36 protein-coding genes, 1 tRNA gene and 2 pseudogenes (2 of these 39 cut by a window edge) are annotated in these 57,671 nt (G+C 71.3%); 18 read left to right on the top strand and 21 right to left on the bottom strand.

Features of this window, described 5'->3' with window-relative positions:
- The 12 genes and pseudogenes from Sfulv_RS20170 to Sfulv_RS20115 form a co-directional block, all read right to left on the bottom strand.
- On the bottom strand, positions 1-358 hold the 5' portion of the coding sequence (locus Sfulv_RS20170; RefSeq protein ID WP_173315990.1) for an L-threonylcarbamoyladenylate synthase. Its footprint begins 290 nt before the window's first position; the window shows 358 of its 648 coding nt (coding positions 1-358); its start codon is at positions 356-358; its stop codon lies beyond the left edge, outside the window.
- Between the two features lie 64 nt (positions 359-422).
- Entirely contained in the window at positions 423-1,268 is an 846-nt protein-coding gene (prmC, locus tag Sfulv_RS20165) for a peptide chain release factor N(5)-glutamine methyltransferase (protein WP_173315989.1), read from the bottom strand.
- A gap of 39 nt (positions 1,269-1,307) precedes the next feature.
- Complete coding sequence (prfA, locus tag Sfulv_RS20160) at positions 1,308-2,384, bottom strand: peptide chain release factor 1 (protein WP_173315988.1); 1,077 nt, start codon at positions 2,382-2,384, stop codon at positions 1,308-1,310.
- Between the two features lie 147 nt (positions 2,385-2,531).
- A complete protein-coding gene (rpmE, locus tag Sfulv_RS20155; RefSeq protein ID WP_173315987.1) occupies positions 2,532-2,756 on the bottom strand; it encodes a 50S ribosomal protein L31 in 225 nt (74 codons plus the stop codon).
- Between the two features lie 224 nt (positions 2,757-2,980).
- Positions 2,981-4,729 carry a trypsin-like serine protease gene (locus Sfulv_RS20150; protein ID WP_173315986.1) on the bottom strand — a complete coding sequence of 583 codons (1,749 nt, stop codon included), beginning with the start codon at positions 4,727-4,729 and terminating at the stop codon, positions 2,981-2,983.
- Between the two features lie 280 nt (positions 4,730-5,009).
- The gene (gene rho / locus Sfulv_RS20145) at positions 5,010-7,091 is read right to left on the bottom strand and encodes a transcription termination factor Rho (RefSeq protein WP_173315985.1); all 2,082 of its coding nucleotides are present in this window, start codon (positions 7,089-7,091) and stop codon (positions 5,010-5,012) included.
- 390 nt (positions 7,092-7,481) lie between these two features.
- Entirely contained in the window at positions 7,482-8,399 is a 918-nt protein-coding gene (gene thrB / locus Sfulv_RS20140) for a homoserine kinase (RefSeq protein ID WP_173315984.1), read from the bottom strand.
- Between the two features lie 347 nt (positions 8,400-8,746).
- Positions 8,747-9,816 (bottom strand): annotated as a pseudogene (gene thrC, locus Sfulv_RS20135) (threonine synthase).
- 6 nt (positions 9,817-9,822) lie between these two features.
- On the bottom strand, positions 9,823-11,133 hold the full coding sequence (locus Sfulv_RS20130; protein WP_173315983.1) for a homoserine dehydrogenase: 1,311 nt from the start codon (positions 11,131-11,133) through the stop codon (positions 9,823-9,825).
- Positions 11,134-11,229: 96 nt separating this feature from the next.
- On the bottom strand, positions 11,230-12,621 hold the full coding sequence (gene lysA / locus Sfulv_RS20125) for a diaminopimelate decarboxylase (protein ID WP_173315982.1): 1,392 nt from the start codon (positions 12,619-12,621) through the stop codon (positions 11,230-11,232).
- 24 nt (positions 12,622-12,645) lie between these two features.
- Positions 12,646-13,707, bottom strand: a complete 1,062-nt coding sequence (nrtL, locus tag Sfulv_RS20120) for an ArgS-related anticodon-binding protein NrtL (RefSeq protein ID WP_173315981.1) — start codon at positions 13,705-13,707, stop codon at positions 12,646-12,648.
- A gap of 54 nt (positions 13,708-13,761) precedes the next feature.
- Positions 13,762-14,196: a response regulator gene (locus Sfulv_RS20115; RefSeq protein ID WP_256669025.1), complete on the bottom strand. Its 435-nt coding sequence runs from the start codon at positions 14,194-14,196 to the stop codon at positions 13,762-13,764.
- 186 nt (positions 14,197-14,382) lie between these two features.
- Here Sfulv_RS20115 and Sfulv_RS20110 point away from each other — a divergent pair.
- Positions 14,383-14,454 (top strand) — tRNA-Arg (locus tag Sfulv_RS20110).
- A 230-nt stretch (positions 14,455-14,684) separates the two neighbouring features.
- On the opposite strand, the pseudogene bla reads toward Sfulv_RS20110, so the two are convergent.
- From bla to lat, 4 genes and pseudogenes are all read right to left on the bottom strand, one after another.
- Positions 14,685-15,637: pseudogene (gene bla / locus Sfulv_RS20105) on the bottom strand (class A beta-lactamase).
- 200 nt (positions 15,638-15,837) lie between these two features.
- Positions 15,838-16,827, bottom strand: a complete 990-nt coding sequence (locus Sfulv_RS20100; RefSeq protein WP_173315980.1) for a 2OG-Fe(II) oxygenase family protein — start codon at positions 16,825-16,827, stop codon at positions 15,838-15,840.
- 26 nt (positions 16,828-16,853) lie between these two features.
- Positions 16,854-28,016: a non-ribosomal peptide synthetase gene (locus Sfulv_RS20095; RefSeq protein ID WP_246353176.1), complete on the bottom strand. Its 11,163-nt coding sequence runs from the start codon at positions 28,014-28,016 to the stop codon at positions 16,854-16,856.
- Positions 28,017-28,069: 53 nt separating this feature from the next.
- The gene (gene lat, locus Sfulv_RS20090) at positions 28,070-29,404 is read right to left on the bottom strand and encodes an L-lysine 6-transaminase (RefSeq protein ID WP_305961403.1); all 1,335 of its coding nucleotides are present in this window, start codon (positions 29,402-29,404) and stop codon (positions 28,070-28,072) included.
- 285 nt (positions 29,405-29,689) lie between these two features.
- Between lat and Sfulv_RS20085 the strand changes: the two genes are divergently transcribed.
- From Sfulv_RS20085 to Sfulv_RS20065, 5 genes are all read left to right on the top strand, one after another.
- Positions 29,690-30,904, top strand: coding sequence for an aminotransferase class V-fold PLP-dependent enzyme (locus Sfulv_RS20085; RefSeq protein ID WP_173315978.1), 1,215 nt, complete (start codon positions 29,690-29,692; stop codon positions 30,902-30,904).
- A gap of 60 nt (positions 30,905-30,964) precedes the next feature.
- Complete coding sequence (gene amaB, locus Sfulv_RS20080; protein WP_173315977.1) at positions 30,965-32,500, top strand: L-piperidine-6-carboxylate dehydrogenase; 1,536 nt, start codon at positions 30,965-30,967, stop codon at positions 32,498-32,500.
- A gap of 52 nt (positions 32,501-32,552) precedes the next feature.
- Positions 32,553-34,013: an MFS transporter gene (locus Sfulv_RS20075; RefSeq protein WP_173315976.1), complete on the top strand. Its 1,461-nt coding sequence runs from the start codon at positions 32,553-32,555 to the stop codon at positions 34,011-34,013.
- Positions 34,014-34,187: 174 nt separating this feature from the next.
- Positions 34,188-38,189 (top strand): SGNH/GDSL hydrolase family protein, encoded by a 4,002-nt coding sequence (locus Sfulv_RS20070; RefSeq protein ID WP_218900414.1) that lies wholly within the window; start codon positions 34,188-34,190, stop codon positions 38,187-38,189.
- Between the two features lie 107 nt (positions 38,190-38,296).
- Positions 38,297-38,659, top strand: coding sequence for a hypothetical protein (locus tag Sfulv_RS20065; RefSeq protein ID WP_173315975.1), 363 nt, complete (start codon positions 38,297-38,299; stop codon positions 38,657-38,659).
- Between the two features lie 30 nt (positions 38,660-38,689).
- Here the strand turns inward: Sfulv_RS20065 and Sfulv_RS20060 are convergent, their stop codons facing one another.
- Positions 38,690-39,856, bottom strand: coding sequence for a P1 family peptidase (locus tag Sfulv_RS20060; protein WP_173315974.1), 1,167 nt, complete (start codon positions 39,854-39,856; stop codon positions 38,690-38,692).
- A gap of 218 nt (positions 39,857-40,074) precedes the next feature.
- On the opposite strand from Sfulv_RS20060, the gene Sfulv_RS20055 reads away from it, so the two are divergent.
- Positions 40,075-40,755, top strand: a complete 681-nt coding sequence (locus tag Sfulv_RS20055; protein ID WP_173315973.1) for an NUDIX hydrolase — start codon at positions 40,075-40,077, stop codon at positions 40,753-40,755.
- Between the two features lie 22 nt (positions 40,756-40,777).
- Here the strand turns inward: Sfulv_RS20055 and Sfulv_RS20050 are convergent, their stop codons facing one another.
- A complete protein-coding gene (locus Sfulv_RS20050) occupies positions 40,778-41,638 on the bottom strand; it encodes an enoyl-CoA hydratase/isomerase family protein (RefSeq protein WP_173315972.1) in 861 nt (286 codons plus the stop codon).
- Positions 41,639-41,646: 8 nt separating this feature from the next.
- Positions 41,647-42,429, bottom strand: a complete 783-nt coding sequence (locus tag Sfulv_RS20045; RefSeq protein WP_173315971.1) for a phytanoyl-CoA dioxygenase family protein — start codon at positions 42,427-42,429, stop codon at positions 41,647-41,649.
- 478 nt (positions 42,430-42,907) lie between these two features.
- On the opposite strand from Sfulv_RS20045, the gene Sfulv_RS20040 reads away from it, so the two are divergent.
- From Sfulv_RS20040 to Sfulv_RS20005, 9 genes are all read left to right on the top strand, one after another.
- On the top strand, positions 42,908-44,356 hold the full coding sequence (locus tag Sfulv_RS20040) for a B12-binding domain-containing radical SAM protein (protein WP_173315970.1): 1,449 nt from the start codon (positions 42,908-42,910) through the stop codon (positions 44,354-44,356).
- 2 nt (positions 44,357-44,358) lie between these two features.
- Positions 44,359-45,783 (top strand): aldehyde dehydrogenase family protein, encoded by a 1,425-nt coding sequence (locus Sfulv_RS20035; protein WP_173315969.1) that lies wholly within the window; start codon positions 44,359-44,361, stop codon positions 45,781-45,783.
- 38 nt (positions 45,784-45,821) lie between these two features.
- Entirely contained in the window at positions 45,822-46,931 is a 1,110-nt protein-coding gene (locus Sfulv_RS20030; protein WP_173315968.1) for an AMP-binding protein, read from the top strand.
- A gap of 1 nt (position 46,932) precedes the next feature.
- A complete protein-coding gene (locus Sfulv_RS20025; protein WP_173315967.1) occupies positions 46,933-48,345 on the top strand; it encodes an asparagine synthase C-terminal domain-containing protein in 1,413 nt (470 codons plus the stop codon).
- A complete protein-coding gene (locus tag Sfulv_RS20020; protein ID WP_173315966.1) occupies positions 48,317-49,720 on the top strand; it encodes a B12-binding domain-containing radical SAM protein in 1,404 nt (467 codons plus the stop codon). Before Sfulv_RS20025 ends, Sfulv_RS20020 begins: the two co-directional genes overlap by 29 nt.
- 53 nt (positions 49,721-49,773) lie before the next feature.
- Complete coding sequence (tokK, locus tag Sfulv_RS20015) at positions 49,774-51,816, top strand: cobalamin-dependent radical SAM methyltransferase TokK (RefSeq protein WP_173318042.1); 2,043 nt, start codon at positions 49,774-49,776, stop codon at positions 51,814-51,816.
- Positions 51,813-53,093: an MFS transporter gene (locus tag Sfulv_RS20010; protein WP_256669018.1), complete on the top strand. Its 1,281-nt coding sequence runs from the start codon at positions 51,813-51,815 to the stop codon at positions 53,091-53,093. Before tokK ends, Sfulv_RS20010 begins: the two co-directional genes overlap by 4 nt.
- Positions 53,090-53,275 (top strand): hypothetical protein, encoded by a 186-nt coding sequence (locus Sfulv_RS30600; protein ID WP_256669017.1) that lies wholly within the window; start codon positions 53,090-53,092, stop codon positions 53,273-53,275. The genes Sfulv_RS20010 and Sfulv_RS30600 overlap by 4 nt, the downstream gene beginning before the upstream one ends.
- A 121-nt stretch (positions 53,276-53,396) precedes the next feature.
- Complete coding sequence (locus tag Sfulv_RS20005) at positions 53,397-54,920, top strand: LysR family transcriptional regulator (RefSeq protein ID WP_173315965.1); 1,524 nt, start codon at positions 53,397-53,399, stop codon at positions 54,918-54,920.
- Here Sfulv_RS20005 and Sfulv_RS20000 read toward each other — a convergent pair.
- Entirely contained in the window at positions 54,850-55,545 is a 696-nt protein-coding gene (locus Sfulv_RS20000) for an HAD family hydrolase (protein WP_173315964.1), read from the bottom strand. The two genes, Sfulv_RS20005 and Sfulv_RS20000, sit on opposite strands and share 71 nt — an antisense overlap.
- A gap of 197 nt (positions 55,546-55,742) precedes the next feature.
- Here Sfulv_RS20000 and Sfulv_RS19995 point away from each other — a divergent pair, with 197 nt between their 5' ends.
- Together Sfulv_RS19995 and Sfulv_RS19990 are read left to right on the top strand one after the other, a co-directional pair.
- On the top strand, positions 55,743-56,537 hold the full coding sequence (locus tag Sfulv_RS19995; RefSeq protein ID WP_173315963.1) for a phytanoyl-CoA dioxygenase family protein: 795 nt from the start codon (positions 55,743-55,745) through the stop codon (positions 56,535-56,537).
- The gene (locus Sfulv_RS19990) at positions 56,534-57,496 is read left to right on the top strand and encodes a GNAT family N-acetyltransferase (RefSeq protein ID WP_173315962.1); all 963 of its coding nucleotides are present in this window, start codon (positions 56,534-56,536) and stop codon (positions 57,494-57,496) included. Before Sfulv_RS19995 ends, Sfulv_RS19990 begins: the two co-directional genes overlap by 4 nt.
- Before the next feature lie 54 nt (positions 57,497-57,550).
- Here Sfulv_RS19990 and Sfulv_RS19985 read toward each other — a convergent pair whose 3' ends face one another.
- Positions 57,551-57,671, bottom strand: the end of a protein-coding gene (locus Sfulv_RS19985; protein WP_173315961.1) for an enoyl-CoA hydratase/isomerase family protein. 698 nt of this gene lie beyond the right edge of the window; 121 of the gene's 819 nt are visible here — the last part of the coding sequence; its start codon lies beyond the right edge, outside the window; it ends in the stop codon at positions 57,551-57,553.

The following is a 57,671-nucleotide window of genomic DNA, read 5'->3' as shown; positions in this document are numbered from 1 at the left end:
CGACGGTGCCCCGGGTGTCGCCGAGGTCCCACTGGAGCGAGGGCTGGTGCTTGGCGACCAGGGTGAGCGCCCCGGGCCAGAACGCGTCGACGAGCTCCCACGCCTGCTCGGAGAAGTCCGTGACCAGGCCGTGCAGGGTGTTCGGGGAGCCGATCAGCACGGGCGTCGGCATGTTGCGCCCGCGCCCCTTGGCGTCGAGCAGATCCTTGACGCCTTCGGTACTGAAGGCGTCGGCACCGATCCCGTACACGGTGTCGGTGGGCAGCACGACCAGTTCGCCGCGGCGGACGGCGGACGCGGCCTCACGCAGGCCGGTCGTACGGTCGGTCGCGTCGTTGCAGTCGTATCGCCGTGCCATCAGCCGGCCTCCTCAAGCATGTACGGGTGGGGCGGGTTCGGGTGGTGCGGGTCCGGACCGCCGGTCACGGCATGGCCTTGCGGGCCGTCGCGAACCGGGGCCGGTTGTTCAGGTCGGGGTGGTCGGCCGCGTCGGCCCAGCCCCGTTCCTCGGTGAAGATCCACGGCACCTGGCCGCCCTGGGTGTCGGCGTGCTCGACGACGACGAGGCCGCCGGGCCGCAGGAGCCGGTGCGCGGTGCGTTCGATGGACCGGATGAGGTCGAGGCCGTCCTCGCCGGAGAAGAGGGCCATCTCCGGATCGTGGTCACGGGCCTCGGGCGCCACGTACTCCCACTCGGTGAGCGGGATGTACGGGGGGTTGGAGATGACCAGGTCGACCTGGCCGTCGAGCTCGGGAAGGGCCGTCGCGGCGTCTCCCCGGTGGATGGTGACCCTGGACCCCTCGGCGTTCTTCCTGGTCCATGTGAGGGCGTCCTCGGACAGCTCCACGCCGTGCACGCGCGAGCGCGGCACCTCCTGCGCCATCGCGAGGGCGATGGCGCCCGATCCCGTGCAGAGATCGACGATGAGCGGTTCGACGACGTCCATCGCGCGGACCGCGTCTATGGCCCAGCCGACGACGGACTCGGTCTCCGGGCGGGGGACGAAGACGCCCGGCCCCACCTGGAGCTCCAGATAGCGGAAGAAGGCGCGGCCGGTGATGTGCTGGAGGGGTTCGCGGGCCTCACGGCGGGCGATGGTCTCCCAGTACCGGGCGTCGAAGTCCCGGTCCGGCACGCTGTGCAGTTCGCCCCGCTTGACCCCGTGCACGGAGGCGGCGAGTTCCTCGGCGTCGAATCGCGGTGAGGGGACACCGGCGTCGGCCAGCCGCTGGGTGGCCTGGGCCACCTCGGCGAGCAGCAGGTTCATCGCGGATCTCCGTACGGGGTCACGGGCGGGGCGGGCGGGTTACGCGTTGGCGAGCTTGGCGGCCGAATCGGCGTCGACGCATGCCTGGATCACGGCGTCGAGCTCACCGTCGAGCACCTGGTCCAAGTTGTACGCCTTGAAGCCGACGCGGTGGTCCGAGATCCGGTTTTCCGGGAAGTTGTACGTGCGGATCTTCTCGGACCGGTCGACGGTTCGCACCTGGCTCCGGCGGACGTCGGAGGCTTCCTGCTCGGCCGCCTCCTGCGCCGCGGCGAGGAGGCGGGAGCGCAGGATGCGCATGGCCTGCTCCTTGTTCTGGAGCTGGCTCTTCTCGTTCTGGCAGGAGGCGACGACACCGGTCGGCAGGTGCGTGATGCGGACCGCTGAGTCGGTGGTGTTGACGGACTGGCCGCCGGGACCCGAGGAGCGGTAGACGTCGATACGCAGGTCGTTGGCGTGGATCTCGACGTCGACCTCCTCGGCCTCGGGGGTGACGAGCACGCCCGCGGCCGAGGTGTGGATGCGGCCCTGGGACTCGGTGGAGGGCACGCGCTGCACGCGGTGCACGCCGCCCTCGTACTTCATCCGGGCCCAGACGCCCTGGCCGGGCTCGGTCGCGCCGTTGCCGCCCTTGGTCTTGACGGCGACCTGGACGTCCTTGTAGCCCCCGAGCTCGGACTCGGTGGAGTCGATGATCTCGGTCTTCCAGCCGACGCGCTCGGCGTAGCGCAGGTACATGCGCAGCAGGTCGCCGGCGAACAGGGCGGACTCGTCGCCGCCCGCGCCCGCCTTGATCTCCAGGAGCACGTCCTTGTCGTCGCTGGGGTCGCGCGGGACCAGGAGGAGGCGGAGCTTCTCGGTGAGTGCTTCGCGCTGCTTCTCCAGGTCCTTCACCTCCGCGACGAAGTCCGGGTCGTCGGCGGCGAACTCACGAGCGGTCTCGATGTCGTCACCGGTGCGCTTCCAGGACAGGTACGTGGAGACGATCGGGGTCAGCTCCGCGTAGCGCTTGTTGAGCTTGCGCGCGTTGGCCTGGTCCGCGTGGACCGACGGGTCGGCGAGCTTCTTCTCAAGATCGGCGTGTTCACCGATCAGTTCCTCGACCGCCTCGAACATCGGGGGCTCCTGGTTGGTTACGTGGACGGGCCTGCACAGGGCGTGCCGTCCGGGGCTCCGAGAGCGGTCCCCGGACGTCCGGCCGGAAAAAACGCCGGCCCCGGCGCCCCCGTGAACGAGGGCGTCGGGTACCGGCGCTGTGGCTCGCTACTTGCTGGCGGAGCCTGCGGCCTTGCCGAAGCGGGCCTCGAAGCGGGCCACGCGGCCACCGGTGTCGAGGATCTTCTGCTTGCCCGTGTAGAACGGGTGGCACTCGGAGCAGACGTCGGCGCGGATGGCGCCGTTGCCGAGGGTGCTCCGGGTGGTGAACGACGCACCGCAGGTACAGCTGACCTGGGTCTCGACGTACTCGGGGTGAATGTCGCGCTTCAAGGTGTCTCCTAGTTTCGGGAGGGCTCCGGGTCGTCCGCGCGGATTGCGCGTCCGTGAACCGGGGCCGACGTACCAGTCTGCCAGGACTGGGCGTATCTCCCAAAACCGGGGGCGGGCCCCAGGTATTCCCGGCCCTGCGGAACGGGAGCGCACCCTCACGCGAGGAACCCCCCGCGTGAGGGGACGCGGGGGGCTCCTCGCTCAGAACTGCTGCCGGCCTGTGATCAGCCGAACAGGTTGTAGCTCGACGCTCCGGAGCCCAGAAGCTTCCGGGCGCCGAAGATGCCGCTGTCCGCCCGGCCCGTGCCCGGGTAGAGGTACAGCTCGCCGGATTTCACCCGGACGATGATGTCCGCGATGCCGTCGCCGCTGAAGTCGCCCGTGGTGACGAGGGCGTTGGCGACGTCCCAGGTCCGGACGAGGACCTTGGCGGCGAACGGGGCGCTCGCCTTGCCCGTCCCCTTGAAGAGGTAGAGCTTGCCGCCGCTGCCGAGGGCGAGGATGTCGGCCTTGCCGTCGTTGGTGAAGTCGCCGCTGCCCCGGACCATGGAGTAGCTGAGACCGCCGCCGCCGATCTTGCTGCGGGTGGCGAACGAGCCGTTGCCCTTGCCGGGGTAGAGCCAGAAGGAGCCGGCGGAGTCCGTCGACAGGACGTCGGGGTGGCCGTCACCGGTCAGGTCGCCGGGCGCCAGGATCTGCTTGCGGGAGCCCCAGCCGGTGGCGATCCGCTTGGACTGCCACTCCTGCGCCGTCGGGTCGAACCAGTCCCAGTAGAGGCTGCCGTCGCCCGCGCGTATGAGCAGGTCCTGGTAGTCGTCCCGGTTGAGGTCCGTCTGGAGCAGGACGTTGATGCCGCTCCCGTTGCCGAAGTCGCCCTTCGTCATGCCGCTGCCGGTCGAGGTGAACCGGTACAGCGTGTTGGTCGACGCCTTGCGGGCCAGCAGGTCCGCGCGGTGGTCCCAGTTCAGGTTGGTGTCGTACGCCCGCGCGTTGATCGCCGGGACGTAGGTGCTCACCTTGGCGAAGACGCTGTACGCGCCCTCTCCGACACAGTCCGTGATGCCCCAGGACACGATGCCGACCAGCTTGCCGCCGACCACCAGCGGGCCGCCGGAGTCACCGTTGCAGGCACCGGTCGTCTCGGCGTCGGTCGCGCCGGTCTTGCCCGCGCAGACCATGTGACCGGCCTTGAACCAGCTGTCGTAGGAGTCGGCGCACGCCGCGTCCGAGACGATCGGCAGGGTCGCCGAACGCAGGGTCGTGGAGATCCCGCTCTCGGTCGAGCTCGTGCGGCCCCAGCCGTAGACCCTGGCCTGGGTTCCGGCCGCGTACAGAGCCGTGTCCGTCTTGGACATCACGGGCAGCGGCTTGACGGCGGTCGGCCTGTCGAGCGTGAGCACCGCGATGTCGTTGTCGGCCGCGCCGTCGTTGTCCTTGTACAGCGGGTGGGTCCACTGACGGTAGGCCCAGTTCACGTCCCCGCTGCCGGTCGTCTCCGTGGAGCCGGCTCCGGTGACGACGGTGCCGTACGCGGCCCAGTCGAAGCCCTTGACGCAGTGCGCGGCCGTGGCGATCTTGGTGGGCGCGATCACCACGCCACCGCAGAAGAAGCCCTCGTTGCCGTCGTGGTACCAGAGCTGCGTCATCCACGGGGCGTTGGAGATCGAGGTCTCCGTGCCGCCGATGACCATCGGGGCCGGGCCCGGGTCGTCCGTGGCGTTGAGCTTGGAGGGTGCGAGGGTCTTGCGGTCCGCCTGCGCCGCGGCGGCCACGCGCTCGCGCAGTTCGGCGTCCGCGGGCGCGGTCGGCCGCTCGGCTGCGGTCGCCGTCGGGAGGGCCGGAGCCGGCTCCTCGGCCTGGGAGCTGGACATCGTGAGCCCCGTGCCCACAAGGGCGAGGACGGTGACAGCCACAGCCGGAACGGCGAGCTTGAACCGGCGCGAGTGCCGGCCGCCTCTGGTGCGTATGTGCACGCGGCAATCCTTCGTATCGGAACCGGCGGCACACGAAAGCCCGCCGGATCGTGGAACGGCGGGGGCTCGGCAGAACGACTGCACGCAGCAGGGCAGCACGAAGCAGGGCTCACGCCCTCTGCGGTGCTGCCGGGATGGCCCCCCACCTCAACTGACGCAGATCGTACGCCAATATCAACTAGGGGAGGACGGTGGGGGAACGCGAAATGAATCCGCCCCGTCACCGAGGTGACGGGGCGGATCTCAGGACCAGGTGGACTGTCCCGGTTCGGCTTTCCGGTCAGTCGTTCCCGTTGCCGCTGCCGGGAGTCGTCTTCTGGATCTGCAGAAGGAACTCGGCGTTGGACTGGGTCTTCTTCATACGGTCGAGCAGCAGCTCGATCGCCTGCTGCTGGTCGAGTGCGTGCAGCACCCGGCGCAGCTTCCAGACGACCGCCAACTCGTCGGTGCCCAGGAGGATTTCTTCCTTACGGGTGCTGGACGCGTCGACGTCCACCGCCGGGAAGATGCGCTTGTCCGAGAGCTTCCGGTCGAGCTTGAGCTCCATGTTGCCGGTGCCCTTGAACTCCTCGAAGATCACCTCGTCCATGCGCGAGCCGGTCTCGACGAGCGCGGTGGCCAGGATGGTCAGCGAACCGCCGTCCTCGATGTTGCGCGCGGCACCGAAGAAGCGCTTCGGCGGGTACAGCGCGGTCGAGTCGACACCACCGGACAGGATGCGGCCGGACGCCGGCGCCGCGAGGTTGTACGCACGGCCCAGACGGGTGATCGAGTCGAGCAGGACGACCACGTCGTGACCCAGCTCGACGAGACGCTTCGCGCGCTCGATGGCCAGCTCGGCGACCGTGGTGTGGTCCTCCGCGGGGCGGTCGAAGGTCGAGGAGATGACCTCGCCCTTCACCGACCGCTGCATGTCGGTGACCTCTTCCGGACGCTCGTCGACCAGGACGACCATCAGGTGGCACTCGGGGCTGTTGACCGTGATCGCGTTGGCGATGGCCTGGAGGATCATGGTCTTACCGGTCTTCGGCGGGGCCACGATCAGGCCGCGCTGGCCCTTCCCGATGGGCGCGACCATGTCGATGATCCGCGTCGTCAGGATGTTGGAGTCGGTCTCCAGGCGGAGCCGGTCCTGCGGGTAGAGCGGGGTCAGCTTCTGGAACTCCGGGCGGCCGCGGCCGCTCTCCATGCCGTTGACCGAATCGAGGCGGACCAGCGCGTTGAACTTCTCGCGGCGCTCGCCGTCCTTGGGCTGACGCACCGCGCCCGTCACGTGGTCGCCCTTGCGCAGGCCGCTCTTGCGGACCTGGGCGAGCGAGACGTACACGTCGTTCGGACCGGGCAGGTAGCCGGAGGTCCGGATGAACGCGTAGTTGTCGAGGATGTCCAGGATGCCCGCGACGGGGATCAGGACGTCGTCGTCGGCCACCTGCACGTCGGGCGCGAAGGTGTCCTCACGGCCGCGGCGGCCACGGCGGTCGCGATACCGTCCGCGGCGTCCTCTGCGTCCGCCCTCGTCGTCGAAACCGTCGTCCTGGGGGCCGCCACCCTGCTGGCCCTGGCCGCCCTGGGCCTGGCCCTGGCTCTGGGACTGCCCCTGCGACTGGCCCTGACCCTGGGCCTGGCGCTGCGGACGCTGGCCGCCGCCGCCCTGCTGGCCCTGGTCGTCGCCCTTGCCGCGGCGGTCGCGCTGGCGCTCGCGACGCTCACCGCGGTCGCCACGCTCACCGCGCTGGCCGCGGTCCTGACGGTCGCCGCGGCGGCCCTCGGCGTTCTCGGCGCCGGACTCGGCCCTGGCCTCGCCCTTCGCCTCGCCGCGGTCCTCGCCACGCGACTCGGTCTTCGGCTCGGCCTGCGCCTCCGCCTTGACCTCGGTCTTGGTGTCGGGGCTGCCCGCCTGCGCGGTCGCACGACGCCGACGACGCTCGCCCGTGGGCTGGTCGTCATTGGCCGGCTGACCGGGGATGTCGATCTGCTGCTGGGCCGCGGTCTGGCTCTCGGGCGAGGCGGCGGCCTCGTCCCCGGTGCGCGCCTTGGAGGTGGCGCGCCGCTTCGGCTTGGTCTCGGCGTCCGTACCGGCGGTGGCGGCTACGGCGGCCTTGGAGGCAGTCTTGGGTGCGGAGGAGCCCCCGGCCTGCGCCTCCTTGATGACCTCGATCAGCTGGCTCTTACGCATCCGCGCGGTGCCCCTGATGCCGAGGCCGGACGCGACCTGCTGCAGCTCGGCCAGGACCATGCCGTCGAGGCCGGTGCCGGAGCGGCGGCGCCGTGCGGTGGTGCCAGTGGCAGCACCTTCGGCGGGCGCGGCGCTGTCGACGCTCTTGTCGGCAGTCACGCCCATCAGATCGGTGGTGTCGCTCACGAAGGGTCCTTCCCTGGAGCGGACGTCGGCCTTCTGGCTCGGCGACCGGTTGTGCTGTCCGACTGCGGTCTGTGATCTTCTCGATCGCGGACCGTGCCGGGGCGGTGGTCCGCCGGGTACGGCGGAGAGATGAGATGTGCGGGGTCCGGCGCGAGATCCCCCTGCTCGGCCCACTCCTGGACGTAGCGAGGGGGTGTCGTGCCGGTTCCGGAGCGTGCTCGAAACTGCTCAGGCAGGCTGCTCAGGCAGTTGGGGAGGCTCCCGGAAGAATGGTGGTCCCGGACGGGGACACGAAGCAACGCGCCACAAAGACGTCGATTGCAGACTTGAGGTTAACACTACCGGCTCCAACAAACATTCCCCCTCTCACTCACCGGTAATCACATGTGACTACGGGGCGAGCGGCAGCACGCTCGCGCCCCCGGCGTCGAGTGCGAGCCGGTTCGCGGCCCATCCCTCGCCCGCCAGCCGGGCGACCTTGTCGGCCGAGCCCTCGTCCGTCAGCGCGAGGACCGTGGGGCCCGCGCCGGAGATGACGGCGGGGACGCCGTCACCCCGCAGCCGGTTGACCAGTTCCACGCTCTCCGGCATCGCGGGGGCCCGGTACTCCTGGTGGATCCGGTCCTCGGTGGCGGCGAGCAGGAGCTCAGGACGCCTGGTCAGGGCCTCGACGAGGAGGCCGGCACGACCGGCGTTCGCCGCGGCGTCCACATGCGGGACGGTGCGCGGCAGCAGACCGCGGGCGGTCTCGGTGAGGACGGGCCTCCCGGGTACGAAAACCACCGGAACGACGGAATCCGCAGGGTCCATCCTGATGGCCCTGGCGGCTCCGCCGTCCATCCACGCGAGGGTGAAGCCGCCGAGCAGACAGGCGGCGACGTTGTCCGGGTGGCCCTCGATCTCGGTCGCCAGCTCCAGCAGGGCGGCGTCGTCGAGGCGGGCGTCGCCGCCCGTCGTCACGGCGCGGGCGGCGACGATGCCTGCGCAGATGGCCGCGGAGGACGAGCCGAGGCCCCGGCCGTGCGGGATGCGGTTGGCGCAGACGATCTCCAGGCCGCGGGGCTGCCCGCCGAGCAGGTCGAAGGCGGTGCGCAGAGACCGGACGAGGAGGTGGCGCTCGTCGCGGGGCAGCGTGTCGGCGCCCTCGCCCGCGATGTCGATGTGCAGCCCCGAGTCGGCGACCCGGACCACGACGTCGTCGTACAGCCCCAGTGACAGGCCGAGGGCGTCGAAACCCGGACCCAGATTGGCGCTGGTCGCGGGGGTGCGCACGCGGACGGCGGCAGCTCGGAACGCGGGACCGGCCATCGGCTGGACGACTCTCCTTGTAGGGCGGCGGGGATCGTGGTGCGTGGTTGATCGGCGTACGGGGCGGGCGTCTGTGGGGGTCGTGGCGCGGGTGAGGCGGGTGTCCGGTGGCGGACCCGACGGCCACGACGGCAACCGCGTCGCGTCGATGACGACGGAGCGTGTGGGTACAGCTTATCGAAGGAAGGTTCTGCCGCGACATAGGGCGCACAGGAGGCGCACGATGCGTGTCGCACGTCTCCTATGCGCTTCCCGCCCCGGAAGGGACGGTTGAGCCGGTTCCTGCCGCTGCGCCCCCGTTTGCCCTCGCGGGCTCCGGGCGGCTGCGGACGGCAGGTCCCGGGCTCCTAGACGAGACCCAGCTTCTCCGCGGCGGCGACCGCGTCGACCGGGACCGTGACCGGCTGCGGGGCGCCCGCGACGGCCCAGTCGGGATCCTTGAGGCCGTTGCCCGTGACCGTGCAGACGATCGTCTGGCCGGGGTCGACCTTGCCCTCTCCGGCGGCCTTGAGCAGACCGGCGACCGACGCGGCCGACGCCGGCTCGACGAACACGCCTTCCTGGGAGGCCAGCAAGCGGTAGGCGGACAGAATCTGACGGTCCGTCACCTCGTCGATGAAGCCGCCCGACTCGTCTCGCGCGGCCAGCGCGTACTGCCAGGAGGCCGGGTTGCCGATCCGGATCGCCGTGGCGATGGTCGAGGGGTCCTTGACGACCTCGCCGCGCACGATGGGCGCGGAACCGGACGCCTGGAAGCCCCACATGCGCGGGGTGCGGGCGGCCGTGCCGTCCGCCGCGTACTCGGTGTAACCCTTCCAGTACGCGGTGATGTTGCCCGCGTTGCCCACGGGCAGGACGTGGATGTCCGGGGCGTCGCCCAGCGCGTCGACGATCTCGAACGCCGCGGTCTTCTGCCCCTCGATACGGACCGGGTTGACCGAGTTGACCAGCGCCACCGGGTAGTTGTCCGAGAGCGAGCGGGCCAGGGTGAGGCAGTCGTCGAAGTTGCCGTCGACCTGGAGGATCTTGGCACCGTGCACCAGCGCCTGACCCATCTTGCCGAGCGCGATCTTGCCCCGCGGCACAAGGACTGCGCAGACCATGCCGGCCCGCACCGCGTAGGCGGCGGCGGAGGCGGAGGTGTTGCCGGTGGAGGCGCAGATGACCGCCTTCGCACCCTCCTCCTTGGCGCGGGTGATCGCCATGGTCATGCCCGGTCCTTGAACGACCCGGTGGGGTTGGCGCCCTCCACCTTGAGGTGCACCTCGCAGCCCGTGCGCTCCGAGAGGACCTGGGCGGGTACGAGCGGCGTGCCGCCCTCACGGAGCGTGACGACCGGCGTCGTGCTCGTGACCGGAAGGCGGTCCCGGTACTCCTCGATGATGCCGCGCCACTGGTGGGTGCCCTTGGTGGTCATGGGTCCTTACTCCCCTTCAACACGCATGATGCTGGCGACACCGCGCACGGTGTCCAGCTTGCGCAGCGCCTCGACGGTCGCCGAGAGGGCGGCGTCGGGCGCGCGGTGGGTGACGACGACGAGGGAAGCCTCGCCGCCGGTTTCCTGACTGTCCGGCCGACTCTGCTGGCGGACCGTATCGATGGATACGCCCTGTTCGGCGAAGACCGTCGCGACCTGGGCGAGTACGCCAGGCTTGTCGGCCACGTCGAGACTGATGTGGTAGCGCGTGACGACCTCGCCCATGGGGCTGACCGGCAGGCGCGTGTACGCGGACTCACCGGGGCCGGTGGTCTCGCTGAGCTTGTTGCGGCAGACCGCGACGAGGTCACCGAGGACCGCGGACGCGGTCGGCGGGCCACCGGCGCCGGGCCCGTAGAACATCAGCTGGCCGGCCGCGTCCGCCTCGATGAACACCGCGTTGTACGCCTCGCGCACGGAGGCCAGCGGATGGCTGAGCGGGATCATCGCGGGATGCACGCGGGCGGTGACGGAGTTGCCGTCGGCGGCGCGCTCGCAGATGGCGAGGAGCTTGACGGTGCAGCCCATCCGGCGGGCGGAGGCGATGTCCGCCGCGGTCACCTCGGTGATGCCCTCGCGGTGCACCTCACCGATCCTGACCCGGGTGTGGAAGGCGATCCCGGCGAGGATCGCGGCCTTCGCCGCGGCGTCGAAGCCCTCGACGTCGGCGGTCGGGTCGGCCTCGGCGTACCCGAGGGCGGTGGCCTCGTCGAGCGCCTCGGAGTAACCGGCCCCGCTCGTGTCCATCCTGTCGAGGATGAAGTTGGTCGTGCCGTTGACGATGCCCAGGACGCGGTTGACCTTGTCGCCCGCGAGGGACTCGCGCAGCGGGCGTACGAGCGGGATGGCGCCCGCGACGGCCGCCTCGTAGTAGAGATCCCTGCCCTGGCTCTCCGCGGCGGCGTGGAGCGCGGCGCCGTCCTCGGCGAGCAGCGCCTTGTTGGCCGACACCACGCTCGCGCCGTGCTCGAAGGCGGTCGTGATCAGCGTCCTGGCGGGCTCGATGCCTCCGATGACCTCGATGACCACGTCGATGTCACCCCGTTTGACCAGGGCGGTCGCGTCGGTGGTGATCAGTGCGGGGTCGATGCCCTCCCGCACCTTGGAGGGCCGGCGGACGGCGACACCGGCGAGTTCCACCGGTGCGCCGATGCGCGCGGCGAGGTCGTCGGCGTGCGTCGTCATGATGCGCGCCACCTCTGAGCCGACCACTCCGCAGCCCAGCAGCGCCACCTTCAGCGGACGCGTACGCATCATCCGACCTCGTCTCTCATCCGTGCTCATGTGTGGACCAGTCTCACTCACCGGACGGGAGTTTCTGCCACCCGTCCGGATCCTGAGATAACTATTTCATCAGCCGACATCGAGGGACAGAAGATCTTCCTCTGTCTCCCGCCGGACGATCACGCGCGCCTCTCCGTCCCGCACGGCGACGACCGGCGGGCGCAGGGAGTGGTTGTAGTTGCTCGCCATGGAGCGGCAGTACGCGCCGGTGGCGGGTACGGCGATCAGGTCGCCGGGGGCCAGGTCGGCCGGGAGGAACGCGTCCTTGACCACGATGTCGCCGCTCTCGCAGTGCTTGCCGACGACACGCACGAGCATCGGCTCGGCGTCGGATGTGCGGGAGACGAGCGCGACGCTGTACTCGGCGTCGTAGAGCGCGGTGCGGATGTTGTCCGACATGCCGCCGTCGACGCTCACGTAGGTACGGAGCCCTTCGAGGGGCTTGATGGTGCCGACCTCGTACAGCGTGAAGGCGGTGGGCCCGACGATGGCGCGGCCCGGCTCCACGGAGATCCGCGGGGTGGCGAGCCCGGACGCCTCGCACTCGCGGGTGACGATGTCGCTGAGCGCCTTGGCGATCTCGTGCGGCTCGCGGGGGTCGTCGTCGGAGGTGTAGGCGATGCCGAGCCCGCCGCCGAGGTCGATCTCGGGGAGTTCCACGCCGTGCTCGTCGCGGACCTCGGCGAGGAGCTGCACCACACGGCGCGCGGAGACCTCGAACCCCGCCATGTCGAAGATCTGCGAGCCGATGTGCGAGTGGATGCCGATGAGTTCGAGGCTGTCGAGGGTGAGGGTCCTGCGGACGGCCTCCGCGGCCTGTCCCCCGGCCAGCGCGATGCCGAACTTCTGGTCCTCGTGGGCGGTGGCGATGAACTCGTGGGTGTGCGCCTCGACGCCGACGGTCACCCGGATCTGGACGCGCTGGCGCCTGCCGAGGCGCTGGGCGGCCCCGGCGACCCGGACGATCTCCTGGAAGGAGTCGAGCACGATCCGTCCGACGCCGAGGCCGACCGCCCGCTCGATCTCGGCCAGGCTCTTGTTGTTGCCGTGGAAGGCGATGCGCTCGGCGGGCATGCCGGCGTCGAGCGCGGTGGTCAGTTCGCCGCCGGAGCAGACGTCGAGGTTCAGCCCTTCCTCCTGGAGCCAGCGCACGACGGCGCGTGAGAGGAACGCCTTGCCCGCGTAGAACACGTCGGCGTCGCCTCCGAAGGCGTCGGACCAGGCACGGCACCTGGCACGGAAGTCGCTCTCGTCGAGGAAGTAGGCCGGGGTGCCGAACTCCTCGGCCAGCCGGGCCACCCCGATCCCGCCCACGGTGAGCGCGCCGTCCGCGTCGCGGGTGACGGTACGGGACCAGACCTTCTCGTCCAGGGCGTTCAGGTCGGCGGGCGGCGCCGCGTAGTGCCCTTCGTGGAGGACATCGGCGTGACGGGGTCCGGCGGGGTGGGCGGATCGGCTCATCGTGGTGTTCTGCTCTCTCGGGTCTCAGAGGTGTCGGGGCGCGCTGATGCCGAGCAGATGCAGGCCGCCTGCCAGCACCGTCCCGGCGGCTTCGGCAAGGGCCAGCCGGGAACGGTGGGCGGCCGAGGGTTTCTCGTCGCCGACGGGGAGCGGGGAGCGGAGGTCGTGGAAGTCGAAGAAGGCGTGCGCCACCGCTTCGAGGTGCCGGGCGATCCGGTCGGGCGCGTGGTGGCGGGCGGCCGACGCGAGAACGGCGGGGTGGTCGGCGAGAGCGGCGTGGAGCGCGGGCGCCTCGACGTCCTCCTCGTACGCGCCGGAGAACCCGAGCCGGGCGGAGCCCCGGGTGAGCGCGCGGGCGCGGGCGTGCGCGTAACGGACGAGGAAGTACGGATTGGGCTCCCGCTGTACGAGGAGGTCCTCGCCGAGCGGGGCACGGTCATGACCGGCGGGCCGGAGCAGTCCCCAGCGGGCGGCGTCCGGTCCGAGCGCGGCGACCAGTTCGCCGGCCGTCCTTCCGGCGGGTACGGGGCGGAGCTCGACGCTCCCGGCGGCCCCGTCGTACGGGCCGGGCCGGACCCCCAGGTGCTCCCACCCGGGGTCGGGGGTGCCGGCGCAGCCGACGAGCACCTGGCCGCCCTGGGTGCGCAGCAGGCGCGACACGGCCTCGGCGGTCACCGCCGCCCGGACCTCGCACCCGTGGTGCAGCCGGTGGACCCGTCCCGCCTCGGCGGTCACGTGTCCGTACCGCAGCCCCTTCTCCCGTACCTCACCGACGAGGGCGAGGCGGGCGGCGGCGTCGGCGCGGGCGTCGAGCGTGAAGCTCAGGAAGCCGGGCCCGGTGATCTCGACCCGCCCGATCCCGGGCGTACCGGCGACCCGGTCCCGCAGAATCCGCGCCACCTCCCGGGGCGGCAGCGCGGCGGGACCGGCCAGCTGGAGGGCGACGGCGCAGGCGTAGTCGCCGCTGCCGCCGGGCCTGGTCCTCTCCATCCGCACGCGCGCGGGCACGGGCGCGCGCAAGGCGTCCTCGTCGACCGCGCGCCGCACGGCGTGCAGCACGGTTCGGGAGAGCTCTGCCGGGGTCACGGGACAAGCGTATGGGAGGAGGGGGGCACTCCGCGAACCGGTTTCGCCATGCGGTCAGCCCGCCGGGCTGCCCGCCCGCCCGGCACCGTGTCTGCCGTCGACCGACGGCGGGTCCTGCGGGTGCATCAGCCGCCGGACCATCCGCACCAGCGCGCTGGGCTCGAACGGCTTGGCCAGAAAGGCGTCCACCCCCGCGGCCACGCCCGCGTCGACCTCGTACGGCGTGCAGGCACTGACGATCGCGACAGGCAGATGGCTCGTCCGCGCGTCGGCCCGCAGCCGGGCCGCGGTCTGCACTCCGTCGAGCCGGGGCATCACCACGTCGAGCGTGATCACATCCGGACAGACCCTGTGCACCAGATCCAGACACTCGGCACCATCGGCCGCGGTCACGACCTCGAAGCCCTCCAGCTCGAGATTGACCCTGATCAACTGCCGGATGACCTTGCTGTCGTCGACAACAAGCACCCGGCCGGACGCGCCAGACACTCTCCGAGAGTAGGTCCGCCGGAAGGGCCGCGTCCGGGTTTTGCCCACTTCCGACTGCGGGGCAGAAGCCGCGGGGACACGCGCGTCAGCCACACGTACGGCATCCGGCGAGCCGTGAATACCTGTTCACGGACAGCCCGCGGAAGCTGGTAGGGTTTCACTCGTCGCCGCACAACACAGCGACACGCCCCCGTAGCTCAGGGGATAGAGCATCGGCCTCCGGAGCCGGGTGCGCAGGTTCGAATCCTGCCGGGGGCACCGGACATTTAGGCCCTGACCAGCGGAAACGCTGGTCAGGGCCTTTCTTGTGCATACCGAAGCACACACGGCCTACTTGGCGGTGACCAGTCCCGCCAGCCCCTCCGACCAGAGGAGGATGGCGCAGGCTGTGCGGTGGCCGGGACCGTCCCGTGGGTATCCGGGTGCGCCTCGCGGACCGAGGGCAGGCGCCCGGGCGTACGGCGGAGGCCGCTGTCCGACCCGTCCGTTCAGGACAGGGTGTCCGCGACCAGGGAGGCCGCCTGGGCGATCAGTCTGTCGTCGTAGCCCGTGTCCGGCTTCCTGCTGTTCGACATGATCGCCACGACGATCGGTGCGGCGTCCGGCCGCCAGACCACCGCGATGTCGTTGCGGACGCCGTAGGTGCTGCCCGCTCCCGCGCGGTTGCCGACCACCCAGGTCTTCGGCATTCCGGCCTTGATGAGGGCGCCGCCCGTCGTGCTGCCGCGGAGCCATTTCGCGAGCTGGGCGCGTTCCGGCTTGCCCAGGGTGTCGCCGACGGCGAAGGCGCGCAGGTCGTCGGCGAGGGCGCGCGGGGTGCTCGTGTCCTGGGTGGCTCCCGGGGACCACTGGTTGAGCTGGGTCTCGCGGCGGTCCATCCGGGTGACGTCGTCGCCGATCTCCTCCAGGGCCGCGTCCAGCCCCCGGGGCCGCCCAGCTGGTCGAAGAGGAGGTTGGCCGCGGTGTTGTCGCCGTACCGTATGGCCGCGTCGCACAGCGCGCCGAGGGTCATGCCGGTGCCGACGTGCTTCTCGGTGACCTGGGAGCGGGGCACCAGGTCGTTCCCGGAGTACCTGACGACCCGGTCCATGCCGCTCAGGGAGTACTTGCGCAGGACCGCGCCGGCGGCCAGGGCCTTGAACGTGGATGCGTAGGCGAACCGCTCGCCGTCGTTGTGGGCCACCTCGCGTCCGGTGCCGGTGTCGACGGCGTAGACGCCGAGCCGGGCTTCGAACCTGCGCTCAAGTGCGTCGAAGCGACGTTTCAGTGCCCGGGCCTCGGCGGCGGGCAGGGGTCTGGCGGCCTCGCTGGGGCGCGTCGGTTCGCTCGTCGCGCTGGACGCGGGCCGGGGAGCGGCCGGGTCGGACGCCTGCCCGCAGGCCGTCACCGAGAGCAGGGCCAGCGCGGCGAGAGCGGCGCGCAGGGCACGGGATTGCTGCATGTCCAAACCTCCGGGCCCGCGCACGCGGGGCGCACACGATGGAGTCATGATCGGGACCATCCTCGCCCGGGGTACCGATGTGGTCAAACACCCTCAGGTCCGGCCCTGTCGCGGACGGCGGGAGGGCGGTGCGGCCATGACGGCGCGACGGCCCGCCGGGTCACCGGCGGGCCGTCGCGGGAGGTCCGGAGGGTTCACCCTCAGGTCTGGCCGTTCTTGACGATCAGTGACCGCAGCCCTTGCTGGAGGTACTCCCCGTACGAGACGGCCTGGTTCGTCTCCTTGCCCTGCGCGCCCTCCGGCCAGAAGGGTTCGAGCAGGCTGTCGTGGCCCGCGTTGAGGAAGAAGGGCAGGGAGAGCCGTTCCGCGTTGACGAACTTCACGCGGTGGTTCGGGGCCGGGAAGTAGTCGTGGGTGAGGTGGCCCATGTACGTACCGCAGTTCACCAGGAAGTTGTCCTTCGACGTCGGCAGGTCCCGCCAGCCGTCGACCGTCTCGACCTGGAGGTTCTGCACCTGGGTCTGGTAGAGCACGGTGATCATCGAGACGTCCAGATGGTCCTCGAAGCTCAGCTTCATGCCGTCCGGGCCGGTCTTCACCGGCGGGTAGTCCTCCAGGTAGGGGTAGCGGATCATCGATACGGAGGACAGGGTGTCCTCCTCCGCGAGTGCGGCGTCGAAGAAGTTCTCCGGCTTCCCGAGCGCGAGGGCGAGCCCGCGCATGATCACCGTGGAGAGTTCGAGCATCTGGGCGAAGTACTTCTCGCCGAAGGGGCGGAAGCGGGGGTGGCGGTCCTCGTCGGGCCAGATGTTCACCTCGTGCATCGGGGTCCCCGAGGCGATCATCGGGTGGTCCTCGTTGAAGAGCGGGTTCAGGTAGCAGAAGGACTCGACCGCCTTCTTGCCCTTGACCGCCTTGTAGTAGCCGTTGCGCACGTGCGGGTTGTCCTTGTTGTACGCGTTGATCGCCAGGTCGTGCTTCTCCTGGTCGGTCATGGTCCGGTGGAACTCGTTGACCACGTCCTGGAGCAGTTGTACGTCCACTCCGTGGTGGGACGCGTAGAAGAAACCCGACCCCCGGCACGCCTTGTTGATCTGCTGGGCGACGTGCTTCTTGGCGTCCGCGTCGTCACCGAACAGCGGCGAGATGTCGATGGTCGGCACTTCGGCCGACGGCATGAGAACTGGCATGGGACCCTCCGTGGACTCGGTGGACTCTAGAGAAGGCACTGCGAGACGCGTGCGCACATGTCGGCGACCAGCCGGTCGTTGCGTACCCACGAGTGGTGGGTCTCCCCGCGCAGCGGATGGACCTCGATCGACCGGGCGGGGAGCAGCGTGTCGAGGCCGTTGTACGGCGACCGCTGGTAGTACTCGAACAGCCGGCGCTGTTCGTCGTCGCGGGCGATCTCGTTGAGCTCGTCCGCCTTGAACATCAGCAGCTTGCCGGTGCGCGCGGCCAGCCGGTCCAGGTCCTCCCGGCTCGGCGCGTAGTGGTAGTTGATCGGATCGAGGATGTCCTCGGTCTCGGGGAGGCCGATGGCGGCGGACGCCTGGCGCACGTTGAAGTACGGGTCGATGAGGAGCAGGTTGTCGATGGTCTCGCCGGCGCGCGTCAGCCGCAGTGCCACCTCCAGTGCGAGGACTCCCCCGAAGCTCCAGCCGAGCAGGCTGTACGGGCCGGCCGGCCGCAGGGTGCGGATGTGCTCCTCGTAGTAGCGGGCCAGCTCCTCGAACGAGGCCATGGGCGTGTGGAGATGGACGTTGTTGAACAGCACGAGCCGGTGGCCGGGGAGCCGTTGGGCGATGTTGCTGAGGTAGCTCTCGGCCCCGCCCTCGCCGGGCGGGAAGACGAAGAGGGTGCGCTCCGCGTTCTCCTCGCCGACCAGGATGTACGGGTCGAAGGCGTCCCCGGGCGCGGCCGGCCGGTCCGTCCGCGCGCGGCCCGTCCCGGTGCGTGCCACGGCCTGGGTGTGGGCGGTCAGCTCGTGGAGCGCCGACTTCAGCGCGCTTACGAACCGGTGGGTGGTGGCCTCGCTCAGCCGGCTGTCGACCACCGTCACCAGACGGCCGCCGGTGCACCGCATCGTCACGTCGACGCCGAACTGGTCCGCTCCCCTGTTGTGTGCGGAGATGTGGCTGCCCGACATCGACGAGTCGAGCTGCCAGCCGGCCCGCCGGTCCGGTGTCCGCGGCTCCTCGTCGGAGATCCGGCCCAGGTAGTTGAAGCTGACCGTGGGCAGGGGGGCGCGCTCGCCGCCGTACCGGCCGAAGAGGGCTCCGTAACCGATCCCGTGGTGCGGTACCCGCCGGAAGGCGTCCTTCGTGCTCAGGATGGAGCGGCCCAGGTCCCGCGGGTCCGCCTCGACGGCCAGCGGGTACATCGTGGTGAACCATCCGACGGTGTCCCGGACGTCGGGCGCTCCCTCGAAGCGTTCGCGGCCGTGGCCCTCGACGGTGACGTGGTTGGCCGCTCGTCCCGTGACGGCGCGCAGCGCGAGACCGGTCGCCGTGAGCAGCAGGTCGTTCATCGTGGTGTCGTACGCCCAGTGGCTCTCGGTGAGCAGGGTGCGGGTCTCCGCGGGGTCGAGCGCGAACTCCTCACGGCGGGTCTCCGCGTCACGCGGGGGCGCGGTCAGCTCGCCGGCGGGCGCGGCGGCCATCTCGCGGGTGATCTCCGCCCAGAGCCGCCGTTCGTCCTCGGCGGGGACGTATCCGCGCAGCGCGTGGGCCCACTGGCGGTAACTGCTCGTCTTCTCCTCCAACTCACCGTCGTGGTACAGGATCTCCAGGTCCTGCGCGAGGATGTGCCAGCTGACGGTGTCGACGATCAGGTGGTGCAGGGCGAACCAGATCCGTGCCGTGCCGTCCTCGAAGCCGTGGAGGTAGGCCACACAGTGGGTCGGTCCTTCCGCGAGGTCGAATCCGCTCTGCCACTCGGCGAGCCGGGCGCTGATCTCCTCCTCGCTCAGGTGGGTGACGTCGAGTTCGTGCAGGACCGGCTCCGTGCGGCCGCCGTACGTCTGGGTGACGTCCGTGCCCGTTCCGGTGTAGCGCAGAGCGAAGGCGTCGTGGTGGTCGAGGAGCCGGGCCAGCGCCGGGCGGAGCTTCGCCACGTCGAGCGGCGGGGTCGTGACGGCGAAGTTCTGGTTCCACCAGGCGCGGTCCGTCAGCGGCTTCGCGAAGAACCACTCCTGGATGGGCAGCAGCGGGCAGTCGCCGCTCAGCCGCCCCTGCTCGGGCGCTTCCGCGCCGTCTCCGTCCGCGCTCCGGGCGGCTTCCGGTCCGGACAGTACGTGGTCGACGAGCAGGCGTACGGTCGGGAAGTCGAAGATGTCCTTGACGCCGACCTTGCGGCCCGCTTCCCGCTGGACCTGGCTCGCCAGGTGCAGGGCGCTGATGCTGTCGCCGCCCGAGCGGAAGAAGTCGTCGTCGATACCCACCGAGGCGACGGGCAGCTGCGCGGTCCACAGCTGGCACAGCCTGGCTTCCGTGCGGCTGCGCGGAGGGGCGTAGGCCGCCCGCTGCACCGAGAGGCCGGCCTGCGGCAGCGCCTTGGTGTCGAGCTTGCCGTTGATGGTCATGGGGAGCGGCCGGTCCAGCCGCACCAGCAGGGCCGGGACCATGCTCGGCATGAGCTGGGAGCGCAGGGTGGCGAAGATCCCGTCCTCGTCGACGCTCGCGTCCCTGTCCGCCACGTAGTAGCCGACCAGCCGCTTGCTGCCCGGCGTGCGTTCGTCCGCCGTGACGACGACGGCGCACTCGCGGACGTCCGGACAGGTCGCCAGGACCGCTTCGACCTCGCCGAGTTCGATGCGCAGGCCGTTGATCTTGACCTGGGCGTCGTTGCGTCCGACGAACTGGATCTCGCCGTCGTGGGTGCGCCGGACGAGGTCACCGGTGCGGTAGAGGACCGGACACCGGCTCTCCTCGCGCTCGGTGGCGCTGCGGTACGGGTTCGGCAGGAAGCGCTCGCGCGTCAGCTCCGGCCGGTTCAGGTACCCGTGCGTGACGCACTCGCCCGCGACGTACAGCTCGCCCACCGCCCCGGGCGGCAGCGGTCGCCGCGCCTCGTCGAGCACGTGGAGCCGGGTGTTGCCGAGCGGTGCGCCGAAGGTGTTGCGGTAGCTCTCGCCGGGCTCGAAGCGCCGGTTCGTGTTGTAGACCGCGGTCTCCGTGGTCCCGTAGGCGTTGACGACCGGCCCGGCGTACTCACGCCTGATCTTGTCGAAGTGGCTCTCGTGGAACGCCTCCCCCGCGACCAGCACACAGCGCAGCTCCGTCAGGCGCGAGAGGTCGAACTGCTGGATCTGGGTCGGCGTGCCGCTCAGATACGTCAGTCCGGCACGGTTGGCGTACGCGTAGAAGCCCTCGTCGTGGGCGGGTGAGGGCGGCGGGACGATGAGCTTGTGGCCGGCCAGGACGGAGAGTGCCAGCTGCTCGACGGAGAAGTCGAAGACGTAGTTCGCCAGGAACAGGACGCCGTGGCGTGCGGCGCCGGCCGTCTCGAAGTACCGGCCGTCCAGTCGCTCCCGGAAGCTGTCCACCGCGCGGTGCGGGACGAGGACGGCCTTGGGCTTCCCGGTGGTACCCGAGGTGTAGATCGCGTACGCCACGTCCTCGGGGGTCACCTCCGTGACGGGGTTCTCGGCGGACCGGTAGCCCATGGGCAGCCGGTCGATCTCCACCACCTGCGTCTGCGCCGTGGCGGGCAGGTCACGCAGCCGTGCGCCGTGGGCCGCCTCGGCCACGACCAGCCGGGCGCCGGTGTCCTTGAGCATGAAGGCGAGCCGGTCGTCGGGACAGCCCGGGTCGATGGGGACGTACGCCGCCCCGGCCTTCCACACCGCCAGGATCGCCGTGATCATCAGTTCGCTCTTGTCGAGCACCAGGCCGACCAGGTCGTTCGGCTGGAGCGCGACGACCGAGCGGAGGTAGTGGGCCAGCCGGTTCGCCCGTTCGTTGAGCCGGCGGTAGGTCAGGGTCGTCTCCCCGCAGACGACCGCGTCCTGGTCGGGCCAGGCCGCCGCCATCTCCTCGAACACGCCGTGGAGCGTCCGGGCGGGCCGGACCGGCGCGGTGCTGTCACCGGCGGCCTCCAGGGCCGCCCGGTCCTCTTCGGCGAGGCGGACCACGTCGGCCAGCGTGGCGCGGTCGCCGAGCGGGGACAGCCGGGCGAACTCCGCGAGGATCTGCCGGAAGGTGGCGACGAAGCCCTCGGCGCTCGCGTCGTCGAAGAGCGAGGCGGCGTAGGTCAGGTTGCCCGCCAGGCCGTCCGGGGTCTCGGTGAGCGTGGCCGAGAGGTCGAACTTGGTGGCCGTCCAGCCGCCGGCGTCCGGGGTGTACGGGCTCAGCTCCGGGTGCTCCCGCGCCGCCTGGACGCCGTCGGTGCGGTCCGTGACGTTCTGGAGGGTGAAGTTGATCTGGAGGACGGGGTGGCGGCTCGGGTCCTTCTCGGGGTCGAGCTCCTTGACCAGCTGCTCGAACGGCAGCTCACCGTGGACCTGCGCCGCGACGACGTCTCCGCCGACCGTGTGGACGTACTCCGTGAGCGTGGCGTCCGGGTCGATCCTGACGCGCAGGGCCAGCAGGTTGGTGAAGAAGCCGATCGTACGGTCGAACTCGGGGCGGCCCCGGTTGGCGGAGGGGGTCCCCACGACGAAGTCGTGCTGTCCGGTGTACGTGTTGAGCATGAGGCTCCACGCGCCGAGCAGCACGCTGTACAGGCTCACCCGGGCCGACCGGGCGAGGGCCCTGAGCGCCTGGGTGGTCGGCTCGTCGAGGGCGAACTCGATCTCCCGGCCCCGGTAGTCGAAGCGGGGCGGGCGCGGCCGGTCCAGCGGCAGCCGGGTCGTCTCGTAGCCGGCCAGCGCGTCCTTCCAGAACGCCGTCAGCTCCGAGAGCCGCCGGCCGCTCAGGTACTGGCGCTGCCACACGGCGAAGTCCGCGTACGTGCCGCGGATCGTGCCCAGTTCCGTGGCGGGCACGCCGCGCAGGAGGTCCGTCAGCTCCCGGCGGAAGGTGTTCCAGGACCAGCCGTCGAAGCAGCTGTGGTGCAGGACCAGGCTCAGGTACACGCCGCCGGGGTCCGTGGCCGGCTCGAAGAGGTCGGCGCGTAGCGGCAGTTCCTCGTCGAGGCGGAACACGTACGCCTGGGCCGCGACGAGCCGTTCGTCGAGCTCCGTGGCGCCGGCCGCGGTGTGCACCGCCGGCACGAACAGGGTGGACGCCTCCTCCGGCGCCAGCGTGTACTGGCGCCGGACACCGTCGCCGTCCGTCCTGAGCAGGGTGCGCAGCGCGGGATGGCGGTGCAGCAGGGTGTGCAGCGCCTGGACGACCGTGTCCCGCGAGACGCCGTCGCCGGTCGCGATCCGCAGGACGAACGGGATGTTGTACGCGGCGGTGCCGCCCTCGAACTCGTCGATGAACAGCAGGCGTTCCTGCGCGAGCGAGACCAGGGGCTCGTCCGCCCCTTCCGCGCCACGTCCGGCGGCCGGCTCGAAGGGCTCCTCCCCGGCCTGGGCGGCCATCTCCCGGATGTGCGCGGCCTGCGCCCCGAGCGTCGTGTGCTGGAGCACGGTCGCCACACCGAGGCCGCGGCCGAAGCTGGTGGTGATGGCCTGGGCGAGCGCCATGGCACGGATGCTGTCGCCGCCGAGTGCGAAGAAGTCCTCGTGCACCCCGATGCGGTCGGGGGCGACCCCGAGCACCGTGGACCAGATGCCGCAGAGCTTGGTCTCGATGTCGTTGGAGGGGGCGACGTACTCGGTGCTGTCACCGGGTCCGAAGTCGGTCTCCGGGAGCCTCTTCGTGTCGAGCTTCCCGCTGGGGGTGACGGGGATGTCGGTGATCCGCAGGAGACGGGCGGGGACGATGGCATCGGGCAGCTTGGCCCGCATCCACCGCTTCACGTCCTGCTCGTCGAGCTCGCGGTCGCAGACGTAGAAGCCGACGAGGTACTTCTGCGCGGCCGCCGACGCCGACGCCCCGTGCTCGCGGGCGATCACCAGGGACCGGGTCACCCCCTCGTACGAGGACAGGGCGGCCTCGACCTCGCCGAGCTCGACCCGCTGCCCGCGGATCTTGACCTGGAGGTCGGTGCGGCCCAGGCACTCCAGCTCGCCGTTGGGCAGCCACCGGGCGAGGTCGCCCGTCTTGTAGACGCGTGCGTTCAGGCCCCGCGCCTTCTCCTCGGGTGTCTGGAAGGGGTTGTCCACGAACCGGTCGGCCGTCAGATCGTCCCGGTTGAGGTAGCCGCGGGTGACGCCGATCCCGCCGATGTAGAGCTCGCCCATGCCGCCGACCGGGACCCGCCGCATCGACTTGTCGAGGACGTAGCAGGCGGTGTTGGCGACCGGGTGACCGATGCTCTTGGTGGCGCGCCGCTCGCCCGGCTCGTACAGCCGTTTGTGGCTCGTGATGGAGATCTCGGTCGGCCCGTAGCCGTTGATGATCGTCTTCCCGAACGTCCCGCGGATCTTGTCGAACACGGGCTCGGTGAAGTCCTCACCGATCGCGTCGATGCGGGTCAGGGAGGTGGTGGTGGAGTAGTCGTAGAGCGAGAGCACCGACGGGGTGCCGGAGAGGTAGGTGACCTGCTCGTCGTTGATGTAGGCGTACAGGCGCTCGGTGTCGGTGCGCATGCTGTCGTCCAGGACGACGAGCTTCTGTCCGTTGAGCAGCGCGTCGGTCATCTGCTCGACGAAGTGGTCGAAGACGTAGTTGGAGAACGAGAGCAGTGCCTCTTCCCCCTTCTCCTTCGCCAGGCCGAACAGCCTGGCCACGGAGACCTGGAGGTTGACGACGCCCCGGTGCTCGACGAGCACGGCCTTCGGCTTGCCGGTGGTGCCCGAGGTGTAGATCGCGTACGCCAGGTCGGTGCTGGTCACCGTGGTGGCCGGTGCGTGGGCGGGCTGCTCGTCCAGCGGCAGCCGCTCGATGTCCAGGACCCGCAGCCCCGCGTCGGCGGTGACGGTCCGCAGCCGCTCGCCGTGGATCTCGTTGGTCACCACCACGCGGGCGTCGGTGTCCGCCAGCATGAACGCGATCCGGTCGTCGGGGTAGGCCGGGTCGATCGGCACGTACGCGGCTCCGGCCTTCCACACCGCGAGGATCGCCGTGATCATCAGCTCGCTCTTGTCGACCACCAGGCCGACCAGGTCGTTCGGCCTCAGTTCGGCGACCGACCGCAGGTGGTGGGCGAGCCGGTTGGCCCGCTCGTCCAGCTGCCGGTAGGTGAGCCTGCGGTCGCGGTAGACGAGGGCGTCCTCGTCGGGCCAGGCCGCCGCCATCTGCTCGAACACCCCGTGGAGGGTCTGCTCGGCGGGGAAGGCCGTCTCGGTGCGGTTCCACTCGTCGAAGCGCTCGACCATCGCCGGTGAGACCAGTTCGAGGCTGTCGACGGGCCGCGTGATGTCGTCCGCGACCTGCTGGAACAGGGTGCCGGTGGTGTCGAGGAGGGTGTCGATGGTGGAGTCCTCGAACAGCTCACCCGCGTACCAGAGGGTGACCGTCAGCTCGTCGTCCTCCTCGCGTGCCACGACGGCCAGCGGGTAGTCGACCTTGTCCGCGTCGTAGCCCTTCTCGAAGCGCAGGAGCTCGTCGTGCTCCTCCGCCTCCGCCAGCAGGCGCGGGTAGTTCTCCAGGACGAGCAGGGTGTCGAAGAGCCGGCGCTTCATCCCGCCGGTCTGGAGCCGGCCGAGCTCCACCGTGCTCCTGCTGTTCATCGTGTTGACGGCGGCCTGGATGTCGCCGATCGCCGCGCCGACCGTCCGCTGCGCCTGGTCGTCGTGGTCGACGATCAGCGGGAGGGTGTTGATGAACAGGCCGACCGAGTCCTCGATGGCGTCGACGTGCAGATTGCGTCCGGAGACGATAGTGCCGACCACCGTGGTGTTCCCGCCGCCGATGGCGTACAGCACCTTGTGCCAGACGAACTGGAGCACCGAGTGCAGGGTGACGGAGTTCGCCGCGCACCGCGCCTTGAGCGCGGCGGTCAGGTCCGCGCCGAGGCACAGCTTCTTCGTCCGGTGCTCACGGATGTGGTCGTAGTCGCTCAGCGCGACCTGGTAGCGGATCTCCTCCTTGAGCAGCCCGCCGAAGTCACCGCGCTCGTCGATGCGCTCGATCTGCCGGACCCAGTAGTCGGCGTGGTCGTCCCGGTGCGCTTCCCAGTGCCGCTGCGCCGCCACGTACGCGTGGTCGACGGCCGGTTCGGCCCCCGCGCCCCGGATCAGCCGGAGGTAGGTGCGGTGTACGTCGTCGTGCAGTACGGGCAGGCTCCAGCCGTCCATGATGAGGTGGTGGCAGCTGAAGATCAGCGAGTACAGGTCCTCGCGCTGCTTGACCAGGTAGACGCGGAACAGCCTGCCGGCCGCCGGTTCGTACGGCTCGGTCCTGTCCCGTTCCTGGAGCTCCTTGATACGGGCGTCCTGCTCACCGGGGTCCGCGAGCCCGCTCAGGTCGACGAAGCGCCAGTCGAACGGCTTGTCGTCGTGCTCGATGATCTGGAGCGGCTCCTCGGCCCACTCGAAGCGCAGCCGCAGCGCGGGGTACTTGCGCTGCGCGTCCTGCCACGCCTCCCTCATCTGCTCGGGCTGGATGCGGCACCGGTAGCGGTGCACCGACTGCATGACGTAGGCGTCGTCGCCGTTGCGGCTCTTCAGCGCGTGGTAGAGCAGGCCCTGCTGGAGGCCGTTGGCCCGCAGGCGCAGGGACTCGCCCTCGTTCAGGGGTTCCTCGACGGCCTCCGGTGCCTCCGGTCCCGGTCCCCGCTCCAGCTGCCGGTCCAGGTGGCGGGCCAGTTCACCCAGCGTCCTGAGGGTGAAGACGTCCTCCACCCCGACGAACACGCCCAGTTGCCTGCGTATGCGTGCGATGAGCAGGATGCTGGAGATGCTCTGGCCGCCGAGCCTGAAGAAGTCGTCGCCGTCGCCGATGCGGGCCGCCGGCACGCCGAGTACGGTGCTCCAGATCTCGCGGAGCTCGTCCAGGACACCGTCCGCCGGCTCCGCCCGGCGGCCGGGGCCGTCCGCTGCCGTGCCGGGCCTGGCGGCGTCCACCTCGGGCAGGGCGCGCCAGTCGACCTTGCCGTTGACGTTGACCGGGATGCTGTCGAGGCGGACCATCCGGGCGGGGACCATGATCCGGATCAGCCGTTGTTCGAGGAAGGCCAGCAGCTCGTCCTCGGTCACCTGCGCCGAGGGTTCGGTGAGGTAGTAGCCGGCCAGATAGCGGTCGCTGGGGCCGCCGGCCCCTTCGCGGGCCACGACGACACACTTGCGCACACCGGGGAACTCGGTCGCCTGTGCCTCGATCTCACCGGGCTCCACGCGGACGCCGTTCAGCTTCAGCTGGAAGTCGCTGCGGCCCATGAACTCGACCTCGCCGGAGGGCAGGAGCCGTGCCAGGTCGCCGGTCCGGTAGATGCGGGCGTTCTCGCCGCCCGCCACCTCCCGCTCCGTACGGAACGGGTTGGGTGTGAAGCGCTCGGCGGTCAGGTCGTCCCGGTTGAGGTATCCGGGCGCCACCCCGCGCCCGCCGATGTACAGCTCGCCGATCGCGCCGATCGGCAGCTGCTTCAGGTTCTGGCTCAGCACGTACCACTTGACGTTGCGGACCGGGCGGCCGATGCTGCGGTCCTTGCGCTCGGTGACGCCCGGCGCGAAGTGCTTCACGGCGGTGACGAAGGCCGCCTCGGTGAAGGCGTACTCGTTGACGATGTGACCGGAGAAGTTCTCGCGCAGCCGGCGGAGCCCGGCCGCCGTCAGTTCCTCCCCGACCAGCAGGATCTTCTTCAGACTCGGACATCGGCGCAGGTCGAAGTATTGGATCACCGATCCGGTGGCGTTGAGATAGGTGATCCCGTTGCTCTCCAGGAACACCGGGAAACGGTCCGGGTCCAGCCTGACCGTCTCGGGCACGATCACCAGCGTCTGCGAGTTGATCAGCGCGATCAGGGTCTGGCGCAGATGCGGTTCGAAGACGTACGAGGCGAAGAGCGCCACCCGCTCCTCGCCGGGCCGCCGCATGTCGTAGCGCTCGGAGAGGTCCGTGATGCTGTTCACGACGCTGTCGTGGTACTTCGGCACACCCTTGGGCACACCGGTCGTGCCGGAGGTGTACGTCAGATAGGCGAGGTCCCCGCTGCCGAGCGGCAGGTCCGGGTTGGCCAGGACCGCGCTCCCGGCGCCGGCCTGCTCGGCCAGTACGGTCTCCACCTCGATGACGCGCACGTCCGCGTGGTCGGCGCCGAGCATCTCCCGCAGCCGTGCCGCGTGCCGCTGGTTGGTGACGATGCCGCTGAGGCCGGTGTCGCTTACGGCGAACCTGACGCGCTCCGCCGGGTAGCCGGGGTCGATCGGGACGTAGGCCGCGCCGGCCTTCCAGATGCCCAGCGTGGCGACGACACCGAGGTCGCTCTTGTCGAGGTAGAGCCCGACCAGTTCCTCCGGGCGGACCCCGGCCCCGGGTCCCAGCAGCCAGTGCGCGAACTGGTTGGACCGTTCGTTGACCTCGCGGTACGTCAGCGTGGTGTCGCCGAAGACGACGGCCTCCCGGTCCGGCGACCGCAGGACGGCGTCCTCGAAGAGGTGGTTCAGCCGCTTGTCGCGCGGGAAGTCGCCGTCGGTGGCGTTCCACTCCCGTATCCGCTCGCGCTGTTCACGCGACACCAGCTCGATGTCGGCCACGAGGAGGGCGGGGCGGCTGAGGAACTGGCCGAGCACCTCGCGTACGACGTCGAGCACACCGGCGATCGTGCGGTCCTCGAAGAGCTCGCCCGCGTAGGCGATGGACCAGCTCAGCGATCCGCCGGTGTCCCTGACGACCATGGTGAGCGGGGACGGCGCCAGTGCGGCCAGGGGTGTCTCGTGGTCCGCGAGTACGAGGAGCGCGTCGAACAGCCCGCGCCCGAGCAGCTCGTCCGGGGCGGCGTACGCCTCCTTCGCCCGCAGCGCTTCGTCGAGTTCCCGCACCGCCGCCAGACAGGTCAGCCGGGACTGGGTCCCGTGGTCGACCATGACGGGAAGAATGCGGGAGTGTTGCGGCTCCGTCCCCGAGGTGGCGTCGACGAACGCGGCGACCGTCCGGTTTCCGTGTCCGTACGCGCGCATCACGCTGTGGAGCGCGGCGAGCGCGAACGCACCGACCGACACACCGTCGTGGCCGGCCAGTGCGTTCTTCAGCGCCGCGTATTCCCGTCCGTCTATTAACAGTTCCCGGGATTCCGTCGCGCGGATACCGGGATCGTCGTCCCGTACCGCGATCCTGTTGCGCCACTCGTCCTTGAGCAGCATTTCCAGATCGCAGCGCTCGCCCGATACTCCATCGATGCGAGCCGTCCACTGTGCGGCGGTCGTCGGGAACCGTGCTGACGTCATGGGTGGGCTCTCCGTCTGTTCTCGTATCGGCAGCAGGGCGGGCTGGACGGGGGTCAGGCGGCGGGCGCCGCGACGCTGAGGGCCAGCGCCTCAAGGGCCTGGTCGATCTCGCTCTCGGTGATCGTCAGCGGCGGGCGGAACCGCAGGCCGCGGTCGCCGCACGGCAGGGCGATGACCTGGTGCTCCTGGAGCATCCGGCGCAGGATCTCGTCGCGGGTCCGGGTGTCGGGCAGGTCGACGGCGCGCATGAGGCCGCGGCCGCGGGCGTTGGTCACGAGGTCGGAGTGCTTGACGGCGATGGCTTCGAGACCGTCACCGAGGTAGGCGCCGAGGCGGCCGACGGTGTCGAACAGCCGGGTGCGCTCGATCGTCTCGAGTATCCGGGTGGCCCGGACCATGTCGGCGAGGTTCCCGCCCCAGGTCGAGCTGATCCGGGAGGAGACGGCGAAGACGTTGTCCGCGACCTCGTCGATCCGGCCGCCGCCCATCACTCCGCAGACCTGCGTCTTCTTGCCGAAGGCGACCAGGTCGGGCTCCAGGCCGAGTTGCTGGTAGGCCCAGGCGGTGCCCGTGATGCCGCAGCCGCTCTGGACCTCGTCGAGGACGAACAGGGCGTCGTACCGGCGGCAGAGCCCCTGCATGGCCTGGAGGAAGCCGGCGCTCAGGTGGTTGTCGCCGCCCTCGCCCTGGATCGGTTCGGCGATGAAGCAGGCGATCATCCCGTCCGCCGCGCGGAACGCCGCCTCGGCGGCCTGGAGGGCCTGCCGCTCGGCCTCCTCGTTCTCCCGGGCGTTCTCGGCGAGGGGGTGGCGCAGCGCGGGTGTGGGGATGCGCGGCCAGGCGAACTTGGGGTACCGGGTGGTCTTGGACACCTCGGTGTTGGTGAGTGACATGGTGTAGCCGCTGCGGCCGTGGAACGACCGCTCCAGGTGGAGCACCTGGAGACCGTTGACGCCGTCGTCGTCGAGCCCGAGCTTCTGCGCCTTCCAGTCGAAGGCGGCCTTGAGCGCGTTCTCGACGGCCAGCGCCCCGCCGTCCACGAAGAACAGGTGCGGCAGCGCCGGGTCCCCGAGCACCCGGGCGAACGTCCTGACGAACTCGGCGTACGGAACGGTGTAGAGATCCGGGTTCGACGGCTTGTTGACGGCGGCGGCCGCGAGCTCCCGCATGAACTCCTCGTCGTCGGTGATGCAGGAGGGATTCATACCGAGCGGCGAGGAGGCGAAGAAGGAGAAGAGATCGAGATAACTCTTCCCGGTCACACCGTCGACGAGCCGGCTCCCCGAACTGGCCGCCAGATCGAGAACGAATCCGTAACCGTCCACGAGAACGTGCGGTTTCAGGGCATCATGTACGTCCCCCGCACGCAGAGCAGATTTACCGGGAATTGCGCCTCCGGTGCCTCCGTCTTTTTCACCCGTTGTTGACGTTCCCACAGACATCGCGTCTCCCAGTGTCGTCCTCGGTGAAACGGAGAGGCGTATATGCGGCACCCTCCCAGTTCAGCCATCAGTTGTATGACCGCGAACTCTTGACGTTCTCTTCCGAGGCTCTTTAGGGCCCCTTTCGGACGACTGATGTCCGAGAAGGAACGGTGGGCGGGGAAAGGCATGGACAGCACCGGAAAGATGGCTGTCTTATGTGTCCGTCAGCAAGGGGCGGGAGTAGACCACATGGCCGATACCGACTGGGCCGGCGCCCGTGAGCGGATGCTCCTCGACCCGGCCGTCGTCAACCTGAACACCGGCTCCGGCGGGCCGCTGCCCCGGAGCGTCTTCGAGCGCGTCACCGCCCTGCGCGGCCGTCTCGCCCACGCGCCGATGGACTTCCTGCTGCGTGAGGTGCCTCCGCTCCTGTGGCGGGCGCGCGAGTCGCTGGCGGCCTTCGTGGGGAGCGAGCCGCACCGCCTGGTCCTCACCACCAACGTCACCGCGGCCGTCAATCTGGTGGCGTCCTCGCTGCGGCCGGCCGCCCCGGGCGAGATCCTGATGAGCGACCAGGAGTACGCGCCGATGCGGTGGTGCTGGGAACGCGTGGCCCAGGAGCACGGGCTGACGGTACGGACCTTCCGGCTGCCGCGGATGCCCCGTGACCCGCAGGAGATCGTCGACGCCGCGGTCGGCGCGATGAACGGGCGGACCCGGCTGCTGTTCTTCAGCCATGTGGTGTCGTCGACGGGTCTGGTGCTGCCGGCCGCGCGCCTGTGCGAGGAGGCCCGCCGGCGCTCCGTCCTCACCGTGGTCGACGGCGCCCACGCCCCGGCCTTCACCGCCCTGGACCTGGCCGCCCTGCCCTGCGACTTCTACGCGGGAAGTGGCCACAAATGGCTGCTGGCCCCCACCGGCGTCGGATTCCTGCACATCGGCGCGGACCGCGCGCAGACCCTGCGGCCGCCCCAGGTGAGCTGGGCCTACCACCCCCCGGCCACCGGCGGGGAGCCGGACGCGCGCGACCGGTTCGGCAGCACCCCGCGGCTGCGCAGACTGGAGTGCGAGGGGACGCGGGACATCTGCCCGTGGCTGACCCTGCCGGAGGCCATCGGCTTCCAGGCGGAGCTCGGTCACGACAGGGTCCGCGCGCGTATGCGCGAGACCGCGGGGTACGCCCGCCAGCGCCTCACCGGCTGGTGCGGCCTCGAAGCGGCCACCCCGGAGCCGGCGGAACTGTCCGGTGGGATGGTGGCGTTCCGGCTGCCCCGCGGCACGGACGCGGACGGACTGCGCGACGGCCTCTGGGAGCGCTTCCGGATCGAGTCGGCGGTGGCCGGGCGGCCGGACGGGCCCCTGATCCGGGTCTCGGCGCACTTCTACACCACCGAGGCCGAGATCGACGTCCTGGCCCAGGCACTGAAGGACGCGCAGGACCGAGGGTCCATACCCCAGAAGTAGTGACAGGCCCGGGTGCCGGCCGAAACGGCCGGCACCCGGCACGATCGACCGGGAGTCGGCATGGTTACCGCAGTCAGCAGCACCGAAGACATACGCGTCAGGGCGGAGAACGCCCTGGCCAGGTGCGGAGTCGAACTCGCCGCGGTCAAGGGCGACGCCCTGACCGCCCGCACGCCGGTCACCGGCCACGACCTGTTCGGACTGCGCGCCGACACCCCGGCCGGCATCGACCGGGCCGTCGAGGCCGCGCACACCGCGTTCCTCGACTGGCGGACCACCCCGGCGCCGGTCCGCGGCGCGCTGGTCAAGCGGCTCGGCGAGCTGCTCACCGAGCACAAGGAGTACGTGGCCGACCTGGTCACCGTGGAGGCCGGCAAGATCCGCTCCGAGGCACTCGGCGAAGTGCAGGAGATGATCGACATCTGCGACTTCGCGGTGGGCCTGTCCCGCCAGCTCTACGGCCGCACGATGCCGTCCGAGCGCCCCGGCCACCGGCTGATGGAGACCTGGCACCCGCTGGGCGTGGTCGGCGTGATCAGCGCCTTCAACTTCCCGGTCGCCGTCTGGGCGTGGAACGCGGCGGTGGCCCTGGTCTGCGGCGACACCGTGGTCTGGAAGCCGTCCGAACTGACCCCGCTGACCGCGCTGGCCTGCTCCGCCCTGCTCGACCGCGCCATCGCCGAGACCGGCGCCCCGGCCCACCTCAACCAGGTCGTGCTCGGTGGCGCCGAGGCCGGCACCCAGCTGGTGGACTCGCCGCTGGTGCCGCTGGTCAGCGCGACCGGGTCGACCCGGATGGGCCGCGAGGTCGGTCCCCGGGTGGCCGCCAGGTTCGGGCGCACCGTCCTGGAGCTCGGCGGGAACAACGCGGCCGTGGTCGCCCCTTCGGCCGACCTCGATCTCACCGTCAACGCCGCCGTGTTCGCGGCGGCGGGCACGGCCGGCCAGCGGTGCACCACCCTCCGCAGGCTGATCGTGCACGCCGACGTCGTGGACACCGTCGTCGAGCGGCTCGCCGCCGCGTACCGCAGACTGCCGGTCGGTGACCCGTTCCAGGAGTCGACCCTGGTCGGGCCCCTGGTGAACGAGGCGGCGCTCGCCAGGATGCGCGAGTCCCTGGACCGGGCGGTCCAGGAGGGCGGCACGGTGGTCGTCGGCGGCGACCGCCAGCTCCAGGACGCCGCGCCGGACGCCGCCTACGTACGGCCCGCCCTCGTGACCATGCCCGCGCAGAGCGCCGTCGTACGCGAGGAGACCTTCGCGCCCGTCCTGTACGTCCTGACCTACCGGGACCTCGACGAGGCGATCCGGCTGCACAACGACGTACCCCAGGGGCTGTCGTCCGGGATCTTCACCGCCGACCAGGGGGAGGCCGAGCGGTTCCTGGCGGCGGACGGCGCGGACTGCGGCATCGTCAACGTCAACATCGGCACGTCGGGCGCCGAGATCGGCGGGGCGTTCGGCGGCGAGAAGGAGACCGGCGGTGGCCGCGAGTCCGGCTCCGACGCCTGGCGCGCGTACATGCGCCGCGCCACCAACACCGTGAACTACTCGGGCAGGGTGGCGCTCGCGCAGGGGGTGGACTTCTCCCGGTAGAGCGGTCGAGGCGTACGGCACCGTCCTGGCTGACCGGCTCCCGGGGAGGGACATGCGTGGCGGGTCCACCGCCACGTCGACGCTCGCGTTGGCGTGTGCGGCACAGTTCATAGTTCTGTTCGACGTCTCGGTGATCACCGTCGCGCTTCCTTCGATGCAGCGGGATCTCGGCTTCGCCCCGGCGGATCTCCAGTGGGTCGTCAGCGCCTACGCCCTGGCGTTCGCCGGGCTGCTGCTGCTGGGCGGGCGGCTGGGCGACCTGTACGGGCACCGGCGGGTGTTCCTCATCGGCCTCGCGCTCTTCGTCGTCGCGGGGACGGCCGGAGGGCTCGCCCCGACGCCCGCGCTGCTGATCGCGGCGCGGGCGGCGAAGGGGGTCGGGGCGGCCGTACTCGCCCCGCTCGCCCTGACCATGGTGACCACCACGTTCCCCGAGGGACCGCGGCGGACCAGGGCGCTCGCGGTCTGGACCGCGGTGAGTCTGGCCGGCGGGGCGTCGGGCAATCTCTTCGGCGGCCTCCTGACCGAGTACCTGTCCTGGCGTTCCGTGCTCCTGATCAACGTGCCGATCGGGATACCCCTGCTGCTGCTCGGCGCACGGCTGCTGACGGGGCGCACCGCTCCGGCGCGGCGGCCCCGGCTCGATCTGCCCGGCGCGGTGCTGGCGACGGCGGGGCTCACCCTGGTCACCCTCGGCATCGCCCAGGCACGCGTCCACGCCTGGACCGACCCGGCAACGGCCCTGCCCCTCGCCGGCGGAGTCACCGCCCTCGCCGCCTTCGTGGCGGTGGAGAAGTGGTACGCGGCCCAGCCGCTGGTACCGGCGGGCCTGCTGCGGCTGCCCGGGGTCGGCTGGGGGAACGTGGGGATGGTGCTGGCCGGCGCGGGCTTCCACATCCCGGTCTGGTACTTCCTGACCCTCACCATGCAGGGGGTGCTGCACTACAGCGCCGCGCGGACGGGCCTGGGCTTCCTTCCGCACACCGTGGTGATGCTGCTGGTGGGACTGTTCCTGACCCCGTGGCTCATGCGGTACGTGCAGGCCCGTGTCCTGATCGCCTGCGGGGCGCTCGTCGCCGCGGCGGGCTTCCTGTGGCAGAGCGGTATCAGCCCCGACAGCGGGTACCTCGACGGCATACTCGGGCCGGCCGTGGTGATCTCGTTCGGCGGCGGACTCGTGAGCACCCCGCTGACCCTCACGGTCACCTCCGGGGTCGGGTCCGCCGAGGCCGGGGCCGCGTCCGGACTGGTCAACACCTCCCGGCAGTTCGGCGGGGCGTTCGGCCTCGCCGTGCTGCTCACCCTCACGGCCAGCGGCGCCCCCGGACCGCCCGCCGCGCTCATGGAGGGTTACGGGAACGCCTTCCGCGGCATGGCCCTCGTCCTGGTCGCCCTGGCCGCGATCACCCCCCTGCTGCCCGCCCACCGCCACCTCACGCGCCGGGGTCAGGACGCGCCGGCCGCGGATACGGAGGTGCGTGCGGCAGGAGAGCGTCAGAAGAGCGCCAAGTGACACGCTGGCTTGGACGAGCCTAAGCAGGCGCGGTCGAGATCTGTCGATCTCCCGCCTCACGTCGTCAAGGTCTCCGCCCCCAGGGAGCCTGCCTTCGTGTGCCTGCGCGCGCTGGTTCCCGGGTGCGGTCACGCGCTCTGACCTGGGCGCGAACACCAGGAAAAGGACGGGAAGTTGAGACGAAGCGTAAGACGACATGCGCGTGTTCCGGTGGCCGTCGTCGCCGCTCTCGCGGTGGCGTGCGGTGTCGGGACGACGCAGGCTTTCGCGGACGCGGTGCCCCCGGGCGCTGCGAACGGCTGGTCTTCGCCGGTCGCACCGTCGGCCGACGGGACCGGCCCGGGGCTCAAGCCCCCGGCGGTCCCCTCGAAGAAGCGCGCCGAGGTACTGGGCACGGACTACCGGTCCTCGTCGGACCAGGCGTTCACCACCTCGGGTGACGGCTCCGGCTTCCATGTGATGGTGGCCGACGAGAGGGACGGCTACGGGTGGAAGACCGCCGCCTCGCTCTCCGAGCCGGGCTTCGACACGGACGCGTGGATCGGCAACGCCTGCCTGACCGGCTCGGGCCGGTACGCCGCCGTGGCGTACGCACCCCGTACCTTCACGAACAAGCCCGACCTGATGAGCCGCGGCGCGTTCACCGCCGTCGTGGACCTGCGCAGCGGTGACGTGCGCAAGCTGCCGTTCCAGGCCACGCTCGCCTACTTCTCCCCGGGCTGCGGCACGGGCGAGGACGTGGTGTTCTCCCAGTTCACCGACGAGAACACCTCGAAGAAGAACGAGACCCGGCTGGTCAGGGTCGAGGCCGGCACGGGCACCACCGTCAAGGCGACGGTGGCCGGTCAGGTCACATCGGCGGTTCCGGTCGGCGGCGAGATCGTCGCGGCGCGCGGCCGGCAGGTCGTGAAGATCGACGGCTCGACCGTGCGGACGGTGGCCCCCACCCACGCTCCGCCGTTCCAGCTGAAGCCGGACGCGGACGGCGGTGTGACGTTCATCGACCGCCTCCCCGGCGGCGCGGCGGGTTCCTCCACCGACGACCGTGCGGCCGTCTCCCGGGTCACCGCGTCCACGGTGCGGACCGCCAACGGCAAGGGCAGGGCCGCCCAGCTCGCCGAGGGCGGGCTCAGCGCGTTCGACATCGCGCGTACGCCCTCGGGTGCGGTGTACGTCACCGGTGAGGCACGCAGCAAGGGCGCACTGCCCTCCGTCGTACGCAACCCGGGCGGCATCGCCAAGGACGCGCGGATCTCCAGCCGCGGCGCCGCCGCGGTGACCACCGCGTGGGCCGACGGCAAGGACTCGCGGATCGTGGCGCAGGACGCCGCCTCACCGCGCGCCGCCAGGATCACCCTGAAGGCGCTCGACACGGGTGAGACGGCCGTTCTGGACGCCGCTCCGGGCAACCGGATGGGTGACGCGGCGGCCCAGCGCGCCGCGACGGCGATGAGCCCGGCTCTGGCCGCTCCCGCCGGGTCGGGCGGTATGTCGACGATGGCCACGCCCATCGACGTGGACCGCACGTGCTCGGTGCCCAGGAACGACGTCAAGAAGCAGGCGTTCCAGCCGACCCCGCGCCAGATCGAGTGGGCCGTGGACCAGGCGGTCGTCGGCGGGCTCAACAGGCACGTGACCCGGCCCGCGAACTGGAAGAACACCGGCATGGCGGGGTACGCCCCGCAGACGATGTTCCCCCTGACGCCCCTCGCGGGCGGCAGCGGTGCCGACTGGCACGTGCCGGCGCAGGTGATGCTCGGCATCACCGCGCAGGAGTCGAACATGTGGCAGGCCACCCGGTACGCGGTACCCGGCGTCTCGGCCAACCCGCTTATCGGTAACTTCTACGGTATCGAGTACTCCTCCGACGGTGAGCAGAGCGACCCCTGGCTCATCAACTGGAGCAAGTCCGACTGCGGTTACGGTGTCACGCAGGTCACCGACGGCATGCGGCTCCCCGGCAAGGGCCAGCCGACGAAGACCGTGGCGCAGCAGGAGGCCATCGCCCTCGACTACGCCGCGAACATCGCGTCAGGCGTGAACATCCTGATCGAGAAGTGGAACCAGACGCGCGCCGACGGTCTGATGATCAACGGCGGCGACCCGAAGTACATCGAGAACTGGTTCTTCGCCCTGTGGGCGTACAACAGCGGTTACTACACCAAGGCTTCGTCGGGCAGCACATCCGGCAAGTGGGGCGTGGGGTGGACGAACAACCCGGCCAACCCGCTGTGGAAGGAGAACCGCACCCCGTTCCTGGAGGACGCGGGCGGCTACGACGACTACAGCCACGCGGCGCACCCGCAGGACTGGCCGTACTCGGAGAAGGTCATCGGCTGGGCGGCCCGTCCGCTCGCGGCGATGTTCAAGCCCGGTGACTTCCAGCCCGGTTACCGCGCGGCCTGGTGGACCTCCACCGCCAACCGCACGACGGCCAAGCCCCCGATCGGCTTGTTCTGCGACGCGAGCAACGACTGCAACCCGTCGAAGATCAGCACGGGTGCGACGAACAACACCGGCGGCGGCCCCTGCCTGCTGCCCGGCAACGAGTCCGACCCGCTGTACCTGAAGTGCTGGTTCCACAAGTCCGTCACGTGGAAGAACTGCAGCACCAGCGCCCAGTGCGGGCACCCGCTGCACCGCTTCGACACCACGTATCCGGAACAGCCGGACGAGAACTCCTACCCGCCGCGGTGCGCCTCGGGGCTCCCCACCGGGACGAAGATCGTCGATGACGTGGCCAACGGCGTGACGCCTGTGGGCTCCGCCGGGCGGTCGTGCGGCGCGGTCGCCTCGTCGGGCACGTTCAACATGGAGTTCGGCAGCGCCTCCTCCCGGATCGACCTGCATCAGATCGGGGCGGCGCACAACAACCACTTCTGGTTCACGCACACCAACAAGGCCGGCACCACGGACGCCACCCGTATGAGGACCACGGGCACCTGGACGCTGGGCACGGCCGACCGGGGCTGGATGCGGGTCTGGGCACACGTGCCCGACCACGGAGCCCATACCCGGCAGGCCGCCTACGTCGTGGGCGGTACCAACTCCACCAGCCCCAAGCGGGTGAAGCCCCAACGGGTGCTGGCGAACAAGTGGGTGTCGCTGGGGGCGTTCTACTTCACCGGCGTGCCGACCGTGGCGCTGTCGAACGTGACGGAGGACGGCAACGGCACGGAGGACGTGGCGTGGGACTCGGTCGGCTTCGAGCCGCTGGGCGCCAAGCCGACGCACCAGGTCGTCGCCATGGGTGACTCGTACTCCTCGGGTGAGGGCGCCTCCGAGAACGGCGGCGACGACTACTACATCGAGTCCGACTACTACGACCCGCAGCAGCCGTCCACCGAGAACAAGTGCCACCGGTCCAAGTACGCCTGGTCGCGCCAGGCCACACTGCCCGGTTACACCAAGTCGATCGGGCAGATGGCCGACGACCGCGACCGGATCATGGACTACCAGTTCGTGGCGTGTTCAGGGGCCAGGTACTACAACATCCTGACCAAGGGCCAGAGCAGCGAGCTGCCGCAGATCCAGCAGGGTTACCTCGACCAGAACACCACGATGGTCACCCTGTCGGTCGGCGGTAACGACGCCCGGTTCGCCGACATCATCCAGGAGTGCGTCACGGCCGGGACCGTGTGCAACAACAACTCCATCGAAGCGGTCAACCCCGACAACGGGGAGAAGACCGGCGGCGAGACGGGGCCGATGGACGTCTGGGCTCCGAAGTGGCTCAACGAGCAGATCCGGCCGCGGCTGACCGGCATGCTCAACGAGCTGCACAAGAAGGCGCCCAACGCGAAGATCGTGCTCATGGGCTACCCGAAGCTCCTTGAGGGCTCCGGGGGTTGTGTCCTCGGCATCGGTACCGAGGAGACGCCGTGGCTGAACAGCATGGCGGACACGCTGGCCAACGAGATGCAGGGGGCGGTGAACGACGCCAACCGCCTGTACGCGGCGAAGGCGGTGTTCTCCGACCCGCGCGACGAGTTCGCCGGCAAGGCGATCTGCGGTGACCCGGAGACGGTCCACGGCATCGTGCTCTCCGGTCACTCCAAGGCCGACGCGCGTGACCCGGACTGGCTGCCGGGCAACGTCGCACCGTCCATGAAGTCGTTCCACCCGAAGATCCCGGGTGCGCGGCTGTACGCCAACAGCCTGCAGAACACGCTGTAGTTACGGATAGCGGGCGGGGGATCTGAGTACCTGTACTCAGATCCCCCGCCTGTGCCATGAAAGGCTGAAGGTATGACGATCACGGGGCGCGTCCGTACCGTTCGCGGGTGAAGGGCGCTGTCGCATCGGCGGTGGCCGCCATCCTCTGCTACCTGATCTGGTCGGGCGGCAGGGAGTGGGCCTCGGGGGTACGGGACGCCCAGCCGGACGCCTTCCTCGCCGGCTCCGTCGAGTCGGTCCTGGCGCTGATCGCCGGGGTGGCGTGCATGCCGGTGCTGCTGTGGGCGGGCATGCGCGCGCTGCGGGAGCGGGGCACCCACCTGCTCGTCGTCGCGGGGACCTGCGTGTGGTTCTTCCTCGGGGGCCATGTGGTCGAGGACGCCGTCGACGGGGCCGCGACCGCGCTGTACCTCGCGCTGTTCGCCGTGCTGGGCGGAGCTCTGGCGCTGGTCCGGACGCCGGGCAGGTGACGGGCCACCGCCCGCTCCCGCGCTGATCCCTCAGCCGTACAGCTCGCGGTACGAGGGGAAGTCCCCGCCCGGTCCGTCGACGCTCTCGGCGGTCAGGGCCGCGTGCACCACGGCCCGGGTCAGCACGTCGGCCCCGGCCGCGAGCACCGCGTTGAGCTCCATGGCCTCCAGGTGCGCGCCCCAGCCCGGGCGGGGCTCCGCCCCGCCGGGAGCCTCCTGACTCTCCGGCACCAGCGGAAGCCTGGCGGTGGAGAGCGCGAACACGGTGTCGCCGTCGGTGAGCAGATGCACCGGGCGCACCGCGCGGGCGAGGCCGTCGTGGGCGGTGCCGGCCAGCTTCTGCGCCTGCGGACGGGTAAGCGTCGCGTCCGTGGCGACCACGGCCAGGGTGGTGTTGAGCGGCTGCGCCTCCCCCGCCTGCCGCCGCCGGGTCTCCGCGCCGGCCGCGAGAAGCCGGTCCCGCGCCCGGGCGTGCCGTTCCCCGTCCGGGGCCGCGGCGGACAGCCCACGCGTCAGGAACTCCTCACCCAGGCCCGTGCGGGCGCCGTACAGGACCCCGCTGCCGGGGTCGAGCAGCGAACCGGCCGCGTTCACGACCGCCAGGGCCGCCACGGTCGCCCCGGACGGCAGGACGACGCTCGCCGTACCGACACCGCCCTTGATCCCGCCGGCCACCGCGCCGGTGCCCGCGCCGACGCACCCCTGCGCCACCGGGCCGCCCGCCTCCGTGGCGTCCGCCGCCTCGACGGCCGCGCGCCCGAGGTCCGCGTCCGGCCTGGCCCGCCACAGCCCGCCGCGCCCGAGGTCGAAGAGGGCGGCGGCGGGGACCACCGGGACCACCTGGTCCGGGCGGGCTCCCACCCGGAAGCCGCGCCCCCGCTCCTCGAGCCACCGTGCCACACCGCCCGCGGCGTCGAGCCCGAAGGCGCTGCCGCCGGCCAGCACCACCGCGTCGATGCGCCCCACGAGGTTGCGCGGGTCCAGCGCGTCGGTCTCCCGGGTCCCGGGGCCGCCCCCGCGCACGTCGACGGCGGCCACGACGCCGTCCTGCGGGGCGAGGACCACGGTGACACCGGTCAGCCAGCCGTCACCGGTACGCCCGGCGTGCCCGACGCGCAGCCCGGCCACGTCCGTCAGCGCGTTCAGCGGCCCGGTCACCGGCGACCCCTGCCCGTCCGTCCCCTGACGCCCACTCATCCGCTGTCCTCCCCGAGACACCCGCCCCTGCGGCGCGATCCGCTCAAGGTACCGGGCACCCCCACGGCCCGCAGAGGCCCCGACAGGCCCGGGGACGGCGCCTTTCGGCCGTCATGCCGCACACGCATCGCGGGGCGCCGCAAAGGGCATGACCGATTCCCCGCCAATGCGGCCGGAGACCCGCGCCCAAGAGCGGCGGCTCGCATACGCTGGCGGCCGTGGCTCTCGACACGGCACCTCCGCCCGGACCCCACGTACCCCCCTGGCTGACCGACGTGGCCCTGCGGGCGGGCCGGGACAGCGCTCCCGAACTGGAGCGGTACACCTCGCCGGGTCCCGCGTCGGGCAGGTCCTCCGCCGTCCTGGTGCTGTTCGGCTCCGGGGAGGACGGGCCCGACCTGCTGTTCCTGCGGCGGTCCGGCGCGCTGCGCGACCATCCGGGGCAGGTGTGCTTCCCCGGCGGCTCCGTGGGTCCCCAGGACCGCGACGCGGTGCACACCGCCCTGCGCGAGACCGCGGAGGAGACCGGTCTCGACCGGGCGGCCATCCGCGTCGTCGCCCCGCTGCGCCCGCTGTACCTGGCCTGGAGCGGTTTCTCCGTCACACCCGTGCTCGGCTGGTGGGAGGGCGGCACGGTCCCCTCGGGCGACGGCGGCGAGATCGTGTCCGTGCACCGGGTGCCCGTACGGGACCTCGCCGATCCCGCCGGCCGGCTGCGGGTGCGTATGACGGAGGGTTACACCGGCCCCGGCTTCCTGACCGGGGAGCTGTTCCTGTGGGGCTTCACCGCGAGCCTCGTCGCCTGGCTGCTGCGGCTGGCGGGGTGGGAGCGCCCGTGGGACGCCACCCGGGTCGAGGAGCTGGCCGACGCCAAGCGCCGCTACGGGGGCGTCGGTTGAGCCGCCCCCGCGGTGAGCGCTGTCAGCCCGCCTCGCCACGGCGGGCCGCGCGTTCGCGCTGGCTCTTGCGGAAGCCGTCCACCGGTCCGGTGGAGCCCCGCATCAACGCCAGGTACTCCCGCGTCTCCACCGCGACGGCCTCCTCGCCCGAGACACCGAGACCGCCCATGACGGCGGCCTTCAGATGGCGCAGGCAGTCGCCGGGCGCTGCGGCCAGAGTGGTGGCGAGCGCGGTGGTCTCCTCGCGCAGGCGGTCCTTGGGAACCGCCCGCAGGGCCAGCCCCGTCGACACGGCTTCGGCGGCCGTGAGCCAGCGGCCGGTCAGCAGCATCTCCATGGCGGGCTGGAGCCCCATCTTGCGTACCGCCCGGTGGGAGGCGCCGGCGCCCGGCATGTGACCGTACGGCGTGTGGACGTCGCCGATCCGCGCCTCCTCCGAGATCAGCACCAGGTCACAGGCCATGGCCAGTTCGAAGCCGCCCGCGCGCGCCTTGGCCTGCACCATCGCGATGGTCGGCATGGGCAGCCGTTCCAGGGCGAACGCGACCCGGTTCATCCGCTCCAGGTAGACCTCGAACATCTCGGTGTCGCCCTTGTCGCCCGCCAGCACCTCGCCCAGGAATCCCAGGTCGCTGCCGATGCAGAAGGCCCGGTCACCGGCGCCGGTGAACACGAGCACCTTGGTGACCCCGTCGTCCGCCACCCGAGCGAAGGCGTCGATCAGCTCGTGGTGCATGCGCTCGGTCGTGGCGTTGAGCCTCTCGGGCCGGTTGAGGGTGACCCAGGCGATGCCGTCCGCACGTTCGAGGAGGATCGTCTCGTAGGTGTCCGGGTGCAGGCCGGCGGGACCGGCGGGCGGGCCCCCGGCAGCGGTGTCCGTCATCGGGCCGTTCACCGGATCAGGTCGGCGGCGAGCGGGTACTCGGTCATCGGCCGGCCGCGCACGGTCGTGTCGGCCCGCACGAAGACCAGCGAGTAGGCGCGCCGGGGCCGGTCGGTGAGGTTGGGGCCCGAGCCGTGCAGGGTGTTGATGTGGTGCACCAGGGCGCTGCCCGCCGGGATGGGGTACGGCACCGTCTCCTGGTCGGTCAGGGCCTCGACGAGGACGGCGCCCTCCTCGGGACGCACGTGCTCGACCCTGCCCAGGTGGTGCGTGCCCTTCACGTAGTGCACGCAGCCGTTCTCCAGGGTGGCGTCATCCAGGGCCATCCAGATGGTGACGGCGTCCGGCGGGTCCAGGTGCCAGTAGCGGTTGTCCTGGTGCAGCACCAGGCGGCTGCGTTCGCCCTTGCCCGCGGGCTTGTAGAAGGAGTGGTCGCGGAAGAGCCGCACCGGTCCGCCGAGCAGGGCCTCCACGCGGGGCACCAGGTCGGGGCGGCGGATCTGCTCCTCGCACACCGGGTCGTTCTGCCAGATGCCGATCTTCTGGAGCAGTGCCCTGTCGCTCGGCCTCTCCGTGGTCTCGGACAGGTCGAGGACGCCGTCCGCGGGCTCGTCGTTCCCCGCGAAGAACGCCCGCTCCATGGAGGCGCGGAGCGCGATCACCTGGGAGGGCGTCAGGACGTTGTCCCAGCGGATCACTCCGTCCCGCTCGAAGGTCTCTCGGTCCGCCTCGGGGTCCGACGTGATCGTCGGCACGTCCGCTGCGTCGGCCGGGCGCTGGAAAGCGGTCATCGGTACCTCTCCGGAGCACGTGCAGGGTCACTTCGATCCGCTGGACTCCGCAGCGATGCTGCCACAGACCCCGCGCCCGGCACAGCAGCCGTTGGCGCATCGCCGTGATGCGCCGACGGCATGGCCCACGAGGTTTCGCGCGCCCATGCCACCGCAGTGCGGGGGTGACCCGTTAAAGGCATTGGACGGCGTCCGGGGGCCGTGGTGCTCTGGAGCACACGTGCAGTCCGGCCCAGCTCTTCCAGCACCGCTGTCGATCGACCGGAGTCGCCTCCGGGCACTCCCCCACGCCGGACCCGACGTCCGGCGACCACCCCCCGTCCCCGATCACCAGCTGACGACCGGAGCAGGCCCACCGTGTGACTCGCGGGCCGCACGCACAGCACGTCGCCGGCCCACAGGCCCCGTGTGCACGCAGGCTGCGGGCGGTCAGCCCGGCCGCGCCTGAGGACTGTCCACTCGCAGGAGGCAGACAAGCATGCAAGTTCTTCTCGTGAACGCTCGCCGGTCGGCGTACTCAGGAGAGTCGATCTCCGCACCGCAGTTGGGGCTGCTGTCCCTGGCCGCCGTACTGCGGGAGGGCACCTTCCACGACACCGCGGGCACCGATGTCCACTTCATCGACGACCAGCTCTTCGTCCTGCAGAGGCCGCTCGCCACGCCCAACGAGCCGCTGCGGGGCTACAACCCGGACATCGTCGGCATCCAGGTGCTGACCTCCAGCCTCAAGAACGGCGTCAAGCTCGCCTCCGAGGTCAAGCACCACCACCCCAACGCCCTGACCGTGCTGGGCGGTGTGGGCGCGACCCCGCTCGCCCGCCAGCTGGTCGAGGACGGCTCCGCCGACGTCGTCGTCAAGGGCGAGGGGGAGGTCACCTTCTCCCACCTGGTCCATGAGTTCGGCAACAACGGCCGCAAGAACTTCCACAAGGTGCGCGGGATCGTCTTCCGCGACGACGAGGGCAAGGTCGTCGAGACACCCGCCGCCCCGCAGGTGATGCGCCTGGACAAGCTGCCGATGCCGGCCCGCGACCTGGCCGACATGGAGCGGTACCGGACCATCTCGCGCGGCCGGGCCGGCAACGTCGTCACCGCCCGCGGCTGTTCGTACGCCTGCGCCTACTGCTACTCCAAGCACCAGTGGGGTGTCGGCCAGCGCCGGCACAGCGCCGGGCGGGTACTGGCGGAGATCCGCGAACTGGTCGAGGTGCACGGATTCGACCGCATCCGGATCGAGGACGACGACTTCGTCGAGGACGTCCCGCGCATGCAGGAGCTGTGCCAGGCCATCGAGGACTCCGGTCTCCAGGGCAAGTTCGAGTGGGAGGCCAAGGCCAGGCCCGACCTGATCGACGACGACATGGCGAAGATGCTGCGCAAGTCCGGCTGCTTCCGGCTGCTGGTGGGCGTGGAGACGCTCGACTGGTCGCTGCTCAAGCGCCTGGGCCGGCCGGTCAAGGTCGCGGTGACCGAACGGGCCCTGGACTCCCTGGGCAAGGCCGGGATCGGCACCCAGGCCACGATGATCCTCGGCATCCCGGGCGAGACCGACGAGGCGATGCGCTCGACCATCACCTGGCTCCAGGCCCGGCTCGGCGACAACCCGCACGACATCGTCTCCCCGTGCTTCTTCGTCCCGTTCCACGCGGACCTGGAGAAGGACATGGCCAAGCGCGTCGAGTTCACGGTGGAGACCAGCGACACCGACTGCTACACCGGGCACGTCCCGGTGACGTCGAGTCCGGCGGCCTCCATCGACGAGCTGTGGAAGCTCTACGACGACATGACCCCGACCCGCAAGGACGGCCAGTACAAGCGCATCGCCTTCCTCGCGAACCTCAAGACCGTGCAGACGCGCCTCGGTCTGATGGACGGCGGCGCCCCGATGGCCAAGGAGCCCGCGGCCCTGGTCCCGGAGGTCCAGTGACGATGCTCACGACAGCGGCCGGGACGGCCTCCCCGGCTGTCCCGGGCACTGGGGGCACCCTGGACGTCCCGGCGTACTCGGGCTCGCGCCCGGTGATGTCGAACCGTCCGGGGCGGCTGGACGACGGTGCCGGGCGGCCGCTGGCGCGGCTGGGCAACGCCGGCCGGCTGGTGCAGTTCGGCATGGCGCAGGAGGCGGAGAAGACCGCCCGGGTCCTGCGCGGGATCGACGACGACGCCTGGTTCGGGCTGCTGCGCGACGCGGCCGGGCGGCTCACCGCCCGGCTGGACGGCGGTGAGCTCGGCCCGTGGCTGCGGGCGCTCTCCGCCGCGACGGGCCTGCCGCTGCGGCGGGCCGAGCGCGGGGTCCGTACGGTCGCCGAAGACCTGGGCCGTATGGAGGAGATCCTCGCCGCGCAGTCCCCGGACGGGACCGTCTCCGCGTACCGGACCGGTGGCGGCGACCCGCGGTGGAGCTGGCGGCCGGCCGGGCGCTCCGTGCACGTGCGGGTGCCCGACAACTTCCCCACCATCGGCATCGAGTGGATGCAGGCGCTGGCCGCGCGCCGGCCCGTGCTGCTGAGCACGTCCGCCAGGGACCCGTTCACCGCGGTGCTGGTCACGGAGGCGCTGTACGCCGCCGGGCTGCCGGACAACGCGGTGTCGCTGGTCCACGGCGACGCGCCCGCCCTGCGCCGGCTGGCCGACCAGGTGCTGTGGCCCGGCGAGGAGGTGCCGGGGGACCTGCCGCCGGGGAAGGTCAAGACGTACCACTACGGCCGCAGCAGGGCGCTCGTCGGTGACGGCGTGCCCAAGGACGCCTGGGAGCGGCTCGCCCGGGAGGCGTTCGCGGGCTGCGGCCGGCTGTGCACCAACATCAGCTCCCTGGTCGTGCTCGGTGACGCGCAGGAGGCCGCCGGGCAGCTCGCCCGGGAGTTCGCGGACCGTCCGGTGCTGCCGCTCGACGACCCGTCGGCCTCGGTGCCCGCCTTCCCCGACCGTGCCGTGCGGGACGCGCTGGCCACGCGTGTCGAGCGGGAGATCGCGGCGGGCGCGGTCGACGTCACCGCGGCGGCCACCGGGGTGCCGCTGCGGGTGGACCTGGACGGCGTGGCGTACCTGCGTCCCACGGTGCTGCTGCTGGACGCGGGTTCACCCCTGTTCGGGACGGAGCTGCCGTTCCCCTTCACGGCCGTCGCCCACGTGCCGCGCTCCAAGGCGGTCGCGGCCTGCGCGGGTTCGCTGATCGTGTCCGTACTCGGTGAGACGGGCGGCCTGGTCCGGGCGCTCGCCGAGGAACCGGGCGTCGACAAGGTCTTCGGCGGCGACGACTTCGACCGCGGCTACGACCCCCGCGATCCGCACGAGGGGTATCTGGCCGACTTCCTGTTCAAGAAGAAGGCAGTTCTGCCGGGCGCCTCCGCGTGACCGGCGGCAGGAACAGCATCAGAGAAGAGGGAACCGCCATGCCACGTCCGAGCGAGACGGTGCTCCGTCAGATCACCGATGACGACGTTCGCCGGACCGTCCGCCTCCACTTAGACCCCCGGCATGGCACCCCCTACTGGCTGGAGCGGGACCGGCGCCTGGGCACCAACGCTCTGGAGAAGGTCCAGAGTTTCCAGGACGCGGTCTCCCTGCTCGGGCTGACGGACGGCGCCGACCAGATGCACTACGAGGAGGCGTCGCGGCGTACCCCTCTGGAGAACTTCGTCCCCAGGTCGGTGCTGGGCGAGCGCGGCGCGCTGTGGGCGGCGCAGACCGGCGGCACCACGGGGCCCGCCAAGCACGGCACCTGGGGTGCCCGCTACTGGGCGGACATCCTGGAGTTCTCCGACGAGTTCCTGGATCTGCACGGGGTGCCGAGGAACACCAACTGGCTGTTCGTCGGGCCGATGGGCCCGCACACGACGGGCCGGCTCGTCGTCGCGTTCGCGGAGCGGCGCGGCGGCATGTGCTTCTCGATCGACCTCGACCCCCGGATCGTGAAGATCTTCGGCGAGGAGGGCATGACGGCCGCCTACGACCGGTACGTGCGGCACATCTGGGACCAGGTGGAGGAAGTCGTCCGCTCCCAGGACATCGGGGTGGTGTTCTGCACCTCGCGGCTGCTGGACATGCTGCCCGAGCGGCTGGGCACCGAGCCGCTGGCCGGTGTGCGGGCCATCGTGCACGCCGGCACGACGATGGAGCCCGACGCCCACCGCGAGCTGCGCGAGGAGGTCTTCCCCGGGGTGCCGGTCGTCGGCATGTACGGCACGTCGACCACCGGCATCAACTGGCAGAAGCCGTTCGAGGCCGAGGACGGGCACCGGGTGGTCTACGTCCCCTGCCGCCCGCACGTCGCGCTGGACGTCATCGACGAGCACGGCGCCGAGGTGCCGTACGGCGAGGAGGGCCGGGTCCGGGTCTGGCGGCTGACCGACGACGCGCTGGTCCCCGGCTTCCTGGAGCGCGACCGGGCCCGCCGGGTGCGCCCCTACGGGGTGGCCGCCGAGCGCTATCCCTGGCCCTGGCTGGGGGACCCGTACTCCCCCGAATTCACCGAAGGACGACGCGTCGAAGGGGTGTACTGACATGGCCGGTTTCCTGCTGCGCTGCCACTCGGGCCCGGTGGAGTTCCAGTCCCTGGGGCCCGGTCGCGGACTGAGCACGCTGGTGGTGCGCGAGGGCGCGGACACGCTGGTCGTGCACGGTGACCGGCTGACCGAGGAGGCCCCGCCGGTCCACGCCCCGCTCGACGAGCTGCTGTCCTGGACCGAGCGGTCCCACGCCCGCTACTGCGCGGTGCTGGTGCGCGGCGGTCAGGCCACCCTGTGGAGCGATGTGGGCGCCACCTGCCCGCTGCACTACGCGCGCGGCGCCGACGACACCCTGCTGATCGCCACCTCGGCCGGCGCGGTGCTGCCGCTGCTGGCCGGGCCCCCGGTGCTCGGCGGCGCGGCGCAGGCGCTCCTGCCGGGCGGGCGCTTCGCGGGGGTGACGGCGGTCCCGGCGAACAGCGCGGTGACGCTGGCGGTGGACGCGTACGGAACCGTGCCGGTCGCCACCCGTCAGGTGCGCGGGCTGCCGGACAGGCCGGTGACGACCGATCCCCAGGAGGCGGTGGCCACCGTCCGCGAGGCGCTGCGGTCCTCGGTGGCCCGGCTGGCCGGAGGTTCCGAGGAGCTGGGGGTCATGCTGAGCGGCGGCGTGGACTCCTCGGCGGTCGCGGCGCTGACCGCCCGGGAGAGCTCCGGCGCGGAGCTGCACACGTACACCGTGGGAACGCCGTTCGGCGACGAGTTCGAGCAGGCCGCGTGGTTCGCGGAGCGCCTGGGCAGCAAGCACCACGAGCTGATGTTCGGCCCCGAGCAGCTCACGGAGCTGCTGCCGGACATGATCCGCTCACTGGAGACCTGGGACCTGCTGACGCTCCAGATCGCCGCGCCGGCCTGCTTCCAGCTCACCGCCATGGCCGCCGACCGGCGTCAGGTCCTGCTCTCCGGTTACGGCGCCGACCTGCTGTTCGCCGGACTCGGCGGCACCGGCGGCGAGGAGGACATCGAGCGGGCGGTGGTCGCGCAGACCGCCGCGACCGCCCGGAGCAACGAGTTCGGCCCGGCCTTCGCCGACGCCCGCGACATCGTCGTCCGCTACCCGTACTGGACGCGTGAGGTGATGGCGGCGGCCCTGGGCATCCGGGGCCGGCTGAAGGTCCGCGAGGGCACGGCGAAGTGGGTGCTGCGCAGTGCCGCGGCCGAGGTCCTGCCCGCGGAGGTGGCCTGGCGGCCGAAGCGGGGCATCCACGAAGGCACCGCCATGAGCCGGATGTTCGCCGCCGCCCTGGGCGGCGACGACCCCCGCCTCCAGTCGGAACGCCTGCACGCCATCGCGACCTCCGTCTTCTGCCAGGACGGGCCGTCGGCCCGGGGCACCGGCACGGGCACGGGAAACGGGACCAACGAAAGGGAGGGACTCGATGAGGGTCTTGCTGGTGTGGCCTCGTAACGAACGGGCCCTCCTCAGTGACCGGCTGAGCTGCTGCGAGCCGCTGCCGCTGGAGTATCTCGGCGGCGCGCTGCGCGGCGACCACGACGTGACCATCCACGATCTCCGGCTGGACCCGCCGCTGGAGACGTACGCGCAGACGCACGAGCCCCCCGACCTGATCGGTGTGGCCATCCCGTACACGACCAGCGTGCACGTCTCGCGGGAGGTGAGCCGGGAGGCGCGGCGGCTCTGGCCCGACGTGCCGATCGTGCTCGGCGGCCACCATCCGACGGTGTCGGCGGAGTGGCTGAACGGCTTCTCGGCCGACTGGATCGTCGCCGGTGAGGGCGGCGCCGCTCTCAGCCATCTCGCCCGCGAGCTGGAGGCCGGCCGCTCCCCCTCCCCCGTGCAGGGCCTCGCCCCGTACGACTCCCGCACCGGCCTGGAGCGCGACCGGCGCCCCAAGCCGGCGGCGCTCAACGACCTGCCGATGCCCGACCGTTCGCTGCTCTCCCACCACCGCGGTGACTACTTCCACTCGGTCTACCGCCCGGTGTCGCTGATCCGGTTCACCGCCGGCTGTCCGTACACCTGCAAGTTCTGTTCGCTGTGGCGGATGACGGACCGGCGCTACCTGGTCAAGGACATCGACCGGGTGCTCGCGGAGATGGCGGACATCGAGGGCCGCAATCTGTACGTGGTGGACGACGAGGCGTTCATCCAGCCCGGACGGATGCTGGAGCTGGCCGACGCCATCGACAAGGCCGGGTTCCGCAAGCGGTTCCACATGTACATACGGACCGACACGGCGCTGCGCAGGCCCGACGTGATCGCCCGCTGGGCCGAGGTCGGGCTCGACTCGGTACTGGTCGGCGCGGAGTCGATGACCGACGACGAGCTGTCGGGTTACCGCAAGGGGACCGACCCGGGCCAGACCCGGCGGGCCCTGGACCTCTTCCACGCCAACGGGGTCAAGGTCCGGGCCAACTTCATCGTGCAGCCCAACTGGCTGGACGAGGACTTCGCCCGGCTCAACAACACCGTGCAGGAGCTCCAGGTCGACATGCCGAGCTTCTCGGTGCTGACCCCGCTGCCCGGCACGGACCTGTACGACGAGAGCCGGTCGCAGCTGATCAGCGACGACCCGGAGCTGTTCGACTGCTACCACGCCCTCTTCCCCACCCGGCTGCCCCTGGAGACCTTCTACCACCGGCTCGCCGACCTGCTGGCGGGGGCGAGCGCCCGTTCCTCACCCGGCGTCACCTCCGGCGCCGACCCGTCGGTCTTCTACTACTCCGACGACAGCGCGTTCGACGAGATGCTGCGCGCCATCCGCGGCGGCGCGGACTGGTCGCGTCCCTGGGAACCGGAGCGCGTCCCCAGCACGAAGTAGCAGGCCCGGTGCCCACCGCGAGAACCGTCCGACCACGAGGAGCCGTGACCAGCATGTCCGCCGAACTCCCCCGCCGCGGCCGCAAGGTGTACTTCGTCGGCCTCAACGCGTTCCCCTTCCTGCCCCTGGTGGCCGGCCTGCTGCGCACCTACGCGGAGCAGGACGAGAACATCGCCTCCGCCTACGACTTCCAGGAGCCCGTCTTCCTGGTCGCCCCGGTCCGGGAGATGGCGGACGGCATCGTCGAGCCCGACGTCCTGGCCCTGTCCTGCTACGTGTGGAACTTCCGCCGCCAGATGAAGGTGGCGAAGCTGGTCAAGGAGCGCTACCCGAACGTGCTGGTGGTGGCCGGCGGGCCGCACGTCCCCGACCGGCCGGGGGACTTCTTCGACCGGCACCCGTACGTGGACGTACTGGCGCACGGCGAGGGGGAGGTGGCGTTCCGGGGGCTGCTCGCCGAGCGCCTGACCGCGAGCCCTGACTACTCGACGGTGCCCGGCGTGACGGTGCGCCGGGAAGGGGTGGCGGTCGCCGGGCCGAAGGCGGTACGGCTGCCGCGGCTGATCGACACGCCGAGTCCCTACCTGCTGGGCGTGATGGACGGGGCCGTGGCCACCTGCCGGGAGCGGGGGCTGCGCTTCTACGCCCTGTGGGAGACCAACCGCGGCTGCCCGTACTCCTGCTCGTTCTGCGACTGGGGCTCGGCGACGATGAGCACCCTGCGCAAGTTCGAGGACGAGCGCCTCCAGGACGAGATCGACTGGTTCGCCCGCCATGACGTGGAGGACCTGTTCATCTGCGACGCCAACTTCGGCATCATGCCGCGCGACCTGGAGATCGCGCACGCGCTGGCGGAGGCCAGGGGCGAGCTGGGGGCCCCGAGGCAGGTCCGGGTCAACTTCGCCAAGAACTCCAACGACCGGGTCTTCGACATCAGCAAGACCTGGCACGACGCCGACCTGCTGATGGGCACCACCCTGTCGATGCAGAGCACCGACATGGACGTCCTGGAGGCCATCGACCGCAAGAACATCGGCCTGGACAACTACCGCAAGCTCCAGCAGCGGTACGCCGGGGAGAACATCCACACCTACACCGAGCTGATCCTGGGGCTGCCCCTGGAGACCGCGCGCTCGTTCCGCGACGGCATCGGCTCACTGCTGGAGGCGGGCAACCACGAGGACCTGAGGGTCTACGAGCTGGCCATCCTCCCCAACGCGCCGCTGAACACCCCGGAGAAGATCGAGAAGTACGGGCTGCGCACGGTCCCCAAGCGGATGTACGTGGAGCGCGACGGCACGCCCGACGACGAGGCGGAGACCATGCAGATGGTCATGGAGACCAACGCCATGCCGCGCGCCGACTGGGTCGAGTGCTTCAGTTTCATCCAGTCCGTGCAGTTCCTGCACAACGGCTGCTACACCCGCTACCTGTCGATCTTCCTGCGGCAGGAGCACGAGATCGGTTACACCCGCTTCTACGAGGGGCTGCAGAAGTACTTCAGCAGCCGCCCCGACAGCGTGCTGGGCGCCCTGTACCTGCGGATGCGCAGCCTCTACCACGACTACATCGACATTCCCACGCTGCCGCTGGCCAACCTGGTCGCCAGCCAGCCCGACATGGCCGCCGACCTGGCCCCGTACGGCAAGCGCCGGGGCTGGACGATCGACAACTGGGGCTGGCTCCGCGTCGCCCGGGACTTCGACCGCTTCCACGACGAGCTGCGGGAGTACCTGGGCACGCTGGGGCTCGACCCGGACCAGGACGCCAGGCTGGACGACGTGCTGCGGTTCCAGCGGGACATCATGCTCCGGCCGGACTACTCCCCGGACGAGGGCAAGTCCGCGGAGTACGCCCACGACTGGCCGGGCTACTTCACCGGCGGGGCGCTGGAGCCGCGCCGGGTGCGGGTCGGCTACGGCGACCGGAGCTTCGGCGCGAACGGGCGCTACAAGCCGGTGGCCGGTGACCTCAAGGCGTTCACCATGGCGGCGATCGGCACCAGTTACCCCGTCTCCCGCATGGGCCACTACTGCCACCGCTTCGAGTCCGCCGAGGTGACGTCCGCGGAACCGGTGGCCGGCGAACTGCGGTGAACAAGGCTCCGGGCCGCACGCCGGCCGGTACCCGGCGTGCGGCCCTGGGCGTGCTCGCGGGGGCCTGCGGGCTCTTCTCCATGCTCCAGCTCGGTGTCGCCACCCTGCTGCCGCAGATCCAGCACGCCTTCGGCGTCTCCGGCACGGACGCGGCGTGGATCGTCTCCGGACATCTGCTGGTCGCCTGTGTCGCCACCCCGGTGGTGGGGCGCCTGGGCGACCTCTACGGCCGCCGGGTGGTGCTCGTCGCCGTGCTCGCCGTCGTGGCGGTGGCGGCCGTGGTGGCCGCCGCCGCGCAGTCGTTCACCGTCCTGCTCGTCGCCCGGCTGGTGCAGGGCGTCGCGGCCGGGCTCTTCCCGCTCGCCATCGGCCTCCTGCGGGAGGGGTTCCCGGGGCGGTCGCTGGCGGGCCCCACCGGGGTGCTGTCCGCGGCCTTCGGGACCGGCGGCGGCATCGGCATCCTGCTGGTCGGGGTCTTCGGTGACGGGGCCGCCGCCTTCCGGGGGCTGTTCGTCACCGCGGCCGTGCTGGCGGGCGTCCTGCTGGTGGCGGGCCTCGCGGTGCTGCCCGAGACCCCGCGCAGGGCCGGGACCCGGGTGGACATCCCCGGTCTCCTGCTGCTCAGCGCGGTGAGCGCCTGTCTGCTGCTGGCCCTCAGCCAGTACGGCAGGGAGGGGCTCGGCTCGGCCACCGGGGCACTGCTGCTGCTGGCCGGGGCGGCGGGCTGTGTGGCGCTCGTCCAGGTGGAGCGGCGCTCCTCGCAGCCCGCGATCGACACCCGGCTGCTCGGGCGGCGGCCGATCTGGACCCTCAACGTGGTGAGTCTGCTGACCGGTCTGGTGATGTTCCAGACGGGCATCCTGGCCCCGGTGCTCGCCGACGCCCCCCGCTCCACGGGCTACGGGCTGTCCGCCGACGGCGGGCTCACCGTGCTGGTGATGCTGCCGATGCAGGTCGCCGCCGTGACCGGCGGGCTGCTTTCGGGCTGGCTGCGGCAGTCCGGCCGGATGTCGGCACGGGCGGTGATGATCACGAGCACCGTGCTGTTCGCCGCCTCCCCCGCCGTGTTCGGCCTCATGACGGGCACCGCAGCGGGCCTGGCGCTGGGCACGGCACTGACCGGGCTGGGCACCGGGCTGCTGGGCGGCGCCATGGCTGAGCTGCTGATGCTCGCCTCACCGAGCGGTTCGGCGGGGGTGACCGTCGGCATCAACAGCGTGCTCCGCAACCTCGGGGCTCCTTCGGTGTGCAGGTCAGTTTCATGGTGCTGGCCGTGACGACGAGCACCGGTGGGTATCCGGCCGTCTCCTCGTACACGGCAGTCTTCGTGGGGGCCACCGTCCTGGCCGCCGCCGGCGTCGCCGCGGCCCTGGCGTTCCCCCGTACCGCCGGGCAGCCGGAGGCGGAAGCTCCGATCAGCTCCGGACGGGTCACCCGCCCGATCCGGCCAACTACCTGACTGCGGCCCTGCGAGCACTCGAACGGCCTTACGGTGGCGAGACGTACGTCACGTGAGGCCCGTACCGCCCCTCCTGCCGCGACGGCTGGGAGGATGCGGTCCGACGGGGGAGGAGTGCTGGATGTTCGATCTTCGGCGTTCGGATGTGGCCTTGCTGCAAGCGGTCTCCGACCACGGGAGCCTGCACGCGGTGGAGCGGGGCGGCCGGATGACGCAGTCGTCGGCGAGCCGCCGCCTGATCAAGCTGGAGCGGCGGCTGCGCACTCCGCTCGTGTCGCGCAGTTCCACCGGTACCGAGCTCACCGAGGCCGGGCACGCACTGCTGCACGCCGGGCGGCGGCTGGTGGGCGCGATCGACTTCGCGATGGCCACCTCGCACCACCGCACCGACACCCGGGAGCGGCTGCCGGTCGTGCAGTTCGCGGTGGGCACGGAACGGGCGTACGGCATGGGCCGTGACCTGGCGGATCGTTTCCCCGAAGCGGTGTTCGACGTCGTTCCGGGTGACAGCCGTGATGTCTGGCAGCGGTTCGAGCGGTACGCGGTCGATGCCGCGTGCGGCTGGGAGACCACCCGCAGGCCGGGGCTGCGGCGCAGCGAGGCGCTGGTGCGCACCGTCGTGGACGAGCCCCAGTGGGTGGCGCTGCCCCGGGACCATCCGCTCGCCCGGCAGGAGACGCTCGATCTGCACGATCTCGCCGACGCCGAGTGGGTGGCCACGGTGGGCGGTGACGCGTGCGACGACCAGGGATGGGCCTTCTCCCTCCTGTCGCCCGCTCCCCGCGTCAGTTTCACCGTCCGCTCGCAGAGCGCGGCCCTGGAGCTGGTCGGCCGCGGCTACGGCGTCGCGCTCGTCTCCCCCCTCTCCCCGGAGCCGGAGCACGACCTGAGCCTGGTACTGCGCCCGTTGCGCCAGCGGCTGGTCCGGCGGCTGACGCTGGCGGTGGACCCGCTCGTCGTCCCGCTGACCCTCGCCCACGAGCTGTGCACCTGGCTGCGGTACGGCTACGCGCAGCGCGCGGCGAAACGCAATCCGGTGTACGCCGCCTCCGCCTCCTTCCCCCCGCTCGCCGAGGGGCCGGGGCGTCCGCTCCGGGCCAGGCCCGAGGCCGGCGCGTCGTCGCCGGGGGCCCGGGGGCCGCTGCCCGTCCTGCTGTCCGAACTCCACTGGACCGGACCGGACTCGGACAGCCACTTCGAGGCGGAGCACCTGCATCTGCTCCGGGTCATCGACCGGATCGGCAGTCTGAACCGGGCGGCCGCCACCCTCCTGGTCACCCAGCCCGCGCTGACCCGGCGCATCCACCGGCTGGAGAAGGGCTGCGGGCTGCCGCTGGTCTACAGCACCGCACGCGGTACGTCGCTCTCCGCCGCCGCCCGCAGGCTGCTGGACTGTACGGGGCCGGCCGAGAGCCGGCTCGACGAACTGGTGGGCCGTATGCGGCAGATCGCGGCGGCGCAGTCGGCCGGCGTCCCGGCCGCTTCCCCCATCGGAGCGCCCATCGCTCCCCCGGCAACCGCTTCCCCGGCGGCTTCCCGGGCCGCCGCCTGCGCCGATGAGCGCAGCAACTCCGTCAGCGCCTCGGTGAACCCGCCCGCCCGCCAGGGGCCGGGGCGCTGCCGAGAGCGCTCAGCAGGGCGGTGAGGGCGGCCGTGGTCTCCGCCGCCGTGCGGTGGTGGACGGTGGCCATGCCCAGGGCCGAGGCGGCGCGCACGTTACGGCCCAGGTCGTCCACGAACACGCACTCCTCGGGGATGCGGTCCAGCAGGCGGGCGGTGTGGCGGAAGATCTCCGGCTCCGGCTTGCGCATCCCCACCTCGCAGGAGATCACCACCGCGTCGAACAGCCCGTCCCAGCCCTCGCGGTCGTAGCGGTGGCCCCAGGAGTTGGACAGCAGCGCCACGGGGACCCCGGCGGCACGCACCCGGCGCAGCAGCCCGGTCATGGCCGGGTCCATGGCGAAGGGCGCGAACATGCGCTGCACCAGGCCCTTGGCCGGTACCGGCGTCCCGTCGGTGCGCCGCAGGAGAGCGGCCAGAGCGGACTCGAACTCCGCCACGGACAGCTCGCCCCGCTCGACCCGGTGGAAGGGGTTGGGCCCGCCGTCCGGCACCGCGCCGGGCCCCAGCAGCCGCCCCAGGACCGCGTCGAACTCCGCCGCGGAGACGTTCTCGGCGGCGGCCCACACCTCGACCGCCTCGTTGAAGGACTGCGTCAGTACGCCGCCCCAGTCCACGATCACGGCCGACACGGACCCCGTTCCCGTCATGCGCGTCCTCCAGCTCCCGGCCAGCAGTCCACCCACCCTAGAGGCGGTGAAGCCCTCTTGGCCCTATGCCATTTGGGCCCTGCCCCGAAGCGTCCACGGCCGTTCCGTTGCCGGTGCGCCGGGGGCTTGCACATAGTCGAGTCACACACAGAGTTCTTGACGCCGCACGCCCGTGCGCGTACAGAAAGGTGGAGCCGATGCCCCTCAGCCAGTCGATCGCAGACCTCGCCGGCGAACTGGAGGAGCGCGGTGTCATCCAGCTCGACGACCTGGTGCCCGAACCAGCCCTCGATCTGATGCGCCGCGGCTGCTCGGATCTGATCCGGCGGACCGAGGACATGCGCTACAGCACCTTCGGCTGGCAGCTGGAGTCGGACGGCGAGGGCGGCGGATGGGCCGCGCGCGCCGCCGGCCGGGAGTGCATCCCGGGCAAGGTACGCGTCGTGGGCATGGCCCACGAGCACTCGCCCGAACTGGCCGCCGTCCCGGAGCTGATCAACCTCAACGAGGGTGTGGTGCGCCCGCTGCACGGTGTCGCGGGCGACTTCTACAACACCTTCCTGTGGGCGAAGCCCTCCGAGGTCGGTTCGGAGAAGCCCTGGCACCAGGACGCCCTCTTCCTCAAGGAGGAGTTCTACGAGAAGTACGAGGACGTCTACACCATCTGGATCGCGGTGGACGACGCCCGCGAGGACAACGGCTGCCTGCAGTTCCTGCCCGGCTCGCACCGCGAGCGGATCGCGTACAAGCCGGACGGCATCAACCAGGACGACCTCTTCGCCTCGCCGCGTGAGCCCACGCTCGACATCAAGAAGATCTGGCCGGAACTGACCCCGGTGACGCTCCCCCGGCGTGCCGGGTCCGCGGTGCTGTTCGGCGGCTTCACCGCGCACACCTCGGCGCCCAACCGCTCCTCGGACCAGCGCCGGGCGGTCAGTTACGTCTACTCGCTCCCCCGGCGGGACAAGGGCGGCCCGGGCGCGGCCCGATGACGGCTCCCGCCCCCGGGGACCGTGGCGCACCCGTGCTGGTCCCCCTCGATCCGGACGCCCACACGGAGACCGTCTGGCGGCTCGCCCGCGAGCGGGACCTCGCCGCGCTGGGCAGGGAGGAGACGACACGGGCCTGGATCACCGGCCGGCTGACCGCCCCGGGTCTGGACGCCCGGAGGGACGCCCGGCTGCTGCCGGGCGCGGACGGCCGGCCCGTGGGCGCGGTCTGGCTGAGCAGCGCGTCGGGGATCGCGGGGTGGACGGCGGAGCTGGTGCTCGGCCCGGACGCCACCGCCGACGACGGGGCGAGACTGCTGGAGTTCGCCGAGCGCCGCTGCCGGGAGCAGCTGGCCGGGGGCGAGGGGGAGCTGTCCTGCTTCGTCTCGGAGGGCGAGAAGGCCGCCCGCGCCGCACTGCACACCCGCGGTTACGGCTCCCCGCACCCGTACCACCGCATGGCGGTCACGCTGGACGACACGCTCCCGCAGCCGCCCGACGTGCCGGGTGCGGTGGTCCGCCACCTCGACGGCGAGCGGGACTTCCGCACCTTCCACGCGGTGAAGAACACGGCGTACGCCGCCGAGGAGGCGGGCAAGAGCGAGGACGGGTTCGACACCTGGCTGGAGTGGTGGCGCACCGACCCGGGCGTCGATCCGGCGCAGTGCGCGCTCCTGGAGGTGGACGGCACGGCCGTGGGCTTCGCCAACATCACCGACCGCATGCTGGACAGCCGCGGCGCGGCCTACGTACGGCAGATCGGTGTCGCGCCGCATGCCCGGCGGCGGGGCCTGGGAAGTCTGCTGCTGCTGTGGGTGATGCACGCGTCACGGAGCCGGGGCCGCACGGCGATGGTCCTCACCGTGGACACCGCCAACGCTCCCGCGATCGCCCTCTACCAGCGGCTCGGCTGGCGGGTGGAGACCCGCTTCGACGACTTCCGCCGTACGGTGACGCGCTGAGGCACTGGTCCGGGGGGCCGGGGCGTCCGGCCCGTGACCCCCCGGACCACCCGGTCAGCTCTGTCCGATGATGCGGCGCATCCGTACCTGCGCCTCGCCCGCCGCGAACGCCTTGCGGTGCGACTCCTTGGCCTCGGCGCGGAGCCGCTCCAGCCCCTCCACGAAGGGTGCGTTC

The sequence above is a fragment of the Streptomyces fulvorobeus genome, assembly GCF_013167895.1.
Taxonomy (GTDB): domain Bacteria; phylum Actinomycetota; class Actinomycetes; order Streptomycetales; family Streptomycetaceae; genus Streptomyces; species Streptomyces fulvorobeus.
This window is presented reverse-complemented; position numbering and strand designations above follow the sequence as displayed.

What these genes read in the sequence shown, in the direction of transcription:
- prmC (WP_173315989.1), bottom strand. Translation starts at nt 1,268, where the DNA reads ATGAACCTGCTGCTCGCCGAGGTGGCCCAGGCCACCCAGCGGCTGGCC.
- prfA (WP_173315988.1), bottom strand. Translation starts at nt 2,384, where the DNA reads ATGTTCGAGGCGGTCGAGGAACTGATCGGTGAACACGCCGATCTTGAG.
- thrB (WP_173315984.1), bottom strand. Translation starts at nt 8,399, where the DNA reads ATGGCCGGTCCCGCGTTCCGAGCTGCCGCCGTCCGCGTGCGCACCCCC.
- Sfulv_RS20130 (WP_173315983.1), bottom strand. Translation starts at nt 11,133, where the DNA reads ATGATGCGTACGCGTCCGCTGAAGGTGGCGCTGCTGGGCTGCGGAGTG.
- lysA (WP_173315982.1), bottom strand. Translation starts at nt 12,621, where the DNA reads ATGAGCCGATCCGCCCACCCCGCCGGACCCCGTCACGCCGATGTCCTC.
- Sfulv_RS20100 (WP_173315980.1), bottom strand. Translation starts at nt 16,827, where the DNA reads ATGCCAGTTCTCATGCCGTCGGCCGAAGTGCCGACCATCGACATCTCG.
- Sfulv_RS20095 (WP_246353176.1), bottom strand. Translation starts at nt 28,016, where the DNA reads ATGACGTCAGCACGGTTCCCGACGACCGCCGCACAGTGGACGGCTCGC.
- Sfulv_RS20085 (WP_173315978.1), top strand. Translation starts at nt 29,690, where the DNA reads ATGGCCGATACCGACTGGGCCGGCGCCCGTGAGCGGATGCTCCTCGAC.
- amaB (WP_173315977.1), top strand. Translation starts at nt 30,965, where the DNA reads ATGGTTACCGCAGTCAGCAGCACCGAAGACATACGCGTCAGGGCGGAG.
- Sfulv_RS20075 (WP_173315976.1), top strand. Translation starts at nt 32,553, where the DNA reads ATGCGTGGCGGGTCCACCGCCACGTCGACGCTCGCGTTGGCGTGTGCG.
- Sfulv_RS20060 (WP_173315974.1), bottom strand. Translation starts at nt 39,856, where the DNA reads ATGAGTGGGCGTCAGGGGACGGACGGGCAGGGGTCGCCGGTGACCGGG.
- Sfulv_RS20050 (WP_173315972.1), bottom strand. Translation starts at nt 41,638, where the DNA reads ATGACGGACACCGCTGCCGGGGGCCCGCCCGCCGGTCCCGCCGGCCTG.
- Sfulv_RS20045 (WP_173315971.1), bottom strand. Translation starts at nt 42,429, where the DNA reads ATGACCGCTTTCCAGCGCCCGGCCGACGCAGCGGACGTGCCGACGATC.
- Sfulv_RS20040 (WP_173315970.1), top strand. Translation starts at nt 42,908, where the DNA reads ATGCAAGTTCTTCTCGTGAACGCTCGCCGGTCGGCGTACTCAGGAGAG.
- Sfulv_RS20035 (WP_173315969.1), top strand. Translation starts at nt 44,359, where the DNA reads ATGCTCACGACAGCGGCCGGGACGGCCTCCCCGGCTGTCCCGGGCACT.
- Sfulv_RS20030 (WP_173315968.1), top strand. Translation starts at nt 45,822, where the DNA reads ATGCCACGTCCGAGCGAGACGGTGCTCCGTCAGATCACCGATGACGAC.
- Sfulv_RS20025 (WP_173315967.1), top strand. Translation starts at nt 46,933, where the DNA reads ATGGCCGGTTTCCTGCTGCGCTGCCACTCGGGCCCGGTGGAGTTCCAG.
- Sfulv_RS20020 (WP_173315966.1), top strand. Translation starts at nt 48,317, where the DNA reads ATGAGGGTCTTGCTGGTGTGGCCTCGTAACGAACGGGCCCTCCTCAGT.
- tokK (WP_173318042.1), top strand. Translation starts at nt 49,774, where the DNA reads ATGTCCGCCGAACTCCCCCGCCGCGGCCGCAAGGTGTACTTCGTCGGC.
- Sfulv_RS20005 (WP_173315965.1), top strand. Translation starts at nt 53,397, where the DNA reads ATGTTCGATCTTCGGCGTTCGGATGTGGCCTTGCTGCAAGCGGTCTCC.
- Sfulv_RS20000 (WP_173315964.1), bottom strand. Translation starts at nt 55,545, where the DNA reads ATGACGGGAACGGGGTCCGTGTCGGCCGTGATCGTGGACTGGGGCGGC.
- Sfulv_RS19995 (WP_173315963.1), top strand. Translation starts at nt 55,743, where the DNA reads ATGCCCCTCAGCCAGTCGATCGCAGACCTCGCCGGCGAACTGGAGGAG.
- Sfulv_RS19990 (WP_173315962.1), top strand. Translation starts at nt 56,534, where the DNA reads ATGACGGCTCCCGCCCCCGGGGACCGTGGCGCACCCGTGCTGGTCCCC.